This window comes from Lentzea sp. NPDC051838 (genome assembly GCF_040681245.1).
Taxonomy (GTDB): Bacteria; Actinomycetota; Actinomycetes; order Mycobacteriales; family Pseudonocardiaceae; genus Lentzea.
Genome location: NZ_JBFAYI010000022.1, coordinates 1 through 57671, shown reverse-complemented (window position 1 = coordinate 57671; position 57671 = coordinate 1). Strand labels below are relative to the sequence as shown.

The window sequence follows — 57671 nt, the reverse complement described above, 5'->3', positions numbered from 1 at the left end:
GACTCGCCGACGCTCGTGTCGATGCCGACGGAGTCCGTCCAGCACGCCCGCCAGGCCGCCCAGGAGGCCTCCGCGGCCATCCGCGCGGTGTCGGCGCAGCTCCAGGCCGTCGAACGCGCTCGCAACACCGCACCGCCGCTGGAGCGCACCCCGTTGGTCGAGGGCGTGCGGGTGCTCAGAGTCCAACTGGCGGACGGCGTGGACCGCTACTGTTCGCTCGTGGCGGCCGCCGGGCAGGCGCTGGCGGCGAGCACCGCGTTCCAGGATCCACGTTCCGTGCTCGACGACGCCACCGACCACATGGCCGGTCTCGCGTCTGCGATGCGAGACGTGTCAGGCTATTCAGCGTACTGATCGTGACACTCTGTAATCGCATGCCGCTATTCGGCGAGTCTCTCTGGAGATCTTTAGGCGAATCGTGTGATTATCAGACCGTTATCTAGCCGTAGCCACTACATGGCGTGGCAGGATTCCGGGGCCGGTCTGCGGGAAGGCCGGCTGGGTTGCCGGGAGGCAGTGCGTTGGCGTTGTGGACCGTGCACGGGGACGGTCGGATCACCGACAGTGAAACCGTCGCGCCAGAGGAACGGGTGAGCTGGCCGCTCACCATCGGGTTCGGAGTGCAGCACCTGGTCGCCATGTTCGGCGCGACGGTGCTCGTGCCCACCGCCACCGGTCTTCCCGTCGCCACCACCCTGCTGTTCTCCGGCCTGGGCACGCTGCTGTTCCTGGTGATCACCAAGAACCGCGTCCCGAGCTACCTGGGCTCCTCGTTCGCCTTCGTCGCACCGCTCGTCGCCGCCCGTGAACAGGGCATCGCCGCTCAGCTCGGCGGTGTGGTCGCCGCCGGGTTGCTGGTGATCGTCGTCGGCATCGCGGTCAAGGCGTTGGGCGTGCGCCTGCTGGAGTCGGTCATGCCGCCGGTCGTCACCGGGGCCGTCGTGATCATCATCGGCCTGAACCTCTCGCACCAGGCCACCTCGAACTTCGCCGAGCAGCCCGCGCTGGCCGCGATCACGACCGCGGTGATCCTGCTGGCCGGCGTGCTGGGCAGGGGCCTGCTCTACCGGCTCTCGATCCTCATCGGCTTCGTGGGCGTGTGGGTGGGCGGTCTGCTGTTCGGCGCCGTCCCGGCGGCTCAGCTGCGGACTCTGCGCGACGCGGCCTGGGTGGGCCTGCCGCAGTTGCACCAGCCCGAGCTGCGCCCGTCCGTCGTGCTGCTGATGCTGCCGGTGGTGATCGTGCTGGTGGCCGAGGTCGTGGGCCACGTGAAGGCCGTGGCCGCGCTGACGGGCCGCAACCTGGACGGCAGCGCAGGTGACGCGATCATCGCGAACGGGCTGTCCACGGCGCTCTCCGGGCTCGGAGGCGGTGCCGGGACGACGACGTACTCCGAGAACATCGGCGTCATGGCCGTGACGCGCGTCTACACCACGGCGGCGTTCGCGTTCGCCGGTGTGTTCGCGGTGCTGCTGGCGTTCTCCCCGAAGGCCATCGCGCTGTTCGGCACCATCCCGCCGGGTGTGCTGGGCGGCTGCACGTTGGTGCTCTACGGCCTCATCGTGCTCATCGGCGTGCGGATCTGGATGGACCGCGGCGTCGACCTGACGAACCCGGCGAACGCGATGGTCGGCGGCGCGGCGCTGGTGGCCGGTGTCGGCGACCTGACCATCCGGATCGGCGACCTGTCGATGGGCGGCATGGTCTGGGGCTCGCTGCTCGTGGTGATCCTGCACCCCGTGATGCGCTGGCTGCGGGCTGCACGGCGTAGTTAGCCCGTACACCTTCGTGTGGTTTTCGTCCCTCCACTTCGGACCGATCCTGCTTCCGGTCCACGGAGGGAGTTCCGTCATGGTCGCCGCGTACTACGTGGTGTTGTTCTCGGCCTGCGCCGTCATCGCGGGCAGTCTGGTCGCGTCCCGCATTCTGCTGCTGCGCCACCGCCGATGACGTCGTTGGTGTGGCTCATGGTGCCGTTGGCGATGATCGGCGTGGTGCGGGTGTGCGTCGTTCTCGTGGCGGCTGACCTCTACGACCTGTCGTTGCACCGCTCGCGCCCGTTGCCTTACACGCCAACGGTGTGGGTGGTGATCCCGGCCTACAACGAGGAACTGTGCGTCGCCCGCGCGGTTCAGTCTGTTTTGGACAGTGCGTACGCGGACGTGTCCGTGATCGTGGTCGACGACGGTTCGACCGACCGGACGGTTGCGGTTCTTTCCGGGTTTGGTGCGCGTGTTCGTGTTGTCTCGCAACCGAATGCGGGCAAGGCGGCGGCGATCAACACCGGCATGCGTCTGGTGGGCGACGGTCTGGTGATGGTGCTCGACGCCGACTCGACGCTGTCTTCCTCGGCTGTCTCGCGGATGGTCGCGCACTTCGCGGATCCGGTGGTGCTCGCGGCCGCGGCCAACGTGAAGATCTCCGGCCAGCGCGGCGTGCTGGGGTGGGTGCAGCGGCTGGAGTACGCGGTGGTGCACCGGTTGAAGCAGGGCTACACGGTGTTCAACTGCGAGTACGTGATCGGTGGCGTGGGCTCGATGTTCCGCACGTCGATCGTGCGCGCGTGCGGCTACTTCGACACCGACACGATGACCGAGGACATCGACTTCTCGATGAAGATCCTTTCGGTGCGCGGGAACTTCGACTGGCGCATCATCTTCGCCGCCGACGCCATCGCGTACACGCAGGCCGTGCCGTCGTTGAAAGGTCTTCTGCGCCAACGGTTCCGCTGGAAGTTCGGTCGGCTGCAGGCGTTCTACAAGCACCGCTCGCTGTTCTTCGGCGCTGGGTGCTCGCGTCTTCTCTCGTGGCTGCACCTGCCCTACACGGCAGCAGGGGAAGTCCTCGTGCTGTTCGAGCCCGTGTTCATCTACGTCGTCGTCAGCGCCACGTTCCAGACCGGTTGGTTCACGGGCATCCTGCTGCTGTGCGCGGTCTACACGGGCGTTGCGTTCTTCACGATCGTTGGCGATCTGACCGAGCCGTGGCGGGCCAAGGCGCCGTTGCTCGCGTTGGCGCCGTTGGCCTACCCGCTGTTGATGGTGATCGTGTTCGTCGACTTCGTGGCCGTGCTGCGCTCAGTGCTGACCGTGCTGCGCGGCTACCGTCCCGTCGGTCGCTGGGAGCACGTCGAGCGCACGCTCACCTCAGTGCCCGGTTGATCTTCGTGACCAGCCCGGGACCCTCGTAGATGAAGCCGGTGTAGATCTGCACGAGGCTCGCGCCGGCGTCGATCATGCGCTTCGCGTCGTCGGCGGTCGCGATGCCGCCGACACCGATGACCGGCAGCTCGCTGTTCTTCGTGATGAACCGGACGACGTCGTTCGCGCGCTGGGTGAGGGGCTTGCCGCTGAGGCCGCCGGTCTCCGACTTGTGCGCGCTCTTCAGGCCCTCACGGCTGAGGGTGGTGTTCGTGGCGATGAGGCCCTTGATGCCGTTGTCCAGGCATACCTGGATGACCTCTTCGATCGCGTCGTCGGTGAGGTCCGGAGCGATCTTGACGAGCATCGGCTTGGTGGTGGCCCGCGTCAGCGCCTGCACGAGCTCGGTGAGAGCGCCCTTGTCCTGGAGGCTGCGCAGGCCGGGCGTGTTGGGCGAGCTGACGTTGATCGCGTAGTAGTCGCCGTGGTTCTTCAGCGCGTTCAGCGAGTTCAGGTAGTCCTGGACGGCGTCCTCGACCGGAGTGATCTTGGACTTGCCGAGGCTGATGCCGAGCGGCGCCTTCAACGTGGTCTTGTCGAGCTTTCGAGCCAGGGCTTCCGCGCCGGCGTTGTTGAAGCCCATCCGGTTGATGATCGCCTCGTCCTCGCGGAGGCGGAACAGGCGCGGCTTCGGGTTGCCCGGCTGCGCGTGCCACGTGACCGTGCCGACCTCGACGAACCCGAACCCGAGCGCGGCCCACGCGGGAAGCGCCCGGCCGTCCTTGTCGAGCCCGGCCGCGAGCCCGACGGGGTTGGGGAACCGGACGCCGAACACGGTGCGCGGGTTGTTCTGGCCCCGCGCGAACCTGGCCAGCGGGCTGAGTGCCGACATCGCGTTGAGCGTGGTCTCGTGGACCCGCTCCGCGTCGCCGCCGTGCATTCCGAACAACGCCCTGCGAACCACCTGCTTGTAAACCACGCGCCCACCCTATAACGCCAGTTCAGGGTGGGCGCGCGGCCCTCAGTTGCCGACCTCGGCCAGGCAGTCCGGCGCGGGGTCGCGGTGCGGGCCGGTGAAGCCCAGCCCGGTGCCGCGGCCCGGCAGGTTCGAGATGCCCAGCAGGACCGTGTACCCCGGCGGGACGTCGCCGGGGCTCATCGTGACCGACCCGTCCGCGCCGATCTCCGGCAGCTTGTAGCCACCGAGGAGGTCGAGCTTGCTCTCGTCGAGAGGAGCGCAGTCACGCGACATCGGCACCGCCTTCGCGCCGATCCCGTACTCGCGCAGCTTGGCGTTGGCCGCGCTGACCCCTTTGATGTCCCGGATGGTCACGGTGACGCTGCCGTCGGCGTTCTTGGTGACCGCCCACGCCTCCGGGGAGTTGTTCGTGATGGCCACCGTGGCCGCACCGGCGATCGCCACCGCCGCGGCGGCCACCAGCACCGGCCGCAGGCTCCGCCTGGACGCCTCGGGCGCGCTCACCGACGGCCCGTGCTCGCGCATCAGGTCGTCCAGAAGGTTGTCCTTGAACATCATGCCTGCCCCCTCAACTTGCCTCGTACCCGGAAGAGCCTGATCCGCACCGCGCCGGACGAGACGCCCAGGACGGCCGCGGCTTCTTTTGGTGTCATGCCGACCAGGTCGACGAGCTCGATCACCTCGCGGTCGAGAGCGGGGAGAGCCTCCAGGGCCTCCACGAGCTCCCGCCCCTCGCGTTCGGCGTCGATGCGACCCACCAGGTCGTCGATCTCGTCACTGGACAGCGCGCGCCGCCCCTTCATACGCACGACGACATCCCGTCCGCGCGTGACAGCCTCACAGTGCTGTGCGAACACACGCCTTGAGATGCCCAACAGCCAGGCGCGCGCGGAGCCCTTCGTGCGATCGAATGTGCCGAACGACGTGATCGCGGCGACGAAGGTGTCCGCGGTCAGGTCGGCCGCCGTCTGCGGGTCGGCGGTGCGGCGGGCGAAGTAGGCCATGACCACGTCGAACTCGGCCTGGTAGATGGCTTCGAACGTCCGCGCCGCGGCGGTGACCGGAGGCGGGTGGACTGGAGTTGGCACTGTCATTGGCTGGCTCACGTAGAAGGTTGCCGACTTCGCGCGATGCCGTTACAACGGCTCCATGGGGGATTTGGTGGGGGAAGCGCATGCCCTTCTCGCGGACGGCAGAAAGCCGGAGGAGGTGTTCGTCGCACTAGCGGTGGACGGCCGACGGCACTACGAGGTTGCACTGGCCGTGTGCGTGGCCCTGGGCATCCCGGAGGCTGAAGCCGCCGAGCGACTGGAGCCGGACGACGGCTTGTGGGACGACCCGGAAATCGAACCCGAGGACGCGGCCTGGATGCTCGACGTCGGCGGACTGTTCGACGTGCACGTCCAGCTGTCCGCAGAAGATCAGCAGGTCGCGGATCAGCTGTGGTGTGACTACCGGGCGCGCGGCGACAGCGGATCCGGCTACGTCTTCTACTTCAGCCGGTTGATCAAGATGGGGCGACTCGACGATGCGCGGCGCTTTCTGGAGGAGCACCCCTCGCGGCGTTAGAGCGGCTTGGGCACTTTGATCGTTGCCTGCTCGTCCAGCGGCATCGCGGGCTTGGTCCGGAACTTCACCGGCAACGACCGCAGCCCACGGCTGCCCAGAGACACTCTCCACCCCAACGGCTGCGAGGTGTCCAAAGCCAGCCCCGAACACCGAGCCAGCAACGTCCGGAACGCCACCTCGCCCTCCAACCGCGCCAGCGGCGCACCGAGGCAGAAGTGGATGCCGTGCCCGAACGCGAGGTGCTGCCGGTCCGCCCGTTCGATGTTGAGCTGGTCGGCACGGGGATAGCGCGCGGAGTCGTGCTCGGCCGAGGCGAGCGAGAGCAGCACGACCTCACCGGCCGGGATCTGCACGCCGCCGATCGTCACCGGCTGGGAGACGAACCGCAGCAGGTGCGAGGTCGGCCCGTCGAAGCGCAGGAACTCCTCGATCGCGCCGGGCAGCAGTGACGACGAGCGCTGCAGGAGCTCCAGTTGCTCGGGGTGGCGCAGCAACGCCAGCGCGCCGTTGCCGACGAGGTCGACGGCGGTCGTGTAGCCGGCCACGAGCAACAGGAACGCCAAGGACGCGAGCTCGCGGTCGGTCAGCGCGGCGTCACCCGTGGCACGGGCCAGCGCGCCGATCAGGTCGTCGTCGCCGGACGTCCGCTTGTGCACCACGAGGTCGTGCAGGTAGCCGGACGTCTCCTCGCGCGCCGAGGCCGCGTCGCCGTCGGCCATGCCCGTCACGACGTCGGCCCAGTAGCGGAAGTTCTCCTGGTCGACTGCCGGCACGCCGAGCAGCTCCATCAGCACGGTGATCGGCAGCGGCGCCGCGAAGTCCGCGATCAGGTCGCAGCCGCCGTCCGCGAAGTCGTCGGCCAGCGACGCCGCGAGCGACTCCAGGCGAGGCCGCAGAGCAGCGATGCGGCGCGGCGTGAGCTGGCTCGACACCGCGTTGCGCAGACGGGTGTGGTCGGCGCCGTCGCTGTTCATCATGTGCTCGGACAGGTCGCCGAACCACCACGACGCGAAGTGCGGATGGCCGCGCAACGGCTCGGCCAGAGCGGAGCCGTGCGAGGACAGCTGCGGGTTGTCCAGCGCGGCGCGCACGTCGGGGTAGCGGGTCACGAGCCACATCGGCACGCCGAAGGTCTCCACCCGGTGCACGGGGCCTGCCTCGCGCAGGCTTTTCAGCACCGAGTACGGGTCGTCGGTGTAGCCCGGGCGCAGCGCATCCAGATTTACCGCCATGTCGAGGGACACGGGCAGGAGAGCGCCTCGGTTCAACCGGACTGGCATTTTGGGCAGAAGTACACGAATCTCGTCTCGAACTCGCCCGATCGGACCCTTGTGCCGCAACGCAAACAAGGTTTACCGGTCCGCTCGAAAACCCAGTTCTTGACGCGCCGATCAGAAGTCGTGATCTGCTCGGGGCGCCACTGGTTCGCCTGCAACAGCTTGCGCGACAAAGCAACCGCACGTGAGGCGTCCACGGATGACACCGGTGCCGTCGGCAGAACGCCCAACAGGAAACAAACTTCCGCGCGGTAGAGATTGCCGACGCCGGCCATGATCCGTTGATCCAACAATGCCAGACCGATTGGACGCGAAAGGTCTGCCGTCAACCGCTGAACGGCCTCAGCGGCGTCGAAGTCAGGAGAAAGCAAGTCGGGCCCGAGATGTGAAATCAGCTCGTCTTCTCGGGTGGTCGGCACGAGTTCCATGTCGTGCAACGCGAACCCGATCGCCTGCCGGTCGTCCACCTCGAACACCGCGCGGGCCTGGTGCGCGGGACGGCGCCAGCGCTCGCCCGGCCGGTAGAGGTGCCACGCGCCGTCCATGCGGAAGTGGCTGTGCAGGCTGGTGCCGTCGGAGAAGTGCGTGAACATGCGCTTTCCGTACGTGCGCACTCCCAGCACGGAAAGCCCTGCCAGGTCCACTGTGGACAGCCGAGGGTGGCGCAGCTCGCCGCGCCGCAGCGTCTTCCCGGCCAGCGCCTCGTGCATCCGATGGCCGGCCAGGAAGACGGTGTCGCCCTCAGGCATCCACCGCCTCTTGGATCTCGTCGTCGTCGAAGTCGTGGTGCACCGCGCGGCGCCGGCTGCGGGAGATGCGCTGGATGCGGGCCAGCAGCAGGTTGAACGCCAGCGCCACCTCGCGGCCGCCCGGCGTGCCCCACTCGTGGATCGGCATGCACGCGCCCTGTGCCTGCTGCACGGCCAGACGGTCCGGCAGCGCGACCGGCATGACCAACGGGCCGAAGATGTCCCTCAGCTCGTCGATGCGGAACTGGTGCTCGTGCGACCGAGGCCGGACGCGGTTCACCACCACGCCCAACGGCTGCAGATCGGCGTTGTTGCTCTCGCGCTCGTTCTGCACCGCCTCGAACGCCCGCTGCACGCCCGCCACCGCGAACATCGTCGGCTCCGTGACCAGCAACGCGCGGTCCGCGGCCACCAGCGCCGAGCGGGTCAGCTGACCCAGCGACGGCGGGCAGTCGAGCAGCACGAGCTGGTACGGGAACTCGTCGTACATGTCCCGCAACGTGCGCAGCGCGTCTTTCAGACGGTGCAGCCGCGACTCGTTCGGATCCGGGTGGTTGAGCAGCTCGGCTTCCTCGGACCCGGACAGCACGTCGATGCCGTCGCCCCACTTGCTGGGGCGGATCGCCTGTTCGACGTTCTCCTCGGACGGGTCCTGCAGGACGTCGTAGATGCTGGTCTTGGACTCCTCGGGCTCCAGCGTCGACGTGGCGTTGCACTGCGGATCAAGATCGATCACCAGAGTGCGGACACCACGGCGGAGGGCGGCAGAGGCCAGGCCGAGCACCACCGTCGTCTTGCCGACGCCTCCCTTGAGGCTGAGCACGGACACCGTATGCACAGGCCTACTCTAGGGTCTCCTACTCTTAGTGCCATGCGACCGGACGCCGTACAAAGGGTGCTCGACGCCGAATTGGCCGCTGCACGCACGCGCCGGGGTGGAGAACCCCCGCGCGTCCTCGACGTGGGCGGCGGCAGTGGCGTCTGGGCCGTGCCCCTCGCCGCGGCGGGCTGCGCGGTCACGGTCGTGGAGCCTTCGCCGAACGCACTGGCCACGTTGAACACCCGTGCGCGCGAGGCCGGAGTGACGATCAACGCGGTCCAGGGCGACACCGACCACCTCGGCGTTCCCGCTGGTGAGGCCGATCTGGTGCTCGCGCACGGCCTCCTGGAGGTCGTGGACGACGCCAGTTCCGCGCTCACCTCGCTGGCCGCCGCCGTCGCTCCGGGCGGGGCGGTGTCGGTGCTGGTCGCGAACCGTTTCGCGGCGATCCTGCACCGGGCGATCGCCGGCCGGATCGTGGACGCGCGCCGGTTGCTGGACGACGACGCGGGTCAGCTTGCGGGCACGCGCGATCCGTTGCAACGTAGGTTCGACGTTCCAGGGCTTGAGAAGCTGGTCCTGGAGGCGGGGCTTTCCGTCGAACTCCTGCAAGGTCATGGCATCGTGTCGGACCTGGTTCCCGGCGTCGTGCTCGACACGAATCCGGGTGCCGCCGACGCGCTCGCCGAGCTGGAACTGGCTGCGGCCACACGATCTCCGCTGAGAGACGTGGCCGCTCGACTGCACGTCATTGCCCGCCGAACCGCCTGAAACCGTTTGCAGTCGTGACTTTTATGGTCGCGCTGACTGGTCCCAAACGACTTCGGGGCGAAAGATAATGGCTCCGCTGCCAAAGTAGGGACCATCGCCATGGAGAGTTCCGACCTGCTGGCCTCGTTCGTCAACGAGGCCGTCGCGGGTGATCGGCGTGCCGTCGAACGGCTGCTGGCGTCCGTCCGTCCGCTGGTGTCGCGGTACTGCCGTGCGCGCGTCGGTCGCAACGAACGGGCGTATGCGTCCGCGGACGACGTGGCGCAGGAGGTCTGCCTGGCGGTGCTCACGGCGTTGCCCACCTATCGCGACCAGGGGCGGCCGTTCCTGGCGTTCGTGTACGGAATCGCCGCGCACAAGGTCGCGGACGCTCATCGGGTGTCGGCGCGCAACCGCTCCGAACCCGTCGCCGAGGTGCCGGACGGGCCGTCGCTGGCCGTCGATCCGGAGCAGAACGCGCTGCTCGGGTCGTTGTCGGTGCGGCTGGGTAGATTGCTGGAGGGGCTGCCGGACAAGCAGCGCGAGATCCTGCTCCTGCGCGTGGTGGTCGGCTTGACGGCGGAGGAGACGGCCGAGGCGGTCGGGTCCACGCCGGGTGCCGTCCGGGTGGCTCAGCACCGGGCACTGGCGAAGCTGCGGTCGTCGGTGGGGGTCGAGGAGCTGATTTGACCGGGGCGTTCTACGACGGGCTGGCCGGGTCGTACGACCGGATGTTCCCGGACTGGGACGCGTCCATGGCCCGGCAGGCCTCGCAGCTCTCGGAGTTCATCCCGGCCGGCGCGCGCGTTCTGGACTGTGCGTGCGGCATCGGCACGCAGGCGATCGGTCTGGGCCAGCGCGGGTACTCCGTCGTCGGTTCCGATCTGAGTCCTGTGGCGGCGGCTCGGGCCGTTGCGGAGGCCTCCGCGCGTGGGGTCTCGTTGCCCGCGTCCGCGGCGGACATGCGTGCGTTGCCGTTCGCCGACGACTCGTTCGACGTCGTGCTCGCCGCGGACAACGCGCTTCCGCACCTGCTGACGGCTGAGGACGTCCTGGCGGCGCTGCGAGAGATGCGGCGGGTGTTGCGGCCCGGCGGCCGGCTCATCCTCTCGACGCGCGACTACGACGAGATCCGGCGTTCGCGGCCGTTGTCGACGCCGCCGTCCGTGGGGCCTGGCCGGGTCGTGTGGTTCCAGCTGTGGCACTGGGACGGTGATCGGTACGAGCTGGAGATGTTCCAGCTGCACGAGGCCGAGTCGTGGCGCGTCGAGGTGGGCAAGGCACGGTATTGGGCGATTACTCGTCACGAAATCACCGAGTTGGTGGAACGCGCGGGTTTCGGTTACGCGGAGTGGTCGCTCCACGCCTATTACCAACCGCTGATGGTTGCTCCGAACGAGTGACGTTTGAAGTTTCTCCCTACTTTCCGCATAAGGAGTGACGTGTGGCACGTCTCCTCCACGGGATGTCGAAGAGGGGAAGCTTCGGATGGAGAGTTCGGCTTTATCCGCGGAACTGGTCAACCTGGCCGTGCACGGCGATGCCAGGGCCACTGACCAGCTACTTCGCTACCTGCGTCCGCTGGTGGTGAAGTACTGTCGCGCACGGGTGGGGCGTTCCGCGACAACCGCGGACGACGTCGCACAGGACGTCTGCCTGGCCGTGCTGACGGCCCTGCCGAACTACCGGGAGCAGGGCAGGCCCTTCCTCGCCTTCGTCTACGGCATCGCGGCGCACAAAGTCGCCGACGCGCACAGGGCCCTCGCTCGTAACCGAGCGGAGCCGATGGCCGAGGTGCCGGACCAGGCTTCGCGGGGTGCCGGACCGGAGGACTTCGCCCTCCAGGTCGAGATGAACGGCGCCATGGGCGAGTTGCTGCGGATGCTGCCGGAGAAGCAGCGCGAGATCCTCGTGCTGCGCGTGGTGGTGGGTCTCTCCGCCGAGGAGACCGCGGAGGCTGTGGGATCGACGCCGGGCGCCGTCCGGGTCGCTCAGCACCGGGCACTGGGGCGTCTGCGGAAGGAAATAGCCGCAGCCAGTGTGCCGATCGGGTGAATCTCATTTGGTTGCGTGGGCTAAATGCATCCAAACGACATACCTATGGGCATGAGGGGTTCTGACTCAGCGCTCGCCGAACGGCTGCGCTTCGACGGGGTGCTGGTGCAGCACCTCCGCGAGTCAGGGCTGACGGGTCCGCTCTGGGACCACTTCCATCGCCAGCTTCTCGGACGCGGCCTCACGTTTGTTACAAGGCTTGTGCGTTCCGGATCGATGTTCGCCCGCTGCGGCAGGCATGGCCGGTACCTGCACCAGGAGGCCATTCCGCTGGACGAGGCGGAGGAGCTGGCGAGCGAGGCGGTCTTCGACGGGTTCGTGATCTTCTGCGAGCGAGGCCTGCTCGGCAAGGAGTGGTCGGTCGACCGCGGGCAGCCGTTGTACGAGTACTTCGTCAACGCGTGCGTGCTGGCCTTCCCGAACGTGTACCGGCGGTGGCAGACGCGCAGGAACAGCTGGCGCGACGTCGACCTGCTGGACTCGTTCGCCTCCCTGGAGCAGGTCGTGGCCGAGGGAACGCCCGAGGACACCGTTCTCGAGCAGCAGGCCGCCGACGCGGTGTTCGCCGCGTTGAGCGAGGACAGCCGCCGGTTGTTGATCCTGCACGAGCAGGGCTACTCGCACGCGGAGATCGCGGAGCTCACCCGCCTCACCCCGAGAGCCGTCGAGGGCCGGATCCGGCGCGCTCGGCTCACCGCACGCCAGCACTCGGACGAGGAACGGTGATCCGCGTGGACTTCACGCCCGGTCTGCATCGCAAGGTTCCCGCGGAGGCTGTCCAGCAGTCGTCCGTCGGGGGCTCGATCGACGTGACTCCCGGCGTGCTGGACTCGTTGGTGTCGCGGACCTCGGACGTGGGCGGCAAGGAGCCGGTCGATCCGCCGGCGCCGTCGTACTACTCGACCAGGCCCGAGGCGGCCGACAGCCACGTGGCGCTGGCCGTGGCCGGGGATCGTTCGGCGATCAACAGGCTGTTGGGGACCATCAGGCCGTTGGTCGTGCGGTACTGCCGCGCGCGCGTCGGGTCGTTCGCGTCGGCGGATGACGTTGCGCAGGACGTGTGTCTCGCGGTGCTGACCGCGCTGCCGTCGTACCGGGATCAGGGGCGGCCGTTCCTGGCGTTCGTGTACGGGATCGCGGCGCACAAGGTCGCCGACTCGTACCGCAGCCACACCCGCAACCGCGCCGAGCCCGTGCCCGAGGTGCCTGAGGCGATCGACGACGAGGCCGGGCCCGAGCAGCGTGCGATGCAGGGGGAGATGTCCGCGCAGATGGCCGCTCTTCTGCGCGTGTTGCCCGAGAAGCAGCGCGAGATCGTGGTGCTGCGTGTGGTGGTGGGGTTGTCGGCGGAGGAGACGGCCGAGGCGGTCGGCTCCACGCCCGGTGCCGTGCGGGTGGCTCAGCACCGGGCGTTGACGCGGTTGCGCCGCGAGATCAGTGGCGCCAGCGGGTGATGTTGGCGATTCCCTGCGGGCTCGCGTCCTTGTAGCGCTCCATCTCGCCGCGCCTCACGTCGGCGATCGTGCCCGCGAGCTCCTTGCCGAACGCCTCGGTGAGCACGGCGTCCTTCTCGAACTCGTCGACGGCTTCCTTGAGCGACGTGGGCAGTCGCTGGGTGCCGTCGAGCAGCGCCGGGTCGATGTTGAGGCCCTCGGGGAGCGTTGCCTGGGTGGCGATGCCGTCCAGACCGGCCGCGATGACACCCGCGACGACCAGGTACGGGTTCGCGGTGAGGTCGAAGCACTTGATCTCGAGGTTGTCCTGGATCAGGCGCAGCGCCGTCTCGCGGTTCTCCTCGCCCCACGCCACGAACGGTGCTGACCACGTGTGCGGCACGAGCCTGAGGTAGCTCGCGAGAGAGGGGCAGCCGATGGCGCACAACGCGCGGATGTGGCTGAGGACGCCCGCGGTGAACTGCTTCGCCTCGTCGTGGAAGTCCTTGTACAGGTTCGTGCCGTCGCGCCAGATGCTGAAGTGCAGGTGGCCGCCGTTGCCCACGCCGCCGTTGACGACCTTGGGGGAGAACGACGGGCGCATGCCGTGGCGGATCGTGATGGCGCGGATGGTCTCTTTGACGAGTACGGCGGTGTCTGCTGCTGCGACGGGGTCTTCGGGTGCCGTGGACACCTCGAACTGGCCGGCCGCGTACTCGGGGTGGAACTGGAGGACCTCGACGTCCTGCTGGTCCAACGCCGAGAGGATGTCCACGCAGTAGTCGGACAGCTCTACCTGCCGTGCGTGTCCATAGGCGGCACCGCTCGTGGCGGGGACGTAGTCGTCGGTGTCGGGCTTGCCCACGCACCACTCGATCTCGAAGCCCGCCTGGGCGGTGAGGCCGTGGGCTTCGAGGTTCCCGACGGCCTTGCGCGCCTGAAGACGCTGGTCCATGGGGTACGGGACGCCGCTCTGGAAGTGGCGGTCGGCCGGTGCCCAGGCCCAGCCCGGCTGGCCCGCGAGCACGGTGAGGCGGTCCAGGTCGGGGTGCAGGCGCAAGTCGCCGACAGGGCCGCCGGCGAACCGGCCCTGGATGATCCAGTCGTCGAACAGGAAGACGTCGAACACCGGCGACGCGCCGACACCGTGTGCTGCTGCGTGCGCCAGTCTGCGCAGAGGCACGGACTTGGTGCGTGTGATGCCGCTGTTGTCGACCCAGGTGAGCGCCACGACGCGCACGTCCCTGGCGTTCAGCCCGTCGAAGAGTTCCGTCGCCCGGTCGAACCGCTGGTCCCGTTCCGCAGAGTCCACGATCCTAAGGTTATGGGCATCTTGCCGTTCGTCGCCGAACTCGGGCTGATAGATCACCACTGCCACGGGGTGTTGCGCGTTGACAGCACTCGTTCGGAGTTCGAGTCGCTGCTGTTGGAAGCGGACTCGGTTGGTGAGCTGGGCGGGTCGTTCTTCGACTCGGCCGTGGGGTTCGCGGTGCGCCGGTGGTGTGCGCCGCTGCTGGACCTGCCTCGGCACGCGTCGGCGGACGAGTACCTCGAACGGAGGAACTCGCTGCACATCACCGAGGTGTCGCGGACGTTCCTGATGGCTTCCGGGATTCACACGTTCCTGGTGGACGGCGGGTTTCAGCCGGAGCGGTTGTTGTCGGGGGCGGAGCTGGCGTCGTTGGCCGGGGCTGTTTCGCACGACATCGTTCGGCTGGAGCACGTGGCGGAGGAGCTGGCGGAGGCCGACGACTTCGTTTCCGAGCTGCGTGCGCGGTTGCGGTCTCCTGGCGTGGTGGGAGCGAAGTCGGTGGCGGCGTACCGGATGGGGCTGGCGCTGAGTGGTGAGCGGCCGTCGGAGGCTGATGCGCTGCGGGCTTTGAGCTCTTGGCGCGGGGCTGGCCCGGTGAAGGATCCGGTGCTGATCTCGTGGCTGGCGTGGGAGGCGTTGGACGCCGGGCTGCCGTTGCAGTTCCACGTGGGCTACGGCGACTCGGACATCGATCTGCACCGTTGCGATCCGTCGTTGCTGACGCCGTTCTTGCGCGCGACTGCTTCGTTGGGTGTTCCGGTGCTGTTGTTGCACAACTACCCGTTCCACCGGCAGGCCGGGTATCTCGCGCAGGTGTTCCCGCACGTGTTCTGCGATCTCGGGCTGGCGACGCACGGGTTGGGGCATCAGGCTTCGCGGGTGTTCGCCGAGGCGCTGGAGATCGTGCCTTACGGCAAGTTCCTGTTCTCCTCGGACGCGTTCGCACTGCCTGAGCTGTACTACCTCGGGGCGTTGCTGTTCCGGCAGGCGTTGTCCGACTTCCTGGCCGATGGACTGCGGCGGGACGCGTTCGTCGAGGACGACGCGCACCGGATCGCGCGACTCATCGCGTCGGAGAACGCGGCGCGCGTGTACAAACTGTAGGATTCGCTTCGAACTGACGTTCGAGGGGGTGTTCATGGGTCGCAGTGCGAACCTGCCACGCGGCCTGGTCGACCGGTTCCGTGCGCGTGACGGAGTCTGGCCTGATGACACGGGCTGCCGGATGCTGCACGTCGACATGGACGCCTTCTACGCGTCGGTGGAGATCCGCGAGCGCCCTGAGCTCGCCTCGGTGCCGGTCGTGGTCGGCGGCGTCAGTGGTCGTGGTGTCGTCTGCTCGGCCAACTACCTGGCCCGCGAGTACGGCGTGCGCTCGGCGATGCCCACCGCGCACGCTCGTCGACTGGCCCCGCACGCCGTGTACCTGCCGCCGCAGTTCGATCTCTACCAGGAGGTCTCGCGCGGGGTCATGGCGATCTTCCGCGACATCACGCCGTTGGTGGAGCCGCTCTCTCTTGACGAGGCATTTCTGGACGTGGGTGGTGCTCTTCGCCGTCTGGGGCTGACTCCGGGCGGTGTGGGGGAGCTGGTTCGTGCGCGTGTGTTCGATGCCTTTGGCGTGACCTGTTCGGTCGGGGTGGCGTCGACGAAGTTCCTCGCCAAGCTCTCGTCCGGCATGTGCAAGCCGGACGGGATGATGGTCGTTCCCGCTTCGGCGTCTTTGGAGTTCCTGCACCCGCTGCCGGTGTCGGCCTTGTGGGGGGTGGGCGCGAAAACCGCCGCGCGCCTTGAGGAACTGGGTCTGGAACGCGTTTCCGACGTCGCCGCCACCCCGCTGCCCAGGTTGCGCCGTCTCATCGGCGTGGCGTTGGCGGAGCACCTGCACGCGCTGGCCGCCGGCGTCGACGATCGTGCGGTCGTGCCTGTCTCCCGCGAGAAGTCGATCGGTGCCGAGGAGACCTTCGAGGTCGACCACTACGACCGTGCCGTGCTGCGCCTGGAGCTGTTGCGCCTGTCCGAACGCTCGGCGGGTTCGTTGCGCGGCAAGGGTTTGGTGGGCCGAACGATCTCCATCAAGGTCCGCTTCTCCGACTTCACCACGATCACCCGCTCGCGCACCCTGCCCGTCGCCACCGACGTGACCCAGGAGATCTACCGCACAGCGGTCGAGCTTCTGGACACCCAGGTCCCGCCAGGCGCGGTCCGCCTGATCGGCGTCCGAATAGAGGGCCTTGACAACGCCGACTCCGCCCAGCAACTGATCTTCGACGCCCCGGAACGCGGCTGGCGCGAAGCCGAGCAAGCCGCTGACCAGGCCCGTTCCCGCTTCGGCTCGCTAGCCGTCCGCCCAGCCTCACTCCTGCGCAACAGTCCAGAAAGGACAGCCGAGTTCGAACCGAAGCCTGAGTGATCGCGACTTGTCCACAACCCGTCAGTTATCCACAACTTCTTTCTAGCCCGGATTTGTGGCTGCGTCCCCGGCCCAAGATGAACCCATGCGCCACCCCATCGACCTGGAAGCCCTGGGCACCCTCTTCGATCACCGAGTAGCCCAGATCGCCACCCTGCTCCACATAGGACTGACCCCGTCCCTGGTAGAGCAACGCAGCCGCCCAGGCGGCCCCTGGCAACGCCTCCTACCGGGCATCCTGCTCCTGAGCCGAGCAGGCCCCAGCCGCACGCAACTGGTCCACGCGGCCCTCATGTACGCAGGCGAAAACGCCATGCTCACAGCCTTCGACGCCCTATGCCTCCACGGCATGAAGTCAGCCATCCCGCTGCTAGGCCCAATCCACGTCCTGGCCCCACGCCGCTCGAGGTCAATGGGCTACGGCCCCCTGCGCATAGAACACACAGATCGCCTCCCCAAACCGGTGCTCCGCCGAGGCTTCCACACAGCCCCACTAGAACGCGCCGCCATCGACGCAGTCCGCAGAACCAAATCCATCCCGGACACCCAAGCCATCCTGGAAGAGGCAAACCACTACGTAAGCCTCCAAGCCCTGCGCCACGAACTGGCCTTCGCCCCACCCCGAGGCACAGCCCTGGCCCGCAAACTCCTGGGCGAATCCCCAGCCCGCCAACTGGAACGCGCGGTGATGGAACGCCGAACCCCGCTCCCCGTCCCGCGCCCCAGAATCCCAGCAACAGTCGGCTAACCCGCGCCCGCACAACCTAGCCACGCACACCGGAATCCATCCGTGCCGCGCTAGCCCGCCCAATCCAACGCCCGCGTGAACCGCGCGAGACCACAGCCCGGCGACCCCGGGCCGCCAACGCCAAGCCGGCGTCCTCGATCTCACCCCGCAGCCGGTGATCCCAAGCCTGCCAACACAAGCCCGCTACCGGCTGCCAGCCAACCCCAAGCCGGCAGCCGGAATCCGAAGCCGCGCTGAGCCCGCAGTCCGCAACCGCGCCGTGTCCGTCGCCCTGGGCTGGCCAACCCAGTCCGGTGACTCGCAGTCCCGCGACTCACAGCCCAGCAACCCGCGGCTCAGCAACCGCGGTCCTGCCGTGCCGCCACAGCCTTGGCGAGCCCGCGGTCCCTGCCGAGCCCGCGATCCCTACCGAGCAGGCGCCTTGACGCCCTTACCCCGAGCCATCGCCTTAACCGCAATCCCGCGAAGACTGAGGAACGTAAGCCGAGGCTCAGCGAAGTAGTCCCAAGGCCCAGCATCCGCCAACGCCCCCAAAGCCCGGAACTGCCCCACAGCCTCCTCGAACCGGTGCAGCTGAATCAAAGCGAAAGCCGCATACCCGCGGTCATCCCGCAACGAGTAAGTGGAAGCACCCTCATCGTCCAACCGATCCAGCAACGCATCCAAGGAGGCCACCACCTCAGGCGCGCGGAACATCTCCGGAGAAGTAGAAGCAGCCTCGTAAGCAGCCTGCAACGGCCAAGCCAAGAACTTCGGCGACGAAGCAGCAGCCGAGAGCGCGAACTCCAAAGCCAGCTCATCCGACCCGTGCCACTTGCGGCACCAGTACTGCAAGGCCTGCTGGTGTCCGTTGTGGTGCAACGGATCCCGAGCAACCAGCTCGGACCAGATCGCCTGGAACTCGTCGTGCGACACCTGCAACCCGCGCGCCAAAGTAAGCAGCGTGTTCCACGGCGTCGGGTCCGAAGGCAGCAAAGAGGCCGCAACTCCAGCAGCGGCACGAGCCTCCAAAAGCACGCGGTGGAAGCCTTCGAACTGCGCTTGACCAGTCGAAGAAGCGGTGCCGCTGCCGCGAATGTCCCAAGCCAGGGACACCAGCGACATCGCGTGCACCACGGCCCAGTGCGGGTCGCCGGGGCGGCCGGTCTGCCAGGCCGTCATCCACGTGTCGTCCTTGGCGGCCAGGTCGGCGAGCGCCCACACCACTCGCTGTCGGCGGTCCCAGTCGCCGAGGGTGGCGGCGACCAGGTCGGCGGCGTTCTCCCAGTTGCCGGCGCGGACGTCGTCCTTCACGGCGGCCAGAGCCAAGTCCTCCAAAGGAGAAGAGGAAGTGACGTCGGCGTCCGGGACCAGGCCGTAGCGCTCCGGGTGGGTCTTGGGCAGGACGTGGGCCGCCACCACGTCGGACGGGAGCTCGTCGATCTCGACGCCGAGGCGCTTGGCCTCGCGCATCAGGCGGATGACGGTGATGAGTTCCTTGGGCTTGAACAGAAGGGAGAGAACCACGAGAAGAGATCCTTAGCGCGCGGGGCGGTAGTCGGGGGCCACACCGGCGAGCGCCAGTGCGGAACGCAGGCCGTCGGTGGAACCCGCGACCGCCGCGTCCAGGTGGTCGGTCATGCCGAAGTCGGAGGAGGAGGTGACGAACGTGGTCCGTCCAAGCCAGTCGAGCTCCCAGTGGGCGAGGCCCGCGTCGGAGAACGCCAGCGCCACCAGGGCCGAGAGCTCGGGCAGGACCTCGCCGCGTGCCATCTCGCGGCGGGCACGCGCGCCCGCTTCCCTGTTGCCGGGAACGGCCGTGCCGAGTTCGGCCAACCGATCGGCGTCCAGGGCGTCGAGGACCGTCGTCAGTGACGGCGGCTGGTTCATCGCGCCGGAAGCGGCTTGCAGCAGGCGCTCGGTTCCGTGCACCACGCGGGCGCGGGCTCCGATGTGGCTCAGCGTGGCCCAGTCGACTCGGGTCTTGGTGCGGGCCTCGGCCGAGAGCGAGTTCATCACCGCGGAGTCGAGCAGCGGCGTCGGGTCGGTGAGCAGTTCGACGGCCGGGCGGTCGCCCCAGCCCGACGACGGTTCCAGGGCCAGGGCGTCGATGGCGGCGATGCGGTCCTGCAGCGGCGGGTGCGAGTCGTACGGGCCGCGGTCCGGGTCGGACGGGTGCTGGCGGATCTCCTCCAGCTCCTCGTGGAGTTCGGGGGAGGTGCGCAGGCGGGCGAAGCCGTCGAAGAACGTCGTCGGGAGGTAGCCGAGCTCCCAGGCGACGGTCAGGTGGCGGTCGGTGAAGAGGTCCCACGCGGCGTCGATCACCGGCAGTTCGCGCAGGGCGGAAGAGGCGGCGGAGGAACCGGCCAGCGAGGCCGAGAAGCGGTCGGCGGCGAACTCCTGCCGGCGGCTGATGGCCTGAGAGACGCGGAGGTAGAGCTTGGCGTAGCCCCGGAACAGCTTGGCGATCATGCGCTGGAACCAGTGCTCGGTGTTCATGTGGGAGCCGGCGCGCAGCATGGCGTCGCGGCCGGAGACCACGACTCCGGCGAGGCGCGTGTCCTTGTTGGCGTAGTGCCCGAGCTCGTGGGCGAGCACGGCGATGAGCTGCTTCTCGGTGAAGGAGGTGAGCAGAGGAGCACCGATGAACATCCTGCGCTTCACCACGCGCAGACCCAGGAAACGGGTGTCTTCGGCGACACCGGCGTTCACCGCGGCGAGAATCCGGATCTCGTCCGGCGGGCGGGTGCCGACGTCGGCGGCCAGGCGGCGGACGAGGTCCCAGAGCGCGGGCTGTTCCGCGGGGGTGACGAGGGTGCCGGGCACCTCGTCCTGCTCGCGGCGTTCCAGCGAGATCAGGCCCTTGACCAGCGCGAACACCACCGGCACCACGAGCAGGGCCAGCTTCACGCCGACGAACGGGCGGTTGATCAGGGCGTACGCCTCGAGAGCGAGGAGTCCGCCGATCAACCCGAAGGCGAGCACGTAGAAACCGACGAGCAGCGCTACGGCGATGGCAGCACGCAACGAAACACGCATGAGTAGAGCGACCTTCCCCCAGTGCCGCGCCCCAGATGGCGGCAGCACGCAGTGTGCACGATGGACGGTCACGACTCAATCCCGAAAAGACGGCGAAAACGGATCAACGACCCGTTTGTCAACCAGTCGATCGGCTACCGCGCGTACCTCTGCGGGCTGACATCCGTTACGGCACCTCCGGCCTTCAGAAGGAGGTGGGGTGACGCTCGGTGTCCCTACGGTCACTGACGCAACACCTCATCGAGCACTGGAGGTACCCAGTGAGAGCAGGACAGCGAGGTGCCCGTCGGGGGATCACCGCGCTCGCGTTGTCGGCAGGCCTCGTCACCGCGGTGACGGCGGCTGTCGCGCACGCGGACGAGCCGGTGTCGGGAGAGCGCGACCAGAGGGTCACGCTGATCACCGGTGACCGGGTGGAGCTGGCCGGTGGCCGGGTCGTGCGGTACGTGCCGGGGCCGGGTCGTGAGAAGCTGCCCGTGCGCACGTTCACGCAGAACGGGCACCAGCACGTCGTGCCGGTGGACGCGGTTCCGTTGGTGGCCAACGGAAAGCTCGACCCGCGGCTGTTCGACGTGACGTCGTTGGTGGAGTTCGGCTACGACGACGCGCGGCGCAGCACCGTTCCTCTGATCGTGCGGCCGGCGGCGGGCGCACGGTCGGGCGTGAACGCGTTGAGCGCCAAGGGATCCGTGGCAGACCTCGTCACGGGCACGGCCGAGAAGTCGGGCAGCGCGTGGGAGTCGCTGCGCGGTGGCGCGGTCGAGAAGGTGTGGCTCGACGGCGTCCGCAAGGTGTCGCTCGACCGCAGCACCAAGCAGATCGGTGCGCCCGAGGCGTGGCAGCAGGGTGTCACGGGCAAGGGCGTGAAGGTCGCCGTCGTCGACACGGGTGTCGACGAGAAGCACCCGGACCTGCAGGGCAAGCAGATCGCCGAGAAGAACTTCACCGACTCGCCGGACGCCACCGACGAGGTCGGCCACGGCACGCACGTCGCGTCGACGATCGCCAGCAAGGGCGAGAAGTACCGCGGTGTCGCGCCGGACGCCGAGATCATCGACGCCAAGGTCTGCCAGCCCGGTGGCTGCACCGAGTCGGCGATTCTCGGCGGCATGCAGTGGGCGGCCGAGCAGGGCGCTCAGGTCGTCAACATGAGCTTGGGAGGTGGTGACACCCCGGAGATCGACCCGATCGAGGAGGCCGTCAACCGGATCTCCGCCGAGACCGGCGCGCTGTTCGTGATCGCGGCGGGCAACTCGGGACGTCCGGAGACCATCGGCTCGCCGGGTAGTGCCGAGTCGGCGCTGACCGTCGGGGCAGTGGACCGCAACGACGGCATCGCGCCGTTCTCCAGCCGTGGCCCCGCCGCGGACGGTGCGGTGAAGCCGGACGTGACCGCGCCCGGTGTCGACATCGTCGCGGCCGAGGCGGGCACGCAGGGGCACGTCGCGATGTCCGGCACGTCGATGGCCACCCCGCACGTCGCGGGTGTCGTCGCGCTGCTCAAGCAGCAGCACCCGGACTGGACCGGCGCGCGCCTCAAGGCCACGATCATGGCTTCCGCCAAGGCGAATCCGGCGCTGAAGACGTTCGACCAGGGCACCGGACGCGTCGACGTGCCGAAGATGCTGACGCAGCAGGTGGTCTCCGAGCCCGCCAACATCAACTTCGGGGTGCAGCAGTGGCCGCACGACGACGACCAGAAGGTCGTCCGCGAGGTCACGTACCGCAACGCGGGCAAGGAACCGCTCACGCTCGACCTGACCGTGGACGTCACCGGACCGGACGGCAAGCCCTCGCCCGCCGGTCTGTTCTCGGTGTCTCCGGCCAAGATCACCGTCCCCGCCGGCGGCGAGGCCAAGGCCACGATCACCGCTGACACCAAGGCGAACGCGGCCGACGGTGCCTACAGCGGCGCGGTCGTCGCGTCGAACGGGCAGCGCACGTTGATCAGCGTCAACAAGGAGGTCGAGAGCTACGACGTCGGCGTCTCGGTGCTGGGCGCGGACGGCAACCCGACCGCGGATCACGCGACGTCGTTCGTGAACATCAAGACCGGCAAGGGTTACTCGGCTCAGGCGAAGAACATCCGGCTGCCCAAGGGCGAGTACATCGTGGACAGCCCGATCTTCACGGCGGACCGCAAGGTTCTCCTGCTGGTGCAGCCCAAGTTCGTGGTGAACGGCAAGACCTCGCTGACGGTCGACGGCCGCCAGGCCAAGCCGGTCGCGCTCAAGACGCCGGACCCCGGTGCCAAGAGCATCATCGGCACGATCTCGTACACCACCAAGGTCGCGGGACAGCAGTTCGGCAGCGGCTGGCTGTTCTTCGACGGTCTCGCGGGCCAGCTCCTGACGGCCCGGCTCGGCGAGGACGCGCCGGGCTTCAGCACCACGGTGGCCGAGCAGTTCCAGGGCACACCTCGCGACGAGAAGACGCCGGTGAGCTACCGCCTGACGTATACCGAGCGCGGCATCACGACGGGCTACGAGCGCACGGCCAAGCAGAACGAGCTCGCCGAGATGACGAGCACCTTCCGCTCGGCGGGCGCGGGCTACGTCCACGGCGTCGCGGCCATGCCCCACCCGGCCGACGGCAGCGGCGGCTTCGCCTGGTACGCCCAGGTGCCCGACAACGGCCGGGCGGTCGACTACGTCACGACCGCGGGCGCCAAGTGGAGCTGGATCTACGACCGCAACGCGCCGGACGGCACCCGCGAGTACTCGACCTCGACGAACGCGAACTCGTTCAAGGCCACCAAGAAGTACTCGCAGGCGTTCGGCGGGGCGATTCTGAGCCCGTCGGTTCCCGAGGCGCCGGGCTTCGGCCTCGCGCGGCTCGAGGACCAGATCGCCGTGCGGGTCCCGCTCTTCACCGACAACAACGGCGGTGAGGGCAGCGCCGGTACCGGAACCGCGAAGACCACGCTGTTCCACAACGGCACGAAGCTCGGCGAACAACCGCGACCGGGCGCGATCTTCGACGTCCCGGCGGCGGAAGGCTCCTACCGAGCCGAGATGGAACACAGCCGCACCGCCGAGGTGTCCACGAAGGTCAGCGGCGCCTGGACGTTCAAGGCCAAGCACACCACCGACGTGACGCACCTGCCGCTCACGGTCGTGCGGTTCCTGCCCAAGCTGGACGACAAGGACACCGCCCACGGCCGTGTGCTCGTCCTCCCGCTGAAGATCGAGCAGCAGCAGAACACGCCGAAGGTCAAGCGCGTCACCGTCGAGGTGTCGTTCGACGACGGCGCGACCTGGAAGCAGGTCCAGGTGGCCGGGGACAAGGCGATCGTGAAGCACCCGAAGGGCGCGAAGTTCGCCTCGCTGCGGGCGAAGACCGCGGACGCCGCGGGCAACACCGGTGAGGTGACCGTCCTGCGCGCCTACAAGATCGCGGACTGACCCGGCTTCCGGACCACACGCGGGGGCCTCTCGTACGGCACGAACGTACGGGCGGTCCCCGCGTGGCGCGAAGTGAGACAGGCAGCGGGGCGATGTCACGCTCCGTCGCGGGGCGTTCGGGGCCCGTTGCCAGGGCGGAAACGTGTGAAAGCGGCTCCACAAGGGCCGTGAGGAGGCCTCACGAGGCCCTCACCACTGCCCTAGAAGGATGATGGTGACAGAACCGACCGTATGAGAAGGCCGACTGGGTAGTCGCCGGGCCGCGCGGATCGTATCCTGGAGAGTGACGTCCCCAGGGTGGGTCGTCCGCCGGGTTCGGCGGAAACCGAAAACACCCGGCGCCCGCGACCGCTGTGCCGGAGGAGGAACGATGCCACTCTCCGAGCACGAGCAGCGACTGCTCGACCAGATCGAGCGCGCGCTCTACGCCGAGGACCCGAAGTTCGCATCCACCGTACGAGGCGCCAAGTTGCGGCGGCCGTCCAAGCGGCGCCGTGTACAGGGCATCGTGCTGTTCGTCGTAGGTGTGGCGGCGCTCGTCGCCGGTGTGAGCTTTCTGTCGAAGCTCGCGATCGTCGGAATCCCCGTCGTGAGCGTCTTCGGCTTCTTGCTCATGTTCTTCGGTGTGCTCATCACCCTGACGACGCTGCGTCGTGGTGACCAGGTCGCCGAGGGGACGCAGGAAGACGGCAAGCCGACCCGCAGCCGCAGCTCGTTCTCCGAACGGATGGAGGAGCGCTTCCGCCGTCGTTTCGACGAGGAGCAGTAAGCGCCTTCCCGCTCAAGCGAAAGGGCCCGCCCCCACCAGGGGAGCGGGCCCTTCGCTTTGCCACGAACCCTAGACCGGAACGGGTTCCCGCTCCGGCGTCTCGGCCATCGGCGCGGGCGACGGCTTGAGCACCGACTTCGGGAACAGCTTCGCCCGCAACGACAGCGGAGCGTTCTGTCGCAACGACTGTCGCACTGCGGCGAGCCCACCGGGCAGCGCGGGATCGGCGGCAGGGTTCGCGCTGTACCAGGACCGCTCGATCGCCCCGATCACCGTGCGCAGGCCGCCCTTGCCCGCGTCGTCCAGGTTGTGCTCGCGGGCCAGCCTGCGCGCGGCCGCCCTGATCGTCTCGGACGCCGGCACGGGCGCGCCGCGGTCGATCGACTCCGCCATCAGCTCCGCCCACGCCGCCGTCGCCGCACCGGGGCCGAGCGCCGCGACCGTGTGCAGACGGTTGCGGCGACGGACCGCACGCACCACCAGTGGCGTCAGGACGAGACCGGCGATCACCAGCACCACCGCGAGCAGCCACGAGAGCAGCGCCGCGGCCAGGCCGACACCGATCAGCCACAGCCCCGCCGCAGCGGGTATCAGCAGGTTGCGTGCCCACGCGGCACGCTTCATGCCCGCCCTGCGCATGCCGAGCACCACGAACAACGTCACCAGGAAAGCGAGCACCAGCACGATGCCCAGCGTCCAGAGCTGCCACGCGGGCGTGCCCTCGTCGGCGGCCTGCTCCTGGCCCGGGGTGTCCTCGGTCCCGTCCGCCGCGGCGGACGGCTGGGCCGACCCGGACGCGGACGGCGCCACGGTCTCGGTCTTCGTCTCTGCCGTCGGCTGCTCGTCCTGACCCTGCGAGGTCTCCCGCAGGTACGGCGGCACGACGCCGCGGCCGTCGGAGATCGGGGTCGGGTCGAAGGTCATCCAGCCGTGGTTCGGGAAGAAGATCTCGACCCACGCGTGCGCGTCCTCGGTGCTGATCACGCGGTAGGAGTTGTCGGCGGACGCGACACCGGCGGTGAAGCCGATCGCCACGCGCGACGGCAGGCCGACCACGCGCGCCATCACGGCCATCGCGGAGGCGAACTGCTCGCAGTAGCCGATCTTGCCCTTGGTCACGAAGTCCGTCAGCGCGTCCTTGGTGACGTCGCCCTGGGTCTTCACGTCGTACTTGAACCCGTTGACCGTGCCGAAGTACGCCGTCAGCGCGGCGGCCTTGTCGAAGTTGTTGGTGGCGCCCTCGACGATCTTGTTCGCGAGGTCGACCACCTCCTTCTCGACACCGTCGAACTTGTAGTACTCGGCGTCGACGGCGTTCTTCAGGTCCGGCGTCACGCGCAGCGCCTGCTTCGTCGGCGTCGAGAGCACCGTGTCGATCGTGTACGACTCCGGCTCGCGCTCCCGCTGGCTGAAGATCACGCCCTTCTTCACGTCGAAGCGGTAGTCGTCGTCCGGGGTCTCGATGCGCCGCACGGCGCCGTAGGTCGGCAGCCAGAAGCTCCGCCAGTCGCGCGGCTCGATGTCGATCCTGGTCGTCTTGCCCTCGCCGCGGTCACCGGCCTGCGGCGGCAGCTCGCCGCGCGCGGGCTGGCCGCCGGGGTCGGTGCCGCGCTCCCAGCCCTTGTCCGGCACGTACTTGGCCAGCGTGGTCGCGCGCATGTAGGTCTGCTCCGGCAGGCCGCGCACCTGGAACACCTCGGCGGGCCGGCCGCGGTTGAGCATGCCGCGCAACGACGTCATCTCGCTCAGCCCGATGCCGCCCTTGCCGCCACCGCCGCCGCCCATCGGCAGCCGCCCGACCGTGCCGACGAACGTGAACCCGGCGCCGACGATCAGCGCGATCACCATGGCGATCGACGCCACCGACGTCGCCGAGCTGCCGGATCCGCTCGCCGAGCCCGATCCGAGCCTGCCGCGCCATGCCTCGTGCCGGTGCTGGCCGTCGACCGCGAGCAGCAGCGCGAACGCCGCCGCGCCCAGCACGAACGTCCAGAACGGCAGCATCTCGTCGGCCAGCGACGCGGGTACCGCGAACACGCACAGCAGCACGAGCCCGGACGCCGCGGGAGCCGCCGCGGCCACCGCGAGGGTGTCCACCAGCACCGCGACCAGGCCGATCGCCAGCACCACGAGCGCCTGGATCGCCGGCGTCGCGTGCACCGGCGGCACCCCGGTCTGCACCTGCGCGACCGACTCCGCGAGCACGTCGCCGAGCTCGCCCAGCGCTTCGGGACCGGGGATGAACAGGAAGATGCCCGACCGCGTGTGCAACGCGGTGAGCAGGCACAACAGCACGAAGACCTGGGCGATCGCGACCAGCGGCGGGGTCAGCCGGGTCGCCCGCAGGAACGCGCCGGTCACGGTGATCGCGACGATCACCACGCCGATGCGCACCAGCCACAGATCACCCTCGATGACCCCCGACAACGCGGTCGACGCGCACAGCACGGCCAGCGCGGCGATCCACGGCGTGGCCGAGGTGAACCACTCGGTCTCGGTCGCCTTCGCGGGTGCGGAACGGGACCCCATCTCAGCCCACCTCCGAGCGCATGGACGGTCCCCGGTGGCCGGCCGAGGCGCACAACTCCTGCCACACCTGCTGCATCGACGTCGACGGCCGCGCGATCGCCACACCCCAGCCCGCGCTGGTGAGCAGCCGCCGCGCGTCCTCGGGTTCCGGCGCGGTGGCGTCCGTCCCGCCGGCCCACGCGTTCACGTCCAGCAGCACGGCCAGGCTGCGCATGCCGCGCGGCCGGTACCGGATCAGCTCTTCCACGGACGTCGGCGACACCCCGCCGAGCACCGCGATGACCTCCTGGCCGGCGCCGGGGTCGATGCCGCCGCTCAGTTCGCGGCGGTGCGAGCCCTGCAGCGCGGCCAGCGAGTCCAGCACCACGTGGTCGCTGTGCCCGCCGTCGGACGACCCGCCCGCGAGCACCCGCCCGTCCTCGGAGACCAGGCGCACCTGGTGGCCGAAGTGGTGCAGGTGCAGGCAGATCGACGCCACGAACGAGATCGCCCACTCGAGCGACGCCGTCGGGCCGCTGCCGCGGTGCGCGTTCACGCGGTGGTCCAGCAGCACCGTCGTGCCGCCGCGCCACGGACGTTCCTCGACGCGCACCATCAGCTCGTCGCGCCGGGCCGTCGACCGCCAGTGGACCTTCCTCAGGTCGTCACCGTGCCGGTACTGGCGCACCACCGCGTCGTCCTCGCCCTGACCGGCCCGCAGGCGGATCGAGCCGTCGTCGCCCGCGCCCATGCCGGATCCGCCGGGCAGACCCGACAGCCGCACGACTCGGGGCACGACGACCAGCCGCGACCGGCCGGCGAGCTCGCGGTCGAACTCCGCGAGACCGAACGGGTCGGTGATCCGCGCCATCAGCGGCCCGACCTGCTGGATGCCGCGCATGACCGGCTTGAGCGGGTAGCGCAGCGTCGTGGGCGTGTTGCGCGGCAGCCGCTCCACCAGGAACCGCGGCCGCGCACCCAGCGCGTACGGGACGGTGTCCTCCAGCATCAGCCCGCCGGTCGGCAACCGGCCGGTGCTGCGCAGGTCGAGCTTCACCTCGGACGCGGCCCCGACCGGCACGCGGCTCGGCGCGAGGAACCGGGCGGCGTGCAGGCCGACCCGAGCCCTCGTCGCGAGCCACGCGGCCAGCAGCGGGAGCGCGATCACGAACGCCGCGACCCGGAGCAGGTCGCGCTCGTTCAGCACCGCGGCGCACACTCCGGCGGCGAACCCCGCGGCCAGCAAGCATCGTCCGCGCGTGGTCAGACCGGAGAGTGCGGTTCGCATCGTTAGCGTGGCGTCCCTGCGTTGTTGTTCATGCTGCGGACAAAGGCCGCGCTAGGGTCGAGTGCCGCCGTCGGCACCGGCACCCGCTGCAGCAGCGCCCTGATCAGCTCGGCGGGCGACCGGCGGGCGGCCTGGGCCTCCGCGGTCATCACGAGCCGGTGTGCGAGCACGGGGATCGCGATCGCGTGGATGTCGTCCGGCACCACGAAGTCACGACCCGCCAGCGCCGCCTGCGCGCGTGCGGCGCGCACGAGGTGCAACGTCGACCGGGGCGAGGCGCCCAGCCGCAGTTCCGGCAGCCGGCGCGTGGCCGACACCAGCTCGACCGCGTACCTGCGGACCTCGGGGGACAGGTGCACCCGGCGCACGGTCTCGATCAGCCGCAGCACCTGGGCCGCGTCCGAGACGGGCCGCAGGTCGTCGAGCGGGTTGTGGCCGGCGTGCTCGTCGACCATCGCGAGCTCGGCCGCCGGGTCCGGGTAGCCGACCGACACGCGCGCGGTGAACCTGTCGCGCTGCGCCTCGGGAAGGGCGTAGGTGCCCTCCATCTCGATCGGGTTCTGCGTCGCGATCACCATGAAGGGCGAGCCCAGCGGGTAGGTGTGGGCGTCGACCGTGACCTGGTGCTCCTCCATGCACTCCAGGAGCGCGGACTGCGTCTTGGGGGAGGCGCGGTTGATCTCGTCGCCGACCACGATGTTCGCGAAGATCGGGCCAGGCCGGAACTCGAAGTCGTTCTCCTGCCGGTTGTAGATCGACGAGCCGGTGATGTCGCTCGGCAACAGGTCGGGCGTGAACTGCACGCGGCTCACGGTGCAGTCGATGGATCGGGCAAGCGCTTTCGCCAGTGAGGTCTTGCCGACACCCGGCACGTCCTCCACGAGCAGGTGCCCTTCGGCGAGCAGCGTCACGAGGGCGAGACGGACCACGTCGGGTTTGCCGACGAGCACCCGTTCGACGTTGGCGGCGATCCGCTGTACGGCGCCGTGCAACTCACCCAGGGCCTGATCGACCGGCGCGTGGCTGTTCGCGCTTGGGCTTCCCGGTGTCACTAAACCTCCAGCAGCCGTGTCCGGAACACGGACGTGTGAGCGTTTCACGCAGTGTGTCAAACCACGGCTAAGTGACCTACACCTGCGGGCTACACCGGGTTCGCACCAACAGTTTCCACCTTCCCCCACCTCGGCGTCCCAACACGTTGTTTTAGCGGAAATTTCTAGGCCGTTCGAGTGCTGAATCGGGACTGAACCCTCACTCGGCAAGGTGGTGGCTGACCTCCCTCCCCACCGTCCCCCCACGCCTCCCCACTCCGTCTACCTGCACAAACGAGTCACGAGTTGGTGTGTAAACACCTGTTTCAGCGTTGACTGTGGTGAAAAGTGGGGTACTGTGGCGGCCGGTGGGGCAGACGGGGGCTCCACTGCCGGTCCGTCGCCCGGCAAGGGAGGTGGCTGCCGTGTTCCTCGGCACTCACTACCCGCGCCTGGACGACAAGGGTCGGCTGACACTGCCTGCGAAGTTCCGGGACGAACTGGCGGGAGGTCTCATGGTCACCAAAGGCCAGGACCACTGCCTGTACGTGTTTCCCCGGGCTGAGTTCGAGCAGATGGCGAGGAAGGTCGCCGAGGCGCCGTTCACCAACGACGCCGTACGCGCCTATCAGCGGTATCTGTTCGCGGGTACGGACGAGCAGCGTCCGGACGGTCAGGGCCGCGTTCTGATCGCACCGGAACTGCGCCGGTATGCCGGGTTGACCAAGGAGTGCGTGGTCGTCGGCGCGTTCACCAGGATGGAGATCTGGGACGCGCAGGCCTGGCAGACCTATCTCGAAGAGCACGAGGACGGCTACGCCACGGCTCGCGAGGAGGTCATTCCGGGCGTCTTCTGATGGCGGTCAGCCGAGCAACAGGCCGGATGTTCCACACGCGATTCGGGTGCCGTGAGGCCTCGGTCCGCTCGACTATCGGCCCTGGCGCACCTTCCCCGGCGCCAGGTTCGACGGGCGGGCGGGGACCTGACGTCACCCGAAACGCGCATCAGGGGAGTCGAGGGACCGATGGATCAGCCGCGGCACGTTCCTGTGCTGCTGGACCGCGTCCTGGAACTCTTCGCTCCGGCGCTCGAAGGCAGGCCCGCCGTCGTGGTCGACACGACGCTCGGCATGGGCGGCCACTCCGACGCGCTGTTGAGCGCTCACCCCGAGCTCACGTTGATCGGGCTCGACCGCGACCCGCAGGCCATCGAGATGGCTTCGGCCCGCTTGGCCAGGCACGGCGACCGCGTGAAGCTCGTGAACGTCACCTACGACCACATCGACGAGGCCGTCGAGGACCTCGGCTACTCGCACGTGGACGGTGTGCTGATGGACCTCGGCGTGTCCTCGTTGCAGCTGGACGAGGAAGAGCGCGGGTTCGCGTACTCCAAGGACGCCCCGCTCGACATGCGGATGTCCAAGGGCACCGGCATGACGGCGGCGGACGTGCTCAACACGTACTCGCACGGCGACCTCGCGCGGATCCTCTCCACGTACGGCGAGGAGCGGTTCGCGGGCAAGATCGCGTCGGCGGTGCTGAAGGAGCGCGAGAAGGAGCCGTTCACCAACTCGGGACGGCTCGTCGAGCTGCTCTACGCCGTGGTGCCCGCGGCGTCGCGGCGCACCGGCGGGCACCCGGCCAAGCGCACGTTCCAGGCGTTGCGGATCGAGGTCAACGGCGAGCTGGAGTCGCTGCGGCTGGCGCTGCCGGCCGCGTTGGGCGTGCTCGGCATCGGCGGGCGGATCGTCGTGGAGTCCTACCAGTCCCTCGAGGACCGGATGGTGAAGCAGGCGCTCGCGGAGCTGGCGAAGTCGAAGACGCCGCCGGGCCTGCCGGTCGAGCTGCCGGGCCACGGGCCCGAGGTCAAGCTGCTCACGAAGGGCGCGGAGCTCGCGTCGGAGCAGGAAATCGAGGACAACCCGCGGGCGGCCCCGGTGCGGCTGCGAGCGGCGGAACGGATCGGAGAACCGCGATGACGGCGGCACCCGCGAGGGTCGGTGGGCCGTCGCCCCGGGACCCTTCCCAGACAAAGTCACAGACAAAGGCCGAGGAGAACGACAAGGCGCGGCGGCGGACCGCGGGTGCCGAGCGTGCCTACGCCCGTCGTGCGCAGCGTGCCCAGAACCTGCGGGGCGGCGCCGCCGTGCCGCAGCAGAAGGCCGCGTCCAAGGCTCCGTTCGTGGTGCTGGTGATGCTCGTGCTGGGCGCGGGTGTCGCCGGGATCATGTACTTCTCGACCCAGGCCGCCGCCGACACGTACCGCCTGCAGGAGGCACGGGCCGAGGCGGAGAAGCTGACGTTGCGGATGGAGCAGCTGCGCCGTGAGGTCGCGCTGCTCGAGTCGCCGACGGACCTCGCGCGCCGGGCCGGCGAGATGGGCCTCGTCGAGCCGACGAACCCGGCTCGGCTGCGGCAGAACCCGGACGGTTCGATCGAGGAGTTCGGCAAGCCGAGCGCGCCGACCAAGTCGACGCCGCCGCCCCCGCCGTCTCCGGAGACGCCCGCGCCGCCTGCCGGTCAGAACACCCCGCCCGCGGGTAACCAGACTCCTCCGGCGGGTGGCTGATGCCGGGTCCTGCGCAGCGGGGGCCGCGCCGCCCGTTGTCGGTGCGCTCCCGCCCGGCCGCGCGCACGGGTGGCAACACCAAGCTGCGCATCGCGGTCGGCCGCATCCTGCTGATCGGCGCGTTGCTGATCGCGGGCATCAAGCTCGTGCAGGTGCAGGGCCTGCAGGCAGGTGAGCTGTCGCTGCAGGCGCAGAAGCAGCGCACGACCAGGCTGAACATCCCCGCCGAGCGCGGTTCGATCCTCGACCGCAACGGCAACCAGCTCGCGTTCTCGATCGAGGTCCGCGCGCTCTACATCCTGCCGCAGCGCGCCCGCAAGACGTGGGACGAGGCGCGCGCGAAGGACCCCGAGCAGTACCCGGTGAGCTACGACGACCACATGCGCGAGGTCGCCAAGTTCATCTCCTCCACGCTCGGCCCCGAGGTCAACGGCGAGAAGACCGACGAGGAGACCGTCTACGGGCAGCTCGTCAAGGACATCAGCTACGAGGTCCTGGTCAGCGAGGCGGAACCGGCCAAGGCGGCGAAGATCGTCGCGAAGTTCCCGAGCGAGATCGGCTCCGAGTACCGCTCCAAGCGCATCTACCCCAACGGCGAGCTGGCGTCGAACATCATCGGCGCGGCGAACTGGCGCCAGGAGGAGAAGCCGCCGACCACCCAGGGCATCCTCGGCCTGGAGAGCATGCAGAACAACGTGCTCGCGGGTCGCATGGGCCGCCGCGTGGTCGACACGATGTCCGGTGACGACACCCTGATCATCCCGAACACCGAACGCGAGCTCGTGCAGCCGCAGCCGGGCAAGAGCCTCGAGCTGACGATCGACATCGACACGCAGTACGCCGTGCAGCGGATGGTCACCGACTACGCGAAGAAGTCGGGTGCCGGCACCGCGTCCGCCGTCGTGCTGGACAGCCGCACCGGCGAGATCGTCGCGATGGCCAACGACAAGACGTTCGACCCGACCGACTTCGGCAAGGCCTCCGAGGACCAGAAGCGCAACGCGGCGGTCTCGTCGAGCTTCGAACCGGGCTCGGTGAACAAGATCGTGACGGCTGCCGCGGCTGTCGAGTACGGCCTCTTCAAGCCTTCCGACGTGCTGCAGGTGCCGGGTTCGATCAAGGTCGCCGACCGCGTCATCAAGGACGCGTGGGGCCACGGCACCGTGGGCATGTCGTTCACCGGCGTCTTCGCCAAGTCGTCCAACGTGGGCACGCTGATGGCGGCCCAGGAGGTCGGCAAGGAGCGCTACGCCGAGATGCTGCAGAAGTTCGGCCTGGGTCGGCGCCTGCAGTCCGGTGTCCCCGGTGAGGAGTCCGGTCTCGTGCCGCCGCTGAACCAGTGGTCCGGCTCGACGTTCGGCAACCTGCCGATCGGCCAGGGTCTCTCGATGACGTTGCTGCAGATGACCGGCATGTACCAGGCCATCGCGAACGACGGCGTGCGCATCCCGCCGCGGCTGATCCGCGCCGAGATCGGCGAGGAGGGCGCGCGCAACGAGAAGCAGCGTCCGGAGGGCGTGCGCGTCGTCTCGCAGGAGACCGCGAAGACCGTCCGCGACATGTTCAGCCACGTCGCCCAGGTCGACCCGCGCGACGCGAACCAGAACGGCACCGGCCCGAAGGCCGCCATGCCGGGCTATCAGATCGCGGGCAAGACGGGGACGGCGCAGCAGATCGACCAGAACTGCAAGTGCTACTCGCAGTCGCAGTACTGGATCACGTTCGGCGGCATCTTCCCCGCCGACAACCCCCGCTACGTCGTCGGGATCATGCTCGACAACCCGCACGGGACCCAGTTCAGCGGCACCGCGGCGCCGTTGTTCCACGACATCGCGACCTACCTGTCGCAGCGGTTCCAGGTGCCGATGTCGGCGGAGCAGACCCCGTTCGTGCAGCTGCAGATGTAGATCAGGCGCTGATGTGCCGCACGACCGCGGCCAGGGACCGTTCCTGTGGTTGAACGGTGTCCACTGAGAGCGCCTCTCCTGACCAGGAGGGGAAGCTCTCCTGTCGCTGCCGCACGTCGTGCCAGTCGCCGGGGTCGTGCCAGCCGGGGATGCCGCGGCTGCGGCCTTCGAGCCGGGCGCGGTGGACGTGCGGGTCGGAGCAGTGGCACACGACCGCGCGGAACTCCGCCCCGGCCCGGCGGGCCAGGCTGTGCCAGCGCTCCCTGGTCGCGACCCGTTCGGTGGGGTGGTCGAGGATCACGGACTGTCCGGCGACGAGTTGCCGGAGGGCGAGCGTGGTCAGCACCTCCTCGGCCATCTCCAGCGTGCCGAAATGACGACCGCCGAACGGAGTCAGCGCGCCGAGCAGCCAGTCGGTGGCGAAGACCGGAATCCCCAGCTCTGCGCCCGTCGCTTCGGCCAGGGTGCTCTTCCCGCTGCCGGGCACCCCGGAGAACACGACCAGCCGGGCGCCCGCGGCGGAGTTCAGGTCGTAGTCGGCGAAGTCGTCCGGCAACCTCGGTGTCAGATCGGTCGGCACCAGTCCGACGACCCACGTGGAGGCGATCCGATGCGGCGGCTCGGCCTCGACGACGCACGTGACGACGTCAACGGTGCCGTCGTGGCGACGGATCCGTGCCTGCGCGGTGGTCTCGCCGACGTCGAGACCGACCACGACGACAGGCGCGTAGTGGGCCGCTCGGCCGCGCGTGACCTCGAGGTACCTCTGGGGCGTGACGAAGGCGGAGAACTCGGTGCCGAGCACGTCGGACGCGTCGGCTCCCCAGCCGGGTTTCCCGTCCAGGCCGTCGAGGATCCATTCCAGCCGCGCCAGAGCGGGACCGGCGGCGAAGCGGTGCATTGGTCGAGCCTAGTGAGCCTGCTGGAGGACAGGCCGGACGTTCGCGGGTAGCGGACAGCGACCAGTCGCTTCCGCGCGGTCACGGCCCGGCATTGTTAGCTGTGTTTACCGTTTTGGCAAGTGATCTGAGACACGCCCAGGCGTGGCAATGACGCATTTCATGGTTTAACAGTGAAATACCGCACTGCACATTTTCGTAATGAGACGCATTTCATCACGTCTAATACTCCGAAACCGGCGAGTGTTGGGCGAGATGGGGTTCACCGTGCGTTCATTCGAAATGTTGATCATGGCGGGCGTTGTGGCGGTGACCTTGGTTCCCGCTGCTCAAGCAGAAGAGGAAGACTTCTCCGCGAAGTCTTACTGGCTGCACATGAACAGCACGCCCACGTCCGATTCAATGATCAAGACCGAAGCGCAGCGACGCACGTACGTGGTGCTCAACGCATGGGAAAGCGATCTTGCCGCGAAGTTCAAGGCGGCTAATCCGAAGATCCAGACCTTCGTCTACAAAGACCTTTCCTCGACCCGCAGCTATGCGTGTTCCGGCGGTGTCGACGATTCCGATCTGCCCACGGGCGTCGGTTACTGCGCCGCTGATCCTTCGTGGTTTCTTCTCGATCCAAATGGTCGCCGTTTCGAGTACGACGGCTACGAGGGTCACTGGCAGATGGACGTCGGCAACCCCGGCTACCAGAAAGCCTGGGCCGACAACGTCGTCGCCTCGTCGCGAGGGGTGTTCGACGGCGTGTTCATGGACAACGCGCTGTTCGCCTGCGACACCTACCACGACGGCACCTGCCCGTCCGCGTACCGGACCGACGAGGCGATGCGCGACGCCTACCGCTCGATGTTCGCCAACACCCGCCAGCAGTTCGTCGACGCGGGCCTGAAGACCGTCGCGAACATGTCCAACGCCCGCCTCTACGAAGGCGCGTGGGACAGCTACGTCGAGAACCTCGACGGCGGCTTCGACGAGTGGTGGCTGACCTTCGGCGACAAGGACCTGCTCTCCGAGTACCCCGAGGGCTGGAGCCGCCAGGTCGCGCAGATCGCGGACAACGAGGCCAAGGGCAAGATCACCTGGGTCCAGCCCCACCACAGCGGCGCCGAGCAGCCCTTCCGCTACGCCTACGCGAGCTACCTGCTGGCCAAGGGCTCGCACGCCGCGATCTCCGAGATCGAGGAGACCGACCGCTACGACAACGCCTCCGAGTGGCGCGCCGAGTACGACTGGGACCTGGGCGCACCGGCCGACTCCTACTACGCCGTCGCTTCCAACGTGTTCCGCCGCGACTTCGAGTGCGGCACGGTGCTCGTCAACGCCAACAAGACCGGCAGCTCCGCGGTCACCGTCCGGCTGCCCGAGGCGCAGACGAACGAGAAGGGCGCCTCGGTGCGGTCAGTTTCCTTGGCGGGTACCACGGGTTCGGTGCTGCGCAAGGCCTGCTAGTCCCACCTGGGGTGTCGCCCGGTGATGCCCCACACCAGCTGCTGGATCGGGTCGGGGTCGGCCGCGCGCATGTCCACGGTCGACCACACCCGCAGGAAACCGGGCAGCTCCGGACCTTCTCCGACGCCGTCGAGAACCACCGGGATCGCCCGGTAGTTCTTGTCGCGCGCGGACCGGTCGTTGATGAGCTCCATCTCGGTCTCGTGCCACGGCCCAGGCCCGGCCGGCCCGATGAGCACGGCGGCCGAACGACTCTTCTCGATGCCCTTGGCCATCTCCTGCTGCCACCGCGAGCCCGGCTGGATGTCGTGGATGTCGAGCCACGGCAGGATCCCGCGTTCTTCGAGTTGCTGGGCGATCTTGAGCACCAGCGGCTTGTCCCTGACGTTGTGGCACAGGAAGACGTCGTAGTCCCCGGCATCCCGCTTGCCCTTCAACGTGGTCGCGGCGACGTCCTGGTCCCGTTGCGCGTTGGCGTTGGAGTTCATCTCGGCGACGGCCGGCCGCACGTCCGGCTGCTCCTCGTCCGTGATCGGGACGACTCCGTCGCAGATCTGGCAGATCACCGTCGTCTGGCCGCGGCCGAGCCTGCGCTGCACGACCTCATCGTCGATCACGTAGTCGCACGGCCCGCACCGGCGCACGCGGCGCACCACGACTTGGGCCGCGCGCTGCTCCAGGTGTTCGACGACGTAGACCTCGAACTGCCTGCGCGCGATCGGGAGCACCTGCTCGTCGTGGAACAGCACCAGCTCGCCCCTGCCCTCCGCGATCTCCCGGCTGGCGATCCCGCAGGTCCCTCCCTCGTCGGGACGGTAGGTGGCGGAGTTGTGCCACATCTCGTCCTTCTTGAAGAACCTCGAGTGCGACAGTCGCACCGCCAGCGTCGAGTAGATCAACTGCAGGTCGCCGTCGAACGTGAACACCACGTCCTGTCCGGGCAGCCGCGGCGCGTCCGGCCGTTCCCTGGTGAACTGCGAGGGGAAGATCAGGTCGACTTCCTTGTCGGTGACCTCCCTCAGGGCGATCTCGCGCCGCAGCAGCTCCTCCACGACCGTGATCAGCAGGATCCGCTCCTGCTGCCGGTTGGACAGCCGTTCGGACTCCGGCATCCGGAACGTGCCCGCGAGCGCGTCCGCCTCCGGTACGAAGCCGAGCCCGTCCGGCTCGTCCTTCGCCGCCTGCACCAGGGACGACACATAGGCGTCCAGAAGTTCGGGTCGCAGCAGGACGTAGTCGCCGAACGCCATGCGCCTGATCACGCCGACGCTCTCCAGCCGCCCCAGGCACGCCGTGAACCCGTCCAGCAGGTCCTCGGCCGGCGTCTCGTCCTGCTCGACGCGGCGGAATCCGTGCAGCAGATCATCCACTGTGGACAGGACGCGCCCCTGTCGCTTCTCCTCCAGCACGAAGTCCTTGATCGACTGGAACAGCGCCGTCGAGCTGACGACCGGCACCGCGTCCCAGTCGATGGCGCCGCGGGCCGTGCGGATCAGCTCCTCGACACCCCAGCCCTCCTTCGCGCTGGTCTCGACGAACCCGTCGAACCCGTACTGCCGCACGGCCTGTTCGATCCGAGCCGTGCCGACAGCCGTGCCACCGCGGTCGGTCCTGGCTGCGACCAGGAAGGCCTTGAGCCGCACCGCCGCCGCGCCGTCGAGCCGTCGTGCCTGGGCCAGCGCCCGGCTCCAGTACTGGACGCCCGCGAACGGATCGGTCTCGCTGCGCGCGTCGAACACCACCAGTGCCACCGCGACCTCGTTGAGATGCAGCTGGTGCACCATCCGGTAGCCGGGCTGGCCGGCGAGGTCCCAGAGCAGCGTCTCCCTGGTCTGCACGTCCCCGGACGGCGTGGTCTCGATGGACTTCTCGAACGTCCACACGTTGCGCCCGTGTGTCGAGTCCGTCGGTGCGAACGGCTGACCGCTCATCACCAGCCCCAGCCCGGACTTGCCCACACCGGTGTCGCCGACGAGCACGATCTTGGCGTTGGCGTACCGGCGCGCTGTTTTGGCCGCGCCGATCGTGCCGAGCAGCTGGTAGTCGAGGCGGACGACATCGACTGCGTTGCCGTCCTTGATCGCGAGCAGTGGCTTGGTGGGGTGGAAGGCGAGGCCGCCGCGGCCGCTGATGTCGTTGCGCGGCAACACCGCGACGCACTGCCAGTCCTCAAGCCGCCAAAGTCGGACCGTGTTGTCCATCGACATCGACGCGAGGTAGGCGCCGTCCGGGGAGAACCTGGCGCAGGTGACCAGCTGGGTGTGCCCTTCGAGGACGTTCTCACCGCCTCTGAGCCCAATGGGGATGATGACGATGTCCGGTCTGGTCGGCGAGGTAAAGGCCACCAGTGCCTTCGGGCCTTCCCGTACCGAGATGTCGCGTGCGTGCATGGCGAAGTCGAATCTCGTCAGCAGGCCTCCGTCCAGATGCTCTGAGTGGACGGTTCCTCCCGCCGCGGCCCAGATGTCGGAGCCGTTCACGGACCAGCGTGGCCTCAGGAGGTAGGACTGGTGTTCGAGGTCGGTGAACGTGAACACCGTGCGCTGCTCACCGGTGCTGACGTCTACGATGGTCAGACTTTCGGTGTTGAACAGGGCCAACGAGACGCCGTCCGGAGACCAGGCGATCCGGCTGCGCTGCCCGATCTCGCACAGGTCCCGCGTCGTTCCATCCCCGAGCCGGGTGATCATCACCTGGCGGGGTCTGTCGCGGTCTTTTCGTTGCACGACAGCGGCGACGGGTTCGGTCGGATGCCAGTCGACGTCGGAGATCTCCGTCAGTTCGCCGATGACGCGCGGCGGCGCGTCCCCTGAAACCTGCCAGCACACCACGACTTCGCCACCGTGGCTGGTGGTCAGCAGGTCGCCGACGGACGACCAGGTGACCTGGGTGACCCGGCGCTCGTCGGCCTTCAGCCCGCGGTGGACGAACTCGACGCCTGCCGGGAGATCGCCGGGATCGAGCTCTGCCTCGTTCGTCGTGGTGCGGGGCAGCCGTCGAGCGAACCCCGTGGCGTCGAAGGAGACCAGGGCTTGCAGGCCACGGCGGTCGACGTCGTCGAGGTCTCGTGACCACAGCTCGACGAGATCGTGGAACTCATGAACGGCGAAGTGGCCGTCGGCCCCGACCGGTCGCGTGAACGCCTGCAGCAGGACCAGGTTCGCCGAGTAGACGGCCAGGGCGCGGCCGGAGTTCGACCGGTAGCGACACCTGAGCAGCAGGTCCGTCAGATGGAGCGTCAACTCTTCCTGTTGCTGCGCTGCTCGTTCCTCCGCGAGCTGGGTGACGAACGTCAGCGTGGCCGGACGGAGTGACAGGAGCGCATGCGACAGCAGCTTGAACGGCAGTTCGGCGTCCGGCTCGTCACGGGTCTGTAGGAGCGCGTCCACCACGAGCGAGGCGATGCGGAACTCGGCGAACGACGCGGGTTGCCGTTCAAGCTCGCGGAGAACGGCTTTGACGGAGCTCATGTCCTCGTGACCGAGCGCCGCGAGATCGGCGCGAAGCTCCTCCGCGGTGATCGGCCGCCAGCCGCGGTTGAGCATCCCGAGCGCGGCGACTCCCGGCACCGGGAACGACGGTGTCAGAACGGCGCTCTCGAACAGATCTCTGATCGTGAAGCCGGTCGACCGGGGATCGGCCAGCGTCTGCGTCAACATCAGCAACTGCAACGGGTTTCGGGCGAGATGCGGGTGGGCGAGAGCGTCCGCGACCCTCATGGGCCGCTGGTTCCTGTGCGTGGTCGCCTGGTTCCACGCCTCGACCCAGCGACGGATCTGCGCGTCGGAGAAGTCGAGCAGCCACACGACCGGGGTGCCGTCCGGAATGAGCAGGTGGTCGAGGAACGACGTCCGCGCGGTGACCACCACCGCCACCGGGTTGCCGAGCGTGATCTCGGTGCGCTGGAACCTGACGACCTCGTCCAGGTAGTTCCGCTGCGCGCCGGAGGTCTGCATCAACTCGTCCAGGCCGTCCAAGATCACGACACAGGTCTTGCCGCCGCCTTGCCGGGCGAGATCGGCCCACTCGACGTCGCCGCTGGTCTGCTGCCGCAGCGCCGCCCTGATCTGGTCGGCGACCGTCGCGTTGGGGGCCGCTGTCCGCAACGGCACGCGCAGGACCACGTAGTCGGTGTCAGGCCTGCGAGCGGCGAACACCTTCGCCAGCGCCGTCTTGCCAGAACCCGGCCCGCCGACGACCAGCAGCGGCAACCTGTAGGCGTCGACGCTGGTGAAATGGCCGACGAGCAACCGGTTCAGGTCGTTCCGAAGCTCGGTCTCCGACGACCACCAGCTCTCGTCGGTCAGCCGCGCCAGTGGACCTGCCTGCGTCAGGCGGTATTCCGGGGCGATGTAGAGCACCCCGAGGCCCGGAGTGCTTCCAGGGAGCGCTTCCAACTCGGCTTCGTTGGCCCGGTGCAGCCTCGCGTGGGCGTCGTCGGTGATGTCGTCGATCCAGTGCCGCTGTTCGTCGGCTGTGCTCGGGCTCGCGCCGGCCCACGTCGCGAACTCCGGCACGTCGACCGCCAAAGCCCGGAACTCCTGCTCGTAGCGCGCTGTCACCTGGCTCACGAAGGCGGGCTCCAGCAGCAGCTCGCTGCCACTGGCCGGGCTCATCTTGCGCAGGATGCGGTGAACGCGTTCCCCTCGCTCGGCCGCCCACCGGCCGACCGCGTTGACGTTGTCGGCGAAGAACCGGGTGATGGACGGGGCGGGTACCTCGTCCGAGTACAGGTAGACGACGGACCAGTGGTCTTCCTGCTGCCAGGTGCTCTTGCCCCGTTGCGCCTCGTGCGGGAGGACTTCGCGGACGGTCTCGAAGAAGGCCGTCGTCACCAGCAGGGTGTGCACGGCGGTGACCGGGTCGAGCCGATCGAAGCCGTTGAGCGAGGGCAGCTCCGCGATCACGTGCGCCAGCCGGTCTCGCACCAGCTTCGGTGCCCTTCCACCGTCGATCCACCCGTACAGGCCGCGGTACGAGGTGAGGGGCAGGCTGTTCGACAACGCGTACCCGAGCAGCTGGTCGACAGCGTTCAGCCACGCGTCGTCTTCCTGGGCGATGATCCGCAGAGCGCCGTGGAGCGTCGTCGCGTCAGCAGGCGGCATCCGCACATGCTAGGTAGTTCATGCGCGGCCGAACGAGGCTTTGCTTACGGCACCACCCGATCGTCGTGAAGAGGCTCAGGCCGAGCAACGAGCACAGGACACGACGAGTGGTACAAAGCCGCGCGCGTGATCAGGCCGACGCCATCGTGCTGCCCACCGCGCCCCACGACCACGAGGTCGGAGTCCAAAGCGGCCAGAGCCTCGTGCGGATGGCGCGACTCCACGACAACGTCCGGCGTGAGCTCAGGAGCCGTCGTGCGCAGGAACAACACCGCGCGCCGGACGGCTGCCTCGTCGCGCGGGACGACGACGCCGCCCTGGGCCGGCGGGTGGACGTGCAGCAGGCGCAACGACGCACGGCGGGTGCGGCAGAGCTCGACCGCGCGCCGCAGCACGACCGGGTCCTCGCACCCGCCGACGGCCGCGGTGATCCAGCCGTACTCGCCACGGATCGCCGGGGGTCGTCCGCGCACCACTACGACTCCGCACCGCGCCTGGCGCAACACCGGGAGGACGAGGGAGCCCAGACCCAGGCTGCGGTGCTGTTCGCCCTTGCACCCCAAGACCAAGGTCGCGCTGGAGTCCGACGCCCTCACCAGTGCGGCCACCGGGTCGTCACCGCTCGGGCGGAAGTGGGCGGTGAGCATGGGGAGTCGTTCGAGGACCCGCTGGACCGTCGTGTCGCCGGGGTCCGCGAGGTACACCTGAAGGTCCGTTCGCAACGACCACGCGTGGCGCGCTGCCCATTCGAACGCGTGGTACGCGGTTTCCGAAGTGTCGACCCCTACCGTCACGGAACGACTGAAATCCGGTGCCCAGAAAGAAAACCTCCTGGGTTCCACCGTCGTGGTTGTTCTCATCGCCGCCTCCTGCCGCCTCTACCTCACCGCTAGCGCCCAACGCTCCACAGGGGCCAAAGTCCCAAAGCGGGCAGGAACTTGTTCGGCCGGACGGGCTCACTCCTGAAGGCCAAACGTGAGGGCCACTCGATCGGCCTATCAGGGCCGATCATCACCCGATTGCCAACGCGCTGCTCGGCCACTCTCCGCACGCCGGTAGCCTCTTGCCCGTGCCTGCCAAGCTCGAGGGCAAGGTCGCGACCGCCCCGCCCCGCCCCAACGCCATCCGCCCTGCTTCCGTGGCCGCTCTCGCCGCGGTGGCCGACGTGCACCTGACCAGGCCAGCGCATGCCGACGTCCAGGTGACGGGGGTGACGCTGCGTGCTCAGCACGTGGTCCCCGGCGACCTCTACGCCGCGCTGCCCGGCGCCCACGTCCACGGTGCCGACTTCGCCGAGACGGCGATCGCCAACGGCGCTGTCGCTGTGCTGACGGACGAGGCGGGCGCCGCGCGCGAGGCCCTCAAGGACGTGCCCGTGCTGATCCACCCGCGCCCGCGCGAGGTGGTGGGTCTGCTCGCCGCGCACGTCTACGGGCAGCCGTCGACGAAGATCAAGCTGTGGGGTGTCACCGGTACGTCCGGCAAGACCACCACCACGTACATGATCGAGTCCGTGCTCAAGGCCGCCGGGAAGCACACCGGGCTGATCGGCACGGTCGGCACGCGCATCGGCGACGAGCAGCTCGGCAGCTCGCACACCACGCCCGAGGCCCCTGACCTGCAGGCGCTGTTCGCGGTGATGGCCGAGCGCGGGGTCACCGACGTAGCGATGGAGGTGTCGAGCCACGCGCTGCACATGGGTCGCGTCGCCGCCACCGAGTTCGAGATCGGCGCGTTCACGAACCTCAGCCAGGACCACCTCGACTTCCACGCGGACATGGAGGAGTACTTCCAGGTCAAGGCGCAGCTGTTCGACGGCCGCGCGCGCAGGGAAGTCGTGTGCGTGGATCAAGAGTGGGGCGAGAGGCTGGTCAAGCCGAGCACCGTCACGGTCGCCACGACCAAGCCCGCCACCTGGACCGCGAGCAACGTCGAGGTGAGCGCGACCGGTGAGCAGACGTTCACCGCGCACGGCCCCGGCCAAGACATCGAGATCCACCTGCCGCTCGCCGGCAGCTTCAACGTCGCGAACGCCCTGCTCGCGATCGCCTGCCTGCACGCGGAGGGCATCGCACCGGAGGCCATCGCCGCAGGTCTGAGCAACGTCCAGGTCCCCGGCCGCATGCAGCGCGTCGACGAGGGCCAGGCGTTCACCGCGGTCGTCGACTACTCGCACAAGCCCGCCGCCGTCGCGCTCGCGCTGGACGCGGTCAGGGCCAAGACCGACGGCCGGGTGATCATCGTGCTCGGCTGCGGCGGTGACCGCGACCGGGCCAAGCGGCCGCTGATGGGCGAGGCCGCGGCGCAGCGGGCCGACGTGTTGATCATCACCGATGACAACCCGAGGAGCGAAGACGCGTCCTCTATTCGGGCCGCCATGCTCGAAGGGGCCCTCGCCACCGAGAACAGGGGTGAGGTGCTGGAAATCGGCGACCGGAGGCTCGCGATCGAGAAAGCGGTCGAGCTGGCACATCCGGGCGACGTCGTCGTCGTGGCGGGCAAGGGACACGAGACGGGACAAGAGATCGCCGGCGTGATCCACCCGTTCTCGGACGTCGAGACGCTGACCGCCGCGATCAGAGAGGCGCACCGTTGATCGCACTCACGCTCGCCGAGATCGCTGAGATCGTCGGCGGACGGTTGCACGCAACCGATGGCAGCCCGGTCGTCACCGGCTCCATCGAGTTCGACACCCGCAAGGTCACCGAGGGCGGCCTCTTCCTGGCCCTTCCCGGTGAACGCGTGGACGGCCACGACTTCGCCGCTCAGGCGGTCGCGAGTGGCGCCGCGGGTGTGCTGGCCGGCCGCGAGGTCGACGGTCCCGCGGTGATCGCGCCGCCGGTCGAGACCAAGCACGCCAACGCGTACGTGCTCGCGGGCGACAAGAACGGCGAGGGCGCGGCCGTGCTCGAAGCGCTCGCCAAGCTCGCCCGGTACGTCACGGACCAGCTGAAGGACCTGACGGTCGTCGGCGTCACCGGCTCGGCGGGCAAGACGTCCACCAAGGACCTCATCGCCCAGGTGCTGCGGCCGGCCGGCGAGGTCGTCGCGCCGCCGGAGTCGTTCAACAACGAGCTCGGCCACCCGTGGACGGCGCTGCGGTCCACCGAGGACACCAGGTTCCTCGTGCTGGAGCTGTCCGCGCGCGGGATCGGCCACATCGCGAACCTGTGCGAGATCGCGCCGCCGCGTTTCGGTGCCGTGCTCAACGTCGGCACCGCGCACCTCGGCGAGTTCGGTTCCCGCGAGGGCATCGCGCAGGGCAAGGGTGAGCTGATCGAGTCGCTGCCGGAAGACGGCGTCGCGATCCTCAACGCCGACGACCCGCTGGTGGCGGGCATGGCGCCGCGCACGAAGGCCAAGGTCGTCCTGGTCGGCGAGAACCCGAACGCGGACGTCCGCGCCGAGAACATCGAGCTGGACGAGCAGGCCCGCGCGACCTTCACGTTGAAGACCGCCAAGGGCGACGCGCGGGTCAAGCTCGGGCTGAGCGGCCCGCACCAGGTCGGCAACGCACTGGTCGCCGCCGCCATCGCGCTGGAACTCGGTGCCACGCCGGACGAAGTGGCACAGCGACTCGGTGCGGCGGAACGGGTTTCCGCGCACCGCATGGTGATCACCGACCGGGCGGATGGCGTCACCGTCATCGACGACGCGTACAACGCGAACCCGGACTCGGTGCGGGCGGCGTTGAAGGCGCTCGCGACGATCTCGCGCGCGACGACGCCCGCCCGCCGCAGCTGGGCCGTGCTCGGGCCGATGGCCGAGCTCGGTGACGACGCGGTGCGCGAGCACGACGAGATCGGCCGCCTGGTGGTCCGCCTGGACATCAGCAAGCTGGTCGTCGTCGGTGAAGCGGCCCGCGCGATGCACCAGGGCGCGCACCTGGAAGGATCTTGGGGAGACGAATCCGTCAGGGTGCCGGACGCGGACGCGGCGATCGCGTTGCTACAGGGGGAAGTCCGGCCCGGTGACGTAGTGCTGGTCAAGGCATCCAACGCCTATCGCCTGTGGCGCATTGCCGAGGCCCTGCTGGAGGCAGGAACCAAGTGAAGAGCATCCTGATCGCGGCAGCGATCGCACTCGCGGTGTCGATCCTGCTGACGCCCTACCTGATCAAGATCTTCTCCCGTCAGGGCTTCGGCCAGGAGATCCGCGAGGACGGTCCGCAGCACCACAAGACCAAGCGCGGCACGCCGACCATGGGTGGCCTCGCGATTCTCGTAGCGATGTGGGCCGGCTACCTCGGCACGCACCTGGTGAACTCGATGTCGGCCTCGGCGTCGGGACAGACTCCGACGGCGTCCGGCCTGCTCGTGCTGATGCTGACGACGTCGCTGGGCCTCGTCGGCTTCCTGGACGACTTCATCAAGATCCGCAAGGCCCGCAACCTGGGCCTGAACAAGACCGCGAAGCTGGTGGGCCAGTTCATCGCGACGATCACGTTCGCGATCCTGGTGCTGCAGTTCCCGAACAAGGACGGCCTGACGCCCGCGTCGGTCAACCTGTCGTTCGTCCGCGACATCACCGTGGTCTCGTTCGGCGTCATCGGCTTCGTCGTCTTCTGCTACGGCATGGTCGCCGCGTGGTCGAACGCGGTGAACCTGACCGACGGCCTCGACGGCCTGGCCGGTGGCTCGTCGGCGATGGTGTTCGGCACCTACGTGGTGATCTCGTTCTGGCAGTTCCGCTACAACTGCTCCAGCTACGCGGTGGCCGGCTGCTACGACGTGCGCGACCCGCTGGACCTCGCGGTGATCGCCGCGGCCGCGATGGCGGGCTGCATCGGCTTCCTCTGGTGGAACGCCGCCCCGGCCAAGATCTTCATGGGTGACACCGGCTCGCTCGCGCTCGGTGGTCTGGTCGCCGGTCTCGCGATCGCGACCCGCACCGAGCTGCTGATGATCGTCATCGGTGGTCTGTTCGTGGTCGAGGCCCTGTCGGTGGCGTTGCAGGTCGCGGTCTTCCGCACCTCACGACGGCGCCTGTTCCGCATGGCACCGTTCCACCACCACTTCGAACTGGCCGGGTGGGCGGAAACCACGGTCATCATCCGGTTCTGGTTGATGGCCGGCATCTGTTGCATGTTCGGGCTTGGCGTGTTCTACAGCGAGTGGCTGACGGGCGGGTTCTAGGACGATGACGAAGCTGGCCGGAACGAAGGTGCTGGTCGCCGGTGCTGGAGTGACCGGCCGGTCCGCCGCGGAGGCTCTGCTCGCGGCGGGCGCCGAGGTCGTGGTCACGGACTCGTCCGAGGAACGGCTGATGGCGCTGGAGACCCTGCTCGAAGGCGTCGAGCTGGTGCCCCGCCTGGTGGAACCCCCGGCCGGGACGTCGCTGGTCGTCACCTCACCCGGCTGGCAGCCGTCGAGCCCGCTGCTCGCGGCTGCCGCGTCGGCGGGCATCGAGGTGATCGGCGAGGTCGAGCTGGCCTGGCGGATGGCCTCCGAGCTCGCCGACCCGCCGGTGTGGCTGGCGGTGACGGGCACGAACGGCAAGACCACGACGGTCGGCATGCTGGAGTCGATCCTGCACGCGGCCGGTGCGGACGCCGTGGCCTGCGGAAACGTCGGCCTGCCGGTCGTCGACGCACTGCTCGCCGGCCGCCGGGTGCTCGCCGTGGAGCTGTCGAGCTTCCAGCTGCACTGGGCGCCGTCGGTGCGGCCGCAGGCGGGCGCGTTGCTCAACCTCGCCGAGGACCACCTCGACTGGCACGGCGGCATGGAGCCGTACGCGCAGGCCAAGGCCCAGATCCTCACCGGTGACGTGGCGATCGGCTGGCTGGACGACGATCTCGTCGTCGACCTGCTGGAGGCCTCGCCCGCCCGTGACCAGATCGGGTTCACCCTGGAAGAGCCGCTCGAAGGTCAGCTCGGCGTGCGCGACGGCTGGCTGGTCGACCGCGCGTTCGCCGACGACGAGCCGTTGATCGAGGTCTCGAAGATCCGCCCGGCCGGTCCGCCCGGCATCGCGGACGCCCTGGCCGCCACGGCTCTGGCACGTGCCTACGGTGTGCCGTCCGAGGCGGTCCGCGAGGGCCTCGAAGCCTTCGAACCCGCAGCTCACCGCGCCGTGCTGGTGACCGTCGCCGACGACGTCCGGTACATCAACGACTCGAAGGCCACGAACCCGCACGCCGCGGTCGCGTCCGTGCGAGCGTTCGACAGCGTCGTCTGGATCGCCGGTGGGCTGCTGAAGGGCGCGTCGGTCGAGGAGATGGTCAGGACCGAGGCGCACCGGCTGCGCGGCGCGGTGCTGATCGGCCAGGACCGCCAGGTCATCGCGGACGCCCTCGCGCGCAACGCCCCGGACGTCCCGGTGCGCGTGCTCGACGTGGCGGACGACGACGAGCCGATGGTGGCCGTGGTCCGTGCCGCGCAGGAGCTCGCCCAGCCGGGCGACACGGTGCTGCTGGCCCCGGCGGCGGCCTCGATGGACATGTTCACGGACTACGCGCATCGCGGGCAGTCGTTCGCGGACGCCGTGAAGCGTCTGACGAGTGGCCGGTAGGGTCGAAACCGGCGACACGCCTCAGGAATCCCCGTTCGAGCGCTTGACACAGGAGACGATGATCTGGTGACCGTCGTCGCCGACAAGCCCAGGAGCAAGCGGAAGGTCCGTCCCGCTGGTCGCGTCGCGTCGTTGCGCGGCGGCCTGACCGCGTGGCTCGGCCGTCCGCTCGCCGACTTCCACCTGCTGCTCGCGATCTTCGGCATGCTCACCGTGCTCGGTCTGGTGATGGTGCTGTCCGCGTCGGCGCCGGGCCAGGTTGCGTCGGGTGTGTCGGCGTACAGCGTGTTCCAGAAGCAGCTGATCTACGTGTGCATCGGCGCCGTGCTGTTCTGGCTGGTCCTGCGGTTTCCGCTGCGGCGGCTGCGGCACCTGTCGACGGCCGCGATGGGCATCGGCGTGCTGCTGCTGGCGCTGGTGCTGACCCCGCTGGGAGACGTCCGCAGCGGCGCCCAGTCGTGGTTCACCGTCGGGCCGATCTCGTTCCAGCCGATCGAGGCCGTCAAGCTCGCGCTGGCGTTGTGGGGCGCGCACGTCCTGGTCACCAAGCGGGCGTTGCTGGGGCAGTACCGGCACCTGCTGGTACCCGTCGTGCCGGTCGCGATGCTGGTGTTCGCGCTGGTCATGCTGCAGCCGGACCTCGGCGGCACGATCACGCTCGGCGTGGTGCTGATCAGCCTGCTGTGGTTCGTGGGCGCGCCGATGCGGTTGTTCGGCGTGATCGCCGGCGGCGCGGTGGCCGGTGCCGTCGTGCTCGCGATCGGTGCCGCGTACCGGCTGCAGCGCGTGACGTCGTTCCTGGACCCCAACGCCGACCCGCAGGGAGCGGGTCTGCAGGCGCGGCAGGCGATGTTCGCGCTGGCCGAGGGCGGGTTCTTCGGCAAGGGACTCGCGCAGGGCAGCTCGCAGTGGCGCTATCTGCCCAACGTCGAGTCGGACTTCATCTTCGCGGTCATCGGCGAGGAGCTCGGGTTCGTCGGGTGCGCGCTGGTGCTGGCGCTGTTCGGCGGCCTCGCGTGGGTCGGCCTGCGGGTGGCGTCGCGCAACACCGACCCGTGGATCCGGATCGTGTCCGCGACGCTGACGGTGTGGCTGGTCGCGCAGGCCGCGATCAACATCGGCTACGTCGTGCGGCTGCTGCCCGTCACCGGCATCACGCTGCCGATGATCTCCTCCGGTGGCACGTCCATCGTGATGACCATGATCGTGTTCGGCATCCTCGCGAACTGCGCGCGGCACGAGCCCGACGCCGTGGCCGCGCTGCGCTCGCTGGGTCCCGGCCGCGTCGGCGGGCTGCTCAAGCTGCCCGCGCCCGAGGCGTACCGGCCGCCGCCCAAGCGCAAGCCGGTTCGCCCCTCCACGCCTCCGCGCGCGCCGGGCCGCCGCACCGCGCAACTCCCGGTGGTGGACGAACGTCGTATGGCAGGAAGGTCCGCTCCGCCGTCGGAGTACCGTCGCCGCGAAACACGGCGGGTCAACCAGAGCCGTTCAGAGCAAGGCAGGTCGACCCGCGGTCGCGGGCGATACAACTGATTCCCGAGTTCACACAACCGGAGGCAAGTCTTGACCGGGCACCCTGCCCCCAGTGGTCCGTGCGTTGTCGTCGCAGGTGGTGGCACCGCGGGACACATCGAGCCGGCACTGGCGCTGGCCGACGCGGTCATGCGACTGCGACCGGACGCACGTGTCGTCGCGCTCGGCACCGAGCGCGGCCTGGAGAACAAGATCGTGCCGGCCCGCGGCTACCCGCTGGAGCTGATCCCGCCGGTGCCGATGCCGCGCAAGCCCACTCTGGACCTGCTGAAGCTGCCGCTGAACGTGCGCGGTGCGGTGAAGCAGACCCGTGAGGTGCTGGAGCGCGTCGGCGCGGACGTCGTCGTCGGCTTCGGCGGTTACGTGGCACTGCCCGCGTACCTGGCCGCGCGTGGCCGGGTGCCGATCGTGGTGCACGAGGCGAACGCGAAGGCCGGTCTCGCGAACAAGGTCGGCGCCAAGTTCGCCGAGCACGTCGCGGCGGCGGTGCCGGACTCGGGCCTGTCCGACGCGCAGATCATCGGCATTCCGCTGCGCCAGTCGATCACGTCGCTGAACCGCGCGGCGTTGCGCGACGAGGCCCGCCGCTTCTTCGGTCTCGACCCGCACGCGCCGACGCTGCTGGTGTTCGGCGGCTCGCAGGGCGCGCGGTCGATCAACGAGGCCGTGGCGCCCGCCGCCGCCGCGTTCGCTCAGGCGGGCGTCGGTGTGCTGCACGCGTACGGCCCGAAGAACTCCATTGCGGTGCAACAGGTTCCGGGCGCGCCCGCGTACGTGCCGGTGCCGTACCTGGAGCGCATGGACCTCGCCTACGCCGCCGCGGACGCCGTGCTGTGCCGCTCGGGCGCGATGACCGTCGCCGAGGTGTCGGCCGTCGGCCTGCCCGCGGTGTTCGTGCCGCTGCCGCACGGCAACGGCGAGCAGGCGCTGAACGCCGGTCCCGTCGTCTCGGCCGGTGGTGGCGTGCTGGTGCCGGACGAGGAGCTGACGCCGGACAAGGTCGCGTCGCTGGTGGTGCCGCTGATGGCGGACCGAGCGCGGCTGGCGGCGATGTCCGCGGCGACGCTGGGCACCGGCCGTCGTGAGGCGGACGAGATCCTGGCCCGCACGGTGCTGGAGGTGACCAAGAAGTGAGTCTCGAACGCGTTCACCTCGTGGGCATCGGCGGTGCCGGCATGAGCGGCATCGCGCGGATCCTGCTGGCCCGCGGTGTGCAGGTGTCCGGTTCGGACGCCAAGGACTCGCGAACCGTGCTGGCATTGCGTGCTCAGGGTGCGCGGATCGCCGTCGGTCACGACGCCGCGAACCTGGACCAGCTCGTCGGCGGCCCGACCGAGGTCGTGGTGTCGACCGCGATCAAGGAGTCGAACCCGGAGTACTCGGCGGCTCGCGAGCGCGGCATCACGGTGCTGCGTCGCGCCGAGGCCCTGGCCGCGTTGATGGAAGACCACCGGGTCGTGTGTGTCGCAGGCACGCACGGCAAGACGTCGACCACGTCGATGCTGACCGTCGCTCTGCAGCACTGCCGGATGGACCCGTCGTTCGCCATCGGTGGCGATCTGAACGAGTCCGGTGCCAACGCGCACCAGGGCACCGGCGGTGTGTTCGTGGCCGAGGCGGACGAGTCCGACGGCTCGTTCCTGTTCTTCTCGCCGTCGGTGGCTGTCGTGACGAACGTCGAGGCGGACCACCTCGACCACCACGGCACCGTCGAGGCGTACACGGCCGTGTTCGACGCTTTCCTGGACCGGATCGCGCCCGGCGGCGTGCTGGTGTCCTGTGTGGACGATCCAGGTGCCGCTCGCCTGATCACCGAGGCTCGTGCTCGTGGCATCCGTGTGCGTGAGTACGGCCGTGGTGCGGCCGACGCGCGCATCGTCGACTACAAGCCGTCCGAGTCCGGTGGCCTGGCGTCCGTGGAGATCGACGGTGTGGCCGTCGAGGTACGCGTCGCCGTGCCGGGTGAGCACATGGCGTTGAACGCGGTGGCCGCGCTGCTGGCGGGCTTGGAGCTGGGTGCCGACCAGACCGGCATGCTCGAAGGCCTGGCGGCCTTCGGTGGCGTGCGGCGGCGGTTCGAGTTCAAGGGCCGTGCCGGTGGCGTGTCGGTCTACGACGACTACGCGCACCACCCGACCGAGGTCGACGCACAGCTGCGTGCGGCGCGTCCGGTCGCCGCGCCGGGTCGTGTCGTCGTGGTGTTCCAGCCGCACCTGTATTCGCGCACCCGCACGTTCTCCACCGAGTTCGCCGCCGCGCTGTCGTTGGCGGACGAGGTCGTCGTGCTCGACGTGTACGGCGCTCGCGAGGAGCCGGAGCCCGGAGTGTCCGGTGCGCTGATCGCGGACCAGGTGACGGCTTCCGTGCACTACGAGCCGTCGTTCGACCGCGTGCCCGCTCTGGTCGCGTCGCTGGTGCGCGAGGGCGACCTGGTGGTGACCATGGGTGCGGGCGACGTGACGATGCTCGGCCCCGAGATCGTCAGCGCCCTTTCGGTTTCGGACGAAGAACAGTCGTGAGCGCCCCGGTTCGTGGCAGGTCCACGCGAGTACGTTCCGCCCCGAACCGGCGGCCGAAGAGTGCCGAGTACCGGGCGCGGCGCAGGGTCATCCTGCGCCGCCGCCTGGTAGCTCTGCTCACATTGCTTTCCGTTGTGGGTCTTACCTATGGCGTGTTCTTCACGCCGTTGCTGGGCGTCCGCGCCGTAGACGTCCACGGCGCCGTGGTGCTGACCGACGACGAGGTCCGCCGCGCCGCCGCCATCGAGCCGGGTTCACCGTTGGTGCGCCTGGATCTCGCCGGCATCCGCGAGCGCGTGGCCGCCGTCCCGCGCATCGCCTCCATCGAGGTGGAACGCCAACTCCCCGGCACGGTCCGGCTCCTGATCGCCGAACGCGTGCCGGTCGGCTCGGTCAAGCTGTCCGACGGCTACCACCTGGTCGACTCCACCGGCAAGGACTACGCGATCCTGCCGGGAGCCGCACCGGGCGTCCCGGAACTGGTGCTCGCCGCACCGTCGTCCGCGGACCCGGCCACTCGCGCCGTGGTCGGGGTCGTGAACGAACTGCCGGAGAAGCTGCGCCCCGAAGTGGTGTCCGTGGCCGCGACCTCCGGCGCCGACGTGAAGGTGACGCTGTCCGGCAACCGCGTGGTGAAGTGGGGCAGCGCCGACGACACCCCGCGCAAGGCGGCCGTGCTGCTGGTACTGCTCTCGCGGCCGGGCACGACGTACGACGTGTCAGCCCCGGACCTCGCCACCGTTTCCTAGACGCGCCAACGACCCTGGTGTCGGCGCGCCTCGGTCACGGTCACAGTCACGGTCGTGGAGCCGGCGGCCGTGACGGCGTGGGAAACCGGCGCGCCCGCCGGGGTCGCGGAGGTGGCTGGGAGCACATGTCGAACGCCCGCTCAGCCGCCGGCCCGCAGCGCTGTCGCGACTCGCACGAACAGGCTGCCCAACCTGCTCGTCACGAGTTCCAACACGATCGCCTCGATGACGAGCGAACGCACGGACGCGGATGCGGGTGCCAAGACGTGCCTCCTTGAAGTGAACGACTACCGTGCTCATCGGACTGCTCCGCACGGCATTAGCCGTATTTGTTGTTGTCACCCGAAGGAAGTACGCATGGCAGGACACGTCGTGGTGGTGGGCGCCGGTCTTGCCGGACTGTCGGCCGCGTTGCACCTGCAGGGCACCGGTCGTCAGGTCACCGTGCTCGAAAAGGCTGACGTGCCAGGAGGTCGCGCCGGGACTGTCCGCGTGGGCGGGTTCACGGCGGACAGCGGGCCCACCGTGCTGACGATGCCGGAGTACCTCGAGGGAGCGTTCTCAGCGGTCGGGGAGCGGCTGTCCGACTGGCTGACGCTCGACAGGGTCGATCCGGCGTACTCCGCGCGGTTCGCGGACGGGTCGCGGATCGCCGTGCACACAGATGTATCGCAAATGGAAGAAGAGGTCCGGAACGTCTGCGGCGCAAGGGAAGCGGCGGGGTATCGCGAGCTGCGGCGGTGGCTGGGCGAGCTGTACGCGGTGCAGCGCGAGCACTTCATCGGCGCCAACTTCGACTCGCCGCTCGACCTCGTCCGCCCCGAGCTCGTGAAGCTCGCGCGGCTCGGCGGGTTCGGGCGGCTCGAACCGCAGTTGCGCAGGTTCATCAAGGACGAGCGGTTGATTCGGCTGTTCTCGTTCCAGGCGTTGTACGCGGGAGTGCCGCCGCAGCAGGCCCTCGCGGCGTACGGGGTCATCGCGTACATGGACACCATCGCGGGCGTGTACTACCCACGCGGCGGGATGCATGCGGTTCCGCAAGCACTCAGCAAAGCCGCGGAGAAGCACGGCACGGAGTTCCGTTACGGCGCAACGGTCACGCGTCTGGAGTGGAGCGGCGCACGGGTTCGCGCTGTTCATACGGCTGATGAGCGCGTCGAGTGTGACGCCGTTGTGCTGGCGTGCGAACTGCCGGACGCGTACCGGCTGTTGGGCAAGTACCCGCAGAGGCCGCTCAAGCACCGTTGGTCGCCATCGGCCGTGGTGCTGCACGCGGCGACAGACCGCACGTGGGACCTCGGCCACCACAACATCCTGTTCGGCGAGGCCTGGCGCGGCACGTTCGACGAGATCGTCCACAAGGGACGGTTGATGTCGGACCCGTCACTGCTCGTCACCCACGCGCAGGACGGCCTGCACTACGTCCTGGCGCCGTGCCCGAACCTCGGGACGGCCCCGATCGACTGGCGGCGAATCGGGCCCCGGTACCGCGACGAGCTCGTGGCGACTTTGGAGAAGCGCGGTCTGGAGGGCTTCGGCGACGCCGTCCAGGACGAGCACCTCGTCACGCCGTACGACTGGGGCAACGCGGCGGGGACGCCGTTCGGGCTTGCGCACACCTTCGCCCAGACCGGACCGTTCCGACCGCGCAACGTCGTGCGCGGCGCCGAGAACGTCGCGCTGGCGGGCGCGGGCACCACCCCAGGTGTCGGCGTGCCTCCGGTGCTCATCTCCGGGCGCCTCGCGGCCCAGCGGATAAATGCGATGCGCTGACAACGGCGCTCATGCACGCTGCGCCGCATGACACGTACCGCACCACCACTGGTCGCCGACGAGCGCGCGACCTACACGGCCCTGTTGGACTACCTGCGCGCCACCATCGTGCTGAAGCTCGACGGTCTGGCAGAAGACGACGCAACGCGCGCAGTGCTGCCGTCGAAGCTGACGACGGCCGCAGGTGTGGTGAAGCACGTGCGGTGGGTGGAGCACCACTGGTTCGAGGTGGTGCTGGCCGGACGTGAGTCGCGCGCGCCGTACACGATGGAAGACCCCGACGCGGATTGGCGCATCGAGGACGGCGAGACGCTGAGCGGTCTTCTCGACGAGTACCGGCAGCAGTGCGAGATCAGCCGGGAGATCCTCGGTGAGCTGGACCAGGTCGTGCCGTTCCGCGGCGACCGGACGGTCTCGGCCCGATGGGTGCTCGCGCACGTCGTCGAGGAGACCGCCCGGCACGCCGGTCAGCTGGACGTGGTCAGGGAACTGCTGGACGGAACGGTCGGCGACTAGGCCGCCGTCAGCTCCCACTTCTGCCAGTTCCCGCCGCCGTACGGGTACGCCCGCGCCGTATCGCCGATTCCGTCCAGGTAGAAGCCGGTCTGCTCGTTCCTGATCCGGTAACGGCTGAGCTCATCGCGGACGAGCGTCCACTGCTGGGCTCGGTCGGCAGGCGCGCAGCTGACCAGGAGCACCTCGTAGTACTCGTTGCCGAGCAGGCACTTACCGCTCGACGTGTTCTGCAGCGCGCCCTTGCCGTCGCCGGCGTCGACCCGCCGGTAGGCCTCGCGCGTCGGCGTGTCGCAGCTCGTGATCCTCGCGGTGGTGCCGTCCTCCGCCAGGCACTTGCCCTGCACAGCGTTCTTCGGACGGATCACCTCGGTGAGCTCGGGCCGCGTCGTCACGCCGACCTCGCGGATCCGCCAGTCCTGGTACCCGGTCGAGTTCGGGGTCTCCATGGTCAGCTCGCCGCGGCTGCGCCAGGACCAGGCGTCGACGAACTCGCCCTGGTTCTTGAGCTTCACCGCGCCCGACGCCTGTGGCTCCAGCTCGAACCGGTGACCGGCATTGTCCGTGTCGCAGTTCCCGCGCAAGGCGATCCAGTACGAGTAGGTCCCGTCGAGGCACCATCTGTCCCCGACGTTGCGCAGGAGCTCACCTCTGCCGTCAGCAGCCGGGATCCGTTCGAACAGCTGCGTGGCGGCACCCGTGCAGGCGTTCAGAGCCGGCAAGGACGAGTTCGGGTCGTTGAACTCGAGGCACTTGTCCTCGAGCACGTTCTTGATCTCGACGATCGTGTTGCCTTCCGGCGCCGCACCCGCGGGTGCGACCGTCACTGCCCCCAGAGCGATCGCGGCCAGCGCGACGCTCAGCATCTTGGTCCCCATCTACCGACGGTAGCGATCGTTCGGAAGAAAAAGGTGTGGAAGTGACGAAGTGATGGGCGAGACGATCTCCGATTCGGGAGCCGACTAGGCTTGTGGTGCGGCGTGCACAGTGCCGTGCGCACTACTTGACGGCACGACCGGGGAGTAGTAGCGCACAGTGTTGGGACCCTACGGCGCGCCTGCTGGACCGACGCACCGCCGGTGCTTACCGTCCTGCAGGAACATATGGGGTTGACATAACTCTGAGCCTCGACGAGAGGTTGAGAGTTTCAATCCGGGTGCATCACCACCCAGCACCACAGCACGGACCACGATCAGGAAGGCGGATCCGATGACGCCCCCGCACAACTACCTCGCGGTGATCAAGGTCGTCGGCATCGGTGGTGGCGGCGTCAACGCCGTCAACCGCATGATCGAGGTCGGGCTCAAGGGCGTCGAGTTCATCGCGGTGAACACCGACGCACAGGCCTTGCTGATGTCTGATGCCGACGTCAAGCTCGACATCGGCCGCGAGTTGACCCGCGGCCTCGGTGCCGGCGCGAACCCGGAGGTCGGGCACAAGGCCGCCGAAGACCACCGCGAGGAGATCGAGGAGGTCCTCAAGGGGGCCGACATGGTCTTCGTGACCGCCGGCGAGGGCGGCGGCACGGGCACCGGCGGCGCGCCGGTGGTGGCCTCGATCGCCCGCAAGCTCGGCGCACTCACGATCGGTGTCGTCACCAGGCCTTTCTCGTTCGAGGGCAAGCGCCGCGCCAAGCAGGCGGAAGACGGCATCCAGGCGCTGCGCAACGAGTGCGACACGCTGATCGTCATCCCCAACGACCGGCTGCTCCAGCTGGGTGACATCGGTGTCAGCCTGATGGACGCCTTCCGCTCGGCCGACGAGGTGCTCCTCTCCGGTGTCCAGGGCATCACCGACCTGATCACGACCCCCGGTCTGATCAACCTGGACTTCGCCGACGTCAAGTCGGTCATGTCCGGCGCGGGCTCGGCGTTGATGGGCATCGGCTCGGCGCGCGGTGAGGGCCGCGCCGTCCAGGCGGCGCAGAAGGCGATCAACTCGCCGCTGCTCGAGGCCTCGATGGAGGGCGCGCACGGCGTGCTGCTCTCGATCGCCGGTGGCTCCGACCTCGGCCTGTTCGAGATCAACGAGTCCGCGTCGCTGGTCCAGGAGGCCGCGCACCCGGACGCGAACATCATCTTCGGTACGGTCATCGACGACTCCCTGGGCGACGAGGTCCGGGTCACGGTGATCGCCGCCGGCTTCGACGGTGGTGGACCCACGCACAAGAAGCTGGAGCCGACGGCGCTGTCCTCGCCGCCGCGGACCGCGACCGGGCCGATCGCTACGGCTTCGGCTGCGCCGACACACGTGCCGGCTCCGGTTGCTCAGACGCCGCCGCCGGTTGTGCAGGCGCCGCCGGTTGTTCAGCCTGAGGTTCGGCAGGCTCCGCCTGTCGCGCCGCCGCCCACCACTGTGCCGCCGCAGCCTTCGCCGGTGCAGGGGAACGGGTACGTGCCGAGCGTGCCGCGGTCGTTGTCGCAGAACGGGTCGCTGCCTTCTCGGCCGGTGCCTGTTACCGATGACCCGGACGATGAGGTCGACGTGCCGCCGTTCATGCGGCGGTGAGCTGAAGGTTTTGCTGGACCCCCTGAGTCGTTTTGGGCTCAGGGGGTCTTTGCTGTTCTCTGGGGTGACGCGACTTTGTGGGTGGGTGGGTTGCGTTGGGCGTGTTCCTGTTGCTAGTCCGTGCCGTTCCCCGGTTGCGTGCGTCTGTTCCGGTTGCGTGCTTCCCCTTGGGAGCTCTGCCCCAAACCCCGCCAATCTGATCAGGGGGCCAGCGCCGCTCGCGGGTTGATGGCACGCCTGTTGCTTTGGGCGGCTTGCTGTTGCGTGGGTGGTGCGGTCCGGTGGCCCCCGTCACGAGTCGCGTCGGAGCGAGCCACACCAGGGAGGGGAGGTCAAGTCGACGAAAAGCGTGTGGGCATTAACAACCC

At 69.0% G+C, this 57671-nt stretch carries 47 protein-coding genes (1 of these 47 running past the window's edge); 30 read left to right on the top strand and 17 right to left on the bottom strand.

All coding sequences use genetic code 11. The features are described from left to right. From AB0M24_RS34090 to AB0M24_RS34080, 3 genes are all read left to right on the top strand, one after another. Positions 1-354: the final stretch of a hypothetical protein gene (locus AB0M24_RS34090; RefSeq protein ID WP_363777464.1), read on the top strand. Its footprint begins 468 nt before the window's first position; only the last 354 of its 822 coding nucleotides appear in the window; the start codon falls outside the window, past its left edge; it ends in the stop codon at positions 352-354. Positions 355-536: 182 nt separating this feature from the next. Beyond that, the gene (locus AB0M24_RS34085; RefSeq protein ID WP_363777462.1) at positions 537-1775 is read left to right on the top strand and encodes a solute carrier family 23 protein; all 1239 of its coding nucleotides are present in this window, start codon (positions 537-539) and stop codon (positions 1773-1775) included. Between the two features lie 171 nt (positions 1776-1946). Next, positions 1947-3161, top strand: coding sequence for a glycosyltransferase family 2 protein (locus AB0M24_RS34080; RefSeq protein ID WP_363777460.1), 1215 nt, complete (start codon positions 1947-1949; stop codon positions 3159-3161). Here the strand turns inward: AB0M24_RS34080 and AB0M24_RS34075 are convergent. Genes AB0M24_RS34075 through AB0M24_RS34065 form a run of 3 tightly spaced genes read right to left on the bottom strand, consistent with a single transcriptional unit; the run spans position 3142 to position 5207 of the window. After that, positions 3142-4119 carry a quinone-dependent dihydroorotate dehydrogenase gene (locus AB0M24_RS34075; RefSeq protein ID WP_363777458.1) on the bottom strand — a complete coding sequence of 326 codons (978 nt, stop codon included), beginning with the start codon at positions 4117-4119 and terminating at the stop codon, positions 3142-3144. The two genes, AB0M24_RS34080 and AB0M24_RS34075, sit on opposite strands and share 20 nt — an antisense overlap. Before the next feature lie 42 nt (positions 4120-4161). Continuing rightward, positions 4162-4677 carry a hypothetical protein gene (locus AB0M24_RS34070; protein WP_363777456.1) on the bottom strand — a complete coding sequence of 172 codons (516 nt, stop codon included), beginning with the start codon at positions 4675-4677 and terminating at the stop codon, positions 4162-4164. Then, positions 4674-5207 carry an RNA polymerase sigma factor gene (locus AB0M24_RS34065; protein WP_363777454.1) on the bottom strand — a complete coding sequence of 178 codons (534 nt, stop codon included), beginning with the start codon at positions 5205-5207 and terminating at the stop codon, positions 4674-4676. The genes AB0M24_RS34070 and AB0M24_RS34065 overlap by 4 nt, the downstream gene beginning before the upstream one ends. Positions 5208-5268: 61 nt before the next feature. Here AB0M24_RS34065 and AB0M24_RS34060 point away from each other — a divergent pair, with 61 nt between their 5' ends. After that, on the top strand, positions 5269-5688 hold the full coding sequence (locus AB0M24_RS34060) for a hypothetical protein (RefSeq protein WP_363777452.1): 420 nt from the start codon (positions 5269-5271) through the stop codon (positions 5686-5688). Here the strand turns inward: AB0M24_RS34060 and AB0M24_RS34055 are convergent. From AB0M24_RS34055 to AB0M24_RS34045, 3 genes are read right to left on the bottom strand one after another with little or no spacing between them, the layout of a single operon-like run. Then, complete coding sequence (locus AB0M24_RS34055) at positions 5685-6932, bottom strand: cytochrome P450 (RefSeq protein WP_363777450.1); 1248 nt, start codon at positions 6930-6932, stop codon at positions 5685-5687. The two genes, AB0M24_RS34060 and AB0M24_RS34055, sit on opposite strands and share 4 nt — an antisense overlap. 20 nt (positions 6933-6952) lie before the next feature. After that, positions 6953-7714, bottom strand: coding sequence for a DNA-formamidopyrimidine glycosylase family protein (locus AB0M24_RS34050; RefSeq protein ID WP_363777448.1), 762 nt, complete (start codon positions 7712-7714; stop codon positions 6953-6955). Next, complete coding sequence (locus AB0M24_RS34045) at positions 7707-8552, bottom strand: ParA family protein (protein WP_363777446.1); 846 nt, start codon at positions 8550-8552, stop codon at positions 7707-7709. Before AB0M24_RS34045 ends, AB0M24_RS34050 begins: the two co-directional genes overlap by 8 nt. Positions 8553-8585: 33 nt before the next feature. Between AB0M24_RS34045 and AB0M24_RS34040 the strand changes: the two genes are divergently transcribed. From AB0M24_RS34040 to AB0M24_RS34015, 6 genes are all read left to right on the top strand, one after another. Then, positions 8586-9305 carry a class I SAM-dependent methyltransferase gene (locus tag AB0M24_RS34040; protein WP_363777444.1) on the top strand — a complete coding sequence of 240 codons (720 nt, stop codon included), beginning with the start codon at positions 8586-8588 and terminating at the stop codon, positions 9303-9305. Positions 9306-9404: 99 nt separating this feature from the next. Further along, entirely contained in the window at positions 9405-9974 is a 570-nt protein-coding gene (locus tag AB0M24_RS34035) for a sigma-70 family RNA polymerase sigma factor (protein WP_363777442.1), read from the top strand. Beyond that, positions 9971-10687 carry a class I SAM-dependent methyltransferase gene (locus AB0M24_RS34030; RefSeq protein WP_363777439.1) on the top strand — a complete coding sequence of 239 codons (717 nt, stop codon included), beginning with the start codon at positions 9971-9973 and terminating at the stop codon, positions 10685-10687. Before AB0M24_RS34035 ends, AB0M24_RS34030 begins: the two co-directional genes overlap by 4 nt. An 85-nt stretch (positions 10688-10772) precedes the next feature. Next, positions 10773-11339, top strand: coding sequence for a sigma-70 family RNA polymerase sigma factor (locus tag AB0M24_RS34025; RefSeq protein ID WP_363777437.1), 567 nt, complete (start codon positions 10773-10775; stop codon positions 11337-11339). Between the two features lie 51 nt (positions 11340-11390). Then, the gene (locus AB0M24_RS34020; RefSeq protein ID WP_363777435.1) at positions 11391-12065 is read left to right on the top strand and encodes a sigma factor-like helix-turn-helix DNA-binding protein; all 675 of its coding nucleotides are present in this window, start codon (positions 11391-11393) and stop codon (positions 12063-12065) included. Between the two features lie 203 nt (positions 12066-12268). After that, the gene (locus AB0M24_RS34015; RefSeq protein WP_363777635.1) at positions 12269-12793 is read left to right on the top strand and encodes a sigma-70 family RNA polymerase sigma factor; all 525 of its coding nucleotides are present in this window, start codon (positions 12269-12271) and stop codon (positions 12791-12793) included. Here the strand turns inward: AB0M24_RS34015 and AB0M24_RS34010 are convergent. Further along, positions 12774-14084, bottom strand: coding sequence for a glutamine synthetase (locus AB0M24_RS34010; RefSeq protein ID WP_363777433.1), 1311 nt, complete (start codon positions 14082-14084; stop codon positions 12774-12776). The genes AB0M24_RS34015 and AB0M24_RS34010 overlap by 20 nt on opposite strands. Before the next feature lie 12 nt (positions 14085-14096). On the opposite strand from AB0M24_RS34010, the gene AB0M24_RS34005 reads away from it, so the two are divergent. Together AB0M24_RS34005 and dinB are read left to right on the top strand one after the other, a co-directional pair. Then, a complete protein-coding gene (locus tag AB0M24_RS34005; RefSeq protein ID WP_363777431.1) occupies positions 14097-15188 on the top strand; it encodes an amidohydrolase family protein in 1092 nt (363 codons plus the stop codon). Positions 15189-15222: 34 nt separating this feature from the next. Continuing rightward, on the top strand, positions 15223-16497 hold the full coding sequence (gene dinB / locus AB0M24_RS34000; protein ID WP_363777429.1) for a DNA polymerase IV: 1275 nt from the start codon (positions 15223-15225) through the stop codon (positions 16495-16497). Positions 16498-17650: 1153 nt separating this feature from the next. Here dinB and AB0M24_RS33995 read toward each other — a convergent pair. Together AB0M24_RS33995 and AB0M24_RS33990 are read right to left on the bottom strand one after the other, a co-directional pair. Beyond that, a complete protein-coding gene (locus AB0M24_RS33995; protein ID WP_363777426.1) occupies positions 17651-18751 on the bottom strand; it encodes a DUF4034 domain-containing protein in 1101 nt (366 codons plus the stop codon). A 12-nt stretch (positions 18752-18763) separates the two neighbouring features. Beyond that, on the bottom strand, positions 18764-20263 hold the full coding sequence (locus AB0M24_RS33990; RefSeq protein WP_363777424.1) for a M48 family metalloprotease: 1500 nt from the start codon (positions 20261-20263) through the stop codon (positions 18764-18766). Between the two features lie 260 nt (positions 20264-20523). Between AB0M24_RS33990 and AB0M24_RS33985 the strand changes: the two genes are divergently transcribed. Further along, a complete protein-coding gene (locus AB0M24_RS33985) occupies positions 20524-23667 on the top strand; it encodes a S8 family serine peptidase (protein ID WP_363777422.1) in 3144 nt (1047 codons plus the stop codon). Between the two features lie 370 nt (positions 23668-24037). After that, positions 24038-24436, top strand: a complete 399-nt coding sequence (locus tag AB0M24_RS33980) for a DUF3040 domain-containing protein (protein ID WP_363777420.1) — start codon at positions 24038-24040, stop codon at positions 24434-24436. A 69-nt stretch (positions 24437-24505) separates the two neighbouring features. On the opposite strand, the gene AB0M24_RS33975 is transcribed toward AB0M24_RS33980, so the two are convergent. From AB0M24_RS33975 to AB0M24_RS33965, 3 genes are read right to left on the bottom strand one after another with little or no spacing between them, the layout of a single operon-like run. Continuing rightward, entirely contained in the window at positions 24506-26965 is a 2460-nt protein-coding gene (locus AB0M24_RS33975; protein WP_363777418.1) for a DUF3488 and transglutaminase-like domain-containing protein, read from the bottom strand. 1 nt (position 26966) lies between these two features. After that, a complete protein-coding gene (locus AB0M24_RS33970) occupies positions 26967-28232 on the bottom strand; it encodes a DUF58 domain-containing protein (RefSeq protein WP_363777416.1) in 1266 nt (421 codons plus the stop codon). Positions 28233-28234: 2 nt separating this feature from the next. Beyond that, positions 28235-29233 carry a MoxR family ATPase gene (locus AB0M24_RS33965; RefSeq protein WP_363777633.1) on the bottom strand — a complete coding sequence of 333 codons (999 nt, stop codon included), beginning with the start codon at positions 29231-29233 and terminating at the stop codon, positions 28235-28237. 455 nt (positions 29234-29688) lie between these two features. On the opposite strand from AB0M24_RS33965, the gene mraZ reads away from it, so the two are divergent. The 4 genes from mraZ (at position 29689) to AB0M24_RS33945 (ending at position 33739) form a co-directional block, all read left to right on the top strand. Continuing rightward, the gene (gene mraZ, locus AB0M24_RS33960; RefSeq protein ID WP_363777414.1) at positions 29689-30120 is read left to right on the top strand and encodes a division/cell wall cluster transcriptional repressor MraZ; all 432 of its coding nucleotides are present in this window, start codon (positions 29689-29691) and stop codon (positions 30118-30120) included. A gap of 168 nt (positions 30121-30288) precedes the next feature. Next, entirely contained in the window at positions 30289-31242 is a 954-nt protein-coding gene (rsmH, locus tag AB0M24_RS33955; RefSeq protein WP_363777412.1) for a 16S rRNA (cytosine(1402)-N(4))-methyltransferase RsmH, read from the top strand. Then, positions 31239-31832, top strand: coding sequence for a hypothetical protein (locus AB0M24_RS33950; RefSeq protein ID WP_363777410.1), 594 nt, complete (start codon positions 31239-31241; stop codon positions 31830-31832). The genes rsmH and AB0M24_RS33950 overlap by 4 nt, the downstream gene beginning before the upstream one ends. Continuing rightward, positions 31832-33739 (top strand): penicillin-binding protein 2, encoded by a 1908-nt coding sequence (locus AB0M24_RS33945; protein WP_363777408.1) that lies wholly within the window; start codon positions 31832-31834, stop codon positions 33737-33739. Before AB0M24_RS33950 ends, AB0M24_RS33945 begins: the two co-directional genes overlap by 1 nt. A gap of 1 nt (position 33740) precedes the next feature. On the opposite strand, the gene AB0M24_RS33940 is transcribed toward AB0M24_RS33945, so the two are convergent. Continuing rightward, entirely contained in the window at positions 33741-34640 is a 900-nt protein-coding gene (locus AB0M24_RS33940; protein WP_363777406.1) for an ATP-binding protein, read from the bottom strand. Positions 34641-34905: 265 nt separating this feature from the next. Here AB0M24_RS33940 and AB0M24_RS33935 point away from each other — a divergent pair, with 265 nt between their 5' ends. Then, positions 34906-36093 (top strand): putative glycoside hydrolase, encoded by a 1188-nt coding sequence (locus AB0M24_RS33935; protein WP_363777404.1) that lies wholly within the window; start codon positions 34906-34908, stop codon positions 36091-36093. Here the strand turns inward: AB0M24_RS33935 and AB0M24_RS33930 are convergent. Together AB0M24_RS33930 and AB0M24_RS33925 are read right to left on the bottom strand one after the other, a co-directional pair. Next, the gene (locus AB0M24_RS33930) at positions 36090-41198 is read right to left on the bottom strand and encodes a TIR domain-containing protein (RefSeq protein ID WP_363777402.1); all 5109 of its coding nucleotides are present in this window, start codon (positions 41196-41198) and stop codon (positions 36090-36092) included. The genes AB0M24_RS33935 and AB0M24_RS33930 overlap by 4 nt on opposite strands. A 44-nt stretch (positions 41199-41242) precedes the next feature. Further along, positions 41243-41992: a universal stress protein gene (locus AB0M24_RS33925; protein WP_363777400.1), complete on the bottom strand. Its 750-nt coding sequence runs from the start codon at positions 41990-41992 to the stop codon at positions 41243-41245. A gap of 275 nt (positions 41993-42267) precedes the next feature. Between AB0M24_RS33925 and AB0M24_RS33920 the strand changes: the two genes are divergently transcribed. The 8 genes from AB0M24_RS33920 to AB0M24_RS33885 all read left to right on the top strand — a co-directional run bounded on the left by AB0M24_RS33920 (position 42268) and on the right by AB0M24_RS33885 (position 52509). Next, positions 42268-43794: a UDP-N-acetylmuramoyl-L-alanyl-D-glutamate--2,6-diaminopimelate ligase gene (locus tag AB0M24_RS33920; RefSeq protein ID WP_363777398.1), complete on the top strand. Its 1527-nt coding sequence runs from the start codon at positions 42268-42270 to the stop codon at positions 43792-43794. Further along, positions 43791-45251 carry a UDP-N-acetylmuramoyl-tripeptide--D-alanyl-D-alanine ligase gene (gene murF / locus AB0M24_RS33915; protein WP_363777396.1) on the top strand — a complete coding sequence of 487 codons (1461 nt, stop codon included), beginning with the start codon at positions 43791-43793 and terminating at the stop codon, positions 45249-45251. The genes AB0M24_RS33920 and murF overlap by 4 nt, the downstream gene beginning before the upstream one ends. Then, positions 45248-46333 (top strand): phospho-N-acetylmuramoyl-pentapeptide-transferase, encoded by a 1086-nt coding sequence (mraY, locus tag AB0M24_RS33910; RefSeq protein ID WP_363777394.1) that lies wholly within the window; start codon positions 45248-45250, stop codon positions 46331-46333. The genes murF and mraY overlap by 4 nt, the downstream gene beginning before the upstream one ends. A 4-nt stretch (positions 46334-46337) precedes the next feature. Beyond that, positions 46338-47708 (top strand): UDP-N-acetylmuramoyl-L-alanine--D-glutamate ligase, encoded by a 1371-nt coding sequence (gene murD, locus AB0M24_RS33905; protein ID WP_363777392.1) that lies wholly within the window; start codon positions 46338-46340, stop codon positions 47706-47708. 66 nt (positions 47709-47774) lie between these two features. Continuing rightward, entirely contained in the window at positions 47775-49241 is a 1467-nt protein-coding gene (gene ftsW / locus AB0M24_RS33900; RefSeq protein ID WP_363777390.1) for a putative lipid II flippase FtsW, read from the top strand. Between the two features lie 30 nt (positions 49242-49271). After that, positions 49272-50375, top strand: a complete 1104-nt coding sequence (gene murG, locus AB0M24_RS33895) for an undecaprenyldiphospho-muramoylpentapeptide beta-N-acetylglucosaminyltransferase (protein WP_363777388.1) — start codon at positions 49272-49274, stop codon at positions 50373-50375. Then, the gene (gene murC, locus AB0M24_RS33890) at positions 50372-51760 is read left to right on the top strand and encodes a UDP-N-acetylmuramate--L-alanine ligase (protein WP_363777386.1); all 1389 of its coding nucleotides are present in this window, start codon (positions 50372-50374) and stop codon (positions 51758-51760) included. The genes murG and murC overlap by 4 nt, the downstream gene beginning before the upstream one ends. Further along, positions 51757-52509 carry an FtsQ-type POTRA domain-containing protein gene (locus AB0M24_RS33885; protein ID WP_363777384.1) on the top strand — a complete coding sequence of 251 codons (753 nt, stop codon included), beginning with the start codon at positions 51757-51759 and terminating at the stop codon, positions 52507-52509. Before murC ends, AB0M24_RS33885 begins: the two co-directional genes overlap by 4 nt. Positions 52510-52649: 140 nt before the next feature. Here the strand turns inward: AB0M24_RS33885 and AB0M24_RS33880 are convergent, their stop codons facing one another. Next, on the bottom strand, positions 52650-52772 hold the full coding sequence (locus AB0M24_RS33880) for a hypothetical protein (RefSeq protein ID WP_363777382.1): 123 nt from the start codon (positions 52770-52772) through the stop codon (positions 52650-52652). Between the two features lie 94 nt (positions 52773-52866). Between AB0M24_RS33880 and crtI the strand changes: the two genes are divergently transcribed. Together crtI and AB0M24_RS33870 are read left to right on the top strand one after the other, a co-directional pair. Next, complete coding sequence (crtI, locus tag AB0M24_RS33875; protein ID WP_363777380.1) at positions 52867-54282, top strand: phytoene desaturase family protein; 1416 nt, start codon at positions 52867-52869, stop codon at positions 54280-54282. 27 nt (positions 54283-54309) lie between these two features. Then, on the top strand, positions 54310-54798 hold the full coding sequence (locus AB0M24_RS33870) for a DinB family protein (RefSeq protein ID WP_363777378.1): 489 nt from the start codon (positions 54310-54312) through the stop codon (positions 54796-54798). On the opposite strand, the gene AB0M24_RS33865 is transcribed toward AB0M24_RS33870, so the two are convergent. Beyond that, positions 54795-55673 (bottom strand): ricin-type beta-trefoil lectin domain protein, encoded by an 879-nt coding sequence (locus tag AB0M24_RS33865; protein ID WP_363777376.1) that lies wholly within the window; start codon positions 55671-55673, stop codon positions 54795-54797. The two genes, AB0M24_RS33870 and AB0M24_RS33865, sit on opposite strands and share 4 nt — an antisense overlap. 331 nt (positions 55674-56004) lie before the next feature. On the opposite strand from AB0M24_RS33865, the gene ftsZ reads away from it, so the two are divergent. Next, entirely contained in the window at positions 56005-57303 is a 1299-nt protein-coding gene (gene ftsZ, locus AB0M24_RS33860; protein ID WP_363777374.1) for a cell division protein FtsZ, read from the top strand. The last annotated feature ends 368 nt before the right edge of the window (positions 57304-57671 follow it).

Coding starts and splice junctions, on each gene's coding strand:
- AB0M24_RS34040 (WP_363777444.1), top strand. CDS start 8,586: ATGCGACCGGACGCCGTACAAAGGGTGCTCGACGCCGAATTGGCCGCT.
- AB0M24_RS33940 (WP_363777406.1), bottom strand. CDS start 34,640: ATGCACCGCTTCGCCGCCGGTCCCGCTCTGGCGCGGCTGGAATGGATC.
- AB0M24_RS34080 (WP_363777460.1), top strand. CDS start 1,947: ATGACGTCGTTGGTGTGGCTCATGGTGCCGTTGGCGATGATCGGCGTG.
- AB0M24_RS33990 (WP_363777424.1), bottom strand. CDS start 20,263: ATGCGTGTTTCGTTGCGTGCTGCCATCGCCGTAGCGCTGCTCGTCGGT.
- murD (WP_363777392.1), top strand. CDS start 46,338: ATGACGAAGCTGGCCGGAACGAAGGTGCTGGTCGCCGGTGCTGGAGTG.
- crtI (WP_363777380.1), top strand. CDS start 52,867: ATGGCAGGACACGTCGTGGTGGTGGGCGCCGGTCTTGCCGGACTGTCG.
- AB0M24_RS33975 (WP_363777418.1), bottom strand. CDS start 26,965: ATGGGGTCCCGTTCCGCACCCGCGAAGGCGACCGAGACCGAGTGGTTC.
- dinB (WP_363777429.1), top strand. CDS start 15,223: ATGGGTCGCAGTGCGAACCTGCCACGCGGCCTGGTCGACCGGTTCCGT.
- AB0M24_RS34020 (WP_363777435.1), top strand. CDS start 11,391: ATGAGGGGTTCTGACTCAGCGCTCGCCGAACGGCTGCGCTTCGACGGG.
- AB0M24_RS34005 (WP_363777431.1), top strand. CDS start 14,097: ATGGGCATCTTGCCGTTCGTCGCCGAACTCGGGCTGATAGATCACCAC.
- AB0M24_RS33865 (WP_363777376.1), bottom strand. CDS start 55,673: ATGGGGACCAAGATGCTGAGCGTCGCGCTGGCCGCGATCGCTCTGGGG.
- AB0M24_RS33950 (WP_363777410.1), top strand. CDS start 31,239: ATGACGGCGGCACCCGCGAGGGTCGGTGGGCCGTCGCCCCGGGACCCT.
- AB0M24_RS33870 (WP_363777378.1), top strand. CDS start 54,310: ATGACACGTACCGCACCACCACTGGTCGCCGACGAGCGCGCGACCTAC.
- AB0M24_RS34035 (WP_363777442.1), top strand. CDS start 9,405: ATGGAGAGTTCCGACCTGCTGGCCTCGTTCGTCAACGAGGCCGTCGCG.
- AB0M24_RS33945 (WP_363777408.1), top strand. CDS start 31,832: ATGCCGGGTCCTGCGCAGCGGGGGCCGCGCCGCCCGTTGTCGGTGCGC.
- AB0M24_RS34050 (WP_363777448.1), bottom strand. CDS start 7,714: ATGCCTGAGGGCGACACCGTCTTCCTGGCCGGCCATCGGATGCACGAG.
- ftsZ (WP_363777374.1), top strand. CDS start 56,005: ATGACGCCCCCGCACAACTACCTCGCGGTGATCAAGGTCGTCGGCATC.
- AB0M24_RS34025 (WP_363777437.1), top strand. CDS start 10,773: ATGGAGAGTTCGGCTTTATCCGCGGAACTGGTCAACCTGGCCGTGCAC.
- AB0M24_RS34070 (WP_363777456.1), bottom strand. CDS start 4,677: ATGATGTTCAAGGACAACCTTCTGGACGACCTGATGCGCGAGCACGGG.
- rsmH (WP_363777412.1), top strand. CDS start 30,289: ATGGATCAGCCGCGGCACGTTCCTGTGCTGCTGGACCGCGTCCTGGAA.
- AB0M24_RS33980 (WP_363777420.1), top strand. CDS start 24,038: ATGCCACTCTCCGAGCACGAGCAGCGACTGCTCGACCAGATCGAGCGC.
- AB0M24_RS33930 (WP_363777402.1), bottom strand. CDS start 41,198: ATGCCGCCTGCTGACGCGACGACGCTCCACGGCGCTCTGCGGATCATC.
- AB0M24_RS33970 (WP_363777416.1), bottom strand. CDS start 28,232: ATGCGAACCGCACTCTCCGGTCTGACCACGCGCGGACGATGCTTGCTG.
- AB0M24_RS34060 (WP_363777452.1), top strand. CDS start 5,269: ATGGGGGATTTGGTGGGGGAAGCGCATGCCCTTCTCGCGGACGGCAGA.